At 72.7% G+C, this 56,836-nt stretch carries 61 protein-coding genes (1 of these 61 cut by a window edge); 19 read left to right on the top strand and 42 right to left on the bottom strand.

The window, feature by feature from the left end:
• Positions 1-107: 107 nt before the first annotated feature.
• The 10 genes from AB0G50_RS19175 to AB0G50_RS19220 form a co-directional block, all read right to left on the bottom strand.
• Complete coding sequence (locus AB0G50_RS19175) at positions 108-1,787, bottom strand: ribonuclease J (RefSeq protein ID WP_360110008.1); 1,680 nt, start codon at positions 1,785-1,787, stop codon at positions 108-110.
• On the bottom strand, positions 1,784-2,680 hold the full coding sequence (gene dapA, locus AB0G50_RS19180) for a 4-hydroxy-tetrahydrodipicolinate synthase (protein WP_360110011.1): 897 nt from the start codon (positions 2,678-2,680) through the stop codon (positions 1,784-1,786). The genes AB0G50_RS19175 and dapA overlap by 4 nt, the downstream gene beginning before the upstream one ends.
• A 37-nt stretch (positions 2,681-2,717) precedes the next feature.
• Positions 2,718-3,338 carry a TIGR03085 family metal-binding protein gene (locus tag AB0G50_RS19185; RefSeq protein ID WP_360110014.1) on the bottom strand — a complete coding sequence of 207 codons (621 nt, stop codon included), beginning with the start codon at positions 3,336-3,338 and terminating at the stop codon, positions 2,718-2,720.
• 10 nt (positions 3,339-3,348) lie between these two features.
• Positions 3,349-4,788, bottom strand: a complete 1,440-nt coding sequence (locus AB0G50_RS19190; protein ID WP_360110017.1) for a serine/threonine-protein kinase — start codon at positions 4,786-4,788, stop codon at positions 3,349-3,351.
• Positions 4,789-5,016: 228 nt separating this feature from the next.
• A complete protein-coding gene (locus AB0G50_RS19195) occupies positions 5,017-5,406 on the bottom strand; it encodes an ACT domain-containing protein (protein ID WP_360110020.1) in 390 nt (129 codons plus the stop codon).
• A 4-nt stretch (positions 5,407-5,410) separates the two neighbouring features.
• Positions 5,411-6,163, bottom strand: coding sequence for an FAD-dependent thymidylate synthase (gene thyX, locus AB0G50_RS19200; protein ID WP_360110023.1), 753 nt, complete (start codon positions 6,161-6,163; stop codon positions 5,411-5,413).
• 205 nt (positions 6,164-6,368) lie between these two features.
• Positions 6,369-6,566: a hypothetical protein gene (locus AB0G50_RS19205; protein WP_360110026.1), complete on the bottom strand. Its 198-nt coding sequence runs from the start codon at positions 6,564-6,566 to the stop codon at positions 6,369-6,371.
• Between the two features lie 69 nt (positions 6,567-6,635).
• Entirely contained in the window at positions 6,636-7,520 is an 885-nt protein-coding gene (locus AB0G50_RS19210; RefSeq protein ID WP_360110029.1) for a DUF4097 family beta strand repeat-containing protein, read from the bottom strand.
• Between the two features lie 10 nt (positions 7,521-7,530).
• A complete protein-coding gene (locus AB0G50_RS19215; protein WP_360110032.1) occupies positions 7,531-8,040 on the bottom strand; it encodes a toxin-antitoxin system HicB family antitoxin in 510 nt (169 codons plus the stop codon).
• Positions 8,041-8,772: 732 nt separating this feature from the next.
• Positions 8,773-9,975: a crosslink repair DNA glycosylase YcaQ family protein gene (locus AB0G50_RS19220; RefSeq protein WP_360110035.1), complete on the bottom strand. Its 1,203-nt coding sequence runs from the start codon at positions 9,973-9,975 to the stop codon at positions 8,773-8,775.
• Between the two features lie 246 nt (positions 9,976-10,221).
• On the opposite strand from AB0G50_RS19220, the gene AB0G50_RS19225 reads away from it, so the two are divergent.
• Positions 10,222-10,764: a GNAT family N-acetyltransferase gene (locus AB0G50_RS19225; RefSeq protein WP_360110038.1), complete on the top strand. Its 543-nt coding sequence runs from the start codon at positions 10,222-10,224 to the stop codon at positions 10,762-10,764.
• 21 nt (positions 10,765-10,785) lie between these two features.
• Positions 10,786-11,292, top strand: a complete 507-nt coding sequence (locus AB0G50_RS19230) for a hypothetical protein (protein ID WP_360110041.1) — start codon at positions 10,786-10,788, stop codon at positions 11,290-11,292.
• Here AB0G50_RS19230 and AB0G50_RS19235 read toward each other — a convergent pair.
• From AB0G50_RS19235 to rimP, 20 genes are all read right to left on the bottom strand, one after another.
• On the bottom strand, positions 11,289-11,645 hold the full coding sequence (locus AB0G50_RS19235) for a PRC-barrel domain-containing protein (RefSeq protein ID WP_360110044.1): 357 nt from the start codon (positions 11,643-11,645) through the stop codon (positions 11,289-11,291). The genes AB0G50_RS19230 and AB0G50_RS19235 overlap by 4 nt on opposite strands.
• Positions 11,646-11,855: 210 nt before the next feature.
• Positions 11,856-12,311, bottom strand: a complete 456-nt coding sequence (locus tag AB0G50_RS19240) for a tetratricopeptide repeat protein (RefSeq protein WP_360110047.1) — start codon at positions 12,309-12,311, stop codon at positions 11,856-11,858.
• On the bottom strand, positions 12,308-13,075 hold the full coding sequence (dapB, locus tag AB0G50_RS19245; protein WP_360110050.1) for a 4-hydroxy-tetrahydrodipicolinate reductase: 768 nt from the start codon (positions 13,073-13,075) through the stop codon (positions 12,308-12,310). Before dapB ends, AB0G50_RS19240 begins: the two co-directional genes overlap by 4 nt.
• Positions 13,072-14,478 carry a pitrilysin family protein gene (locus AB0G50_RS19250; RefSeq protein ID WP_360110053.1) on the bottom strand — a complete coding sequence of 469 codons (1,407 nt, stop codon included), beginning with the start codon at positions 14,476-14,478 and terminating at the stop codon, positions 13,072-13,074. Before AB0G50_RS19250 ends, dapB begins: the two co-directional genes overlap by 4 nt.
• Positions 14,475-16,724 (bottom strand): polyribonucleotide nucleotidyltransferase, encoded by a 2,250-nt coding sequence (locus AB0G50_RS19255; RefSeq protein WP_360110056.1) that lies wholly within the window; start codon positions 16,722-16,724, stop codon positions 14,475-14,477. The genes AB0G50_RS19250 and AB0G50_RS19255 overlap by 4 nt, the downstream gene beginning before the upstream one ends.
• A gap of 226 nt (positions 16,725-16,950) precedes the next feature.
• The gene (rpsO, locus tag AB0G50_RS19260) at positions 16,951-17,220 is read right to left on the bottom strand and encodes a 30S ribosomal protein S15 (RefSeq protein ID WP_360110059.1); all 270 of its coding nucleotides are present in this window, start codon (positions 17,218-17,220) and stop codon (positions 16,951-16,953) included.
• 128 nt (positions 17,221-17,348) lie between these two features.
• On the bottom strand, positions 17,349-17,807 hold the full coding sequence (locus AB0G50_RS19265; RefSeq protein ID WP_360110062.1) for a 2'-5' RNA ligase family protein: 459 nt from the start codon (positions 17,805-17,807) through the stop codon (positions 17,349-17,351).
• 4 nt (positions 17,808-17,811) lie between these two features.
• Complete coding sequence (locus tag AB0G50_RS19270; protein ID WP_360110065.1) at positions 17,812-18,294, bottom strand: helix-turn-helix transcriptional regulator; 483 nt, start codon at positions 18,292-18,294, stop codon at positions 17,812-17,814.
• Positions 18,295-18,385: 91 nt separating this feature from the next.
• Positions 18,386-19,318 (bottom strand): bifunctional riboflavin kinase/FAD synthetase, encoded by a 933-nt coding sequence (locus AB0G50_RS19275; protein WP_360110068.1) that lies wholly within the window; start codon positions 19,316-19,318, stop codon positions 18,386-18,388.
• A gap of 9 nt (positions 19,319-19,327) precedes the next feature.
• The gene (locus AB0G50_RS19280) at positions 19,328-19,678 is read right to left on the bottom strand and encodes a hypothetical protein (RefSeq protein ID WP_360110071.1); all 351 of its coding nucleotides are present in this window, start codon (positions 19,676-19,678) and stop codon (positions 19,328-19,330) included.
• 249 nt (positions 19,679-19,927) lie between these two features.
• On the bottom strand, positions 19,928-20,830 hold the full coding sequence (gene truB, locus AB0G50_RS19285; RefSeq protein WP_360110074.1) for a tRNA pseudouridine(55) synthase TruB: 903 nt from the start codon (positions 20,828-20,830) through the stop codon (positions 19,928-19,930).
• 11 nt (positions 20,831-20,841) lie between these two features.
• Positions 20,842-22,161: an MFS transporter gene (locus AB0G50_RS19290; RefSeq protein WP_360110077.1), complete on the bottom strand. Its 1,320-nt coding sequence runs from the start codon at positions 22,159-22,161 to the stop codon at positions 20,842-20,844.
• 167 nt (positions 22,162-22,328) lie between these two features.
• Complete coding sequence (locus AB0G50_RS19295; protein ID WP_360110080.1) at positions 22,329-23,627, bottom strand: MATE family efflux transporter; 1,299 nt, start codon at positions 23,625-23,627, stop codon at positions 22,329-22,331.
• A gap of 265 nt (positions 23,628-23,892) precedes the next feature.
• Positions 23,893-24,873, bottom strand: a complete 981-nt coding sequence (locus AB0G50_RS19300; RefSeq protein ID WP_360110083.1) for a bifunctional oligoribonuclease/PAP phosphatase NrnA — start codon at positions 24,871-24,873, stop codon at positions 23,893-23,895.
• A gap of 10 nt (positions 24,874-24,883) precedes the next feature.
• Positions 24,884-25,333 (bottom strand): 30S ribosome-binding factor RbfA, encoded by a 450-nt coding sequence (gene rbfA / locus AB0G50_RS19305; RefSeq protein ID WP_360110086.1) that lies wholly within the window; start codon positions 25,331-25,333, stop codon positions 24,884-24,886.
• 14 nt (positions 25,334-25,347) lie between these two features.
• A complete protein-coding gene (locus tag AB0G50_RS19310) occupies positions 25,348-25,644 on the bottom strand; it encodes a DUF503 domain-containing protein (protein WP_360110310.1) in 297 nt (98 codons plus the stop codon).
• A gap of 78 nt (positions 25,645-25,722) precedes the next feature.
• Positions 25,723-28,821, bottom strand: a complete 3,099-nt coding sequence (infB, locus tag AB0G50_RS19315) for a translation initiation factor IF-2 (protein ID WP_360110089.1) — start codon at positions 28,819-28,821, stop codon at positions 25,723-25,725.
• Positions 28,822-28,907: 86 nt separating this feature from the next.
• Positions 28,908-29,252 (bottom strand): YlxR family protein, encoded by a 345-nt coding sequence (locus tag AB0G50_RS19320; RefSeq protein ID WP_360110092.1) that lies wholly within the window; start codon positions 29,250-29,252, stop codon positions 28,908-28,910.
• A 22-nt stretch (positions 29,253-29,274) separates the two neighbouring features.
• Positions 29,275-30,297, bottom strand: a complete 1,023-nt coding sequence (gene nusA / locus AB0G50_RS19325) for a transcription termination factor NusA (RefSeq protein WP_360110095.1) — start codon at positions 30,295-30,297, stop codon at positions 29,275-29,277.
• Entirely contained in the window at positions 30,294-30,818 is a 525-nt protein-coding gene (rimP, locus tag AB0G50_RS19330; protein ID WP_360110098.1) for a ribosome maturation factor RimP, read from the bottom strand. Before rimP ends, nusA begins: the two co-directional genes overlap by 4 nt.
• Before the next feature lie 139 nt (positions 30,819-30,957).
• On the opposite strand from rimP, the gene AB0G50_RS19335 reads away from it, so the two are divergent.
• On the top strand, positions 30,958-31,401 hold the full coding sequence (locus tag AB0G50_RS19335) for a hypothetical protein (protein ID WP_360110101.1): 444 nt from the start codon (positions 30,958-30,960) through the stop codon (positions 31,399-31,401).
• Positions 31,398-31,919, top strand: a complete 522-nt coding sequence (locus tag AB0G50_RS19340) for a ferritin-like domain-containing protein (RefSeq protein WP_360110104.1) — start codon at positions 31,398-31,400, stop codon at positions 31,917-31,919. The genes AB0G50_RS19335 and AB0G50_RS19340 overlap by 4 nt, the downstream gene beginning before the upstream one ends.
• A gap of 962 nt (positions 31,920-32,881) precedes the next feature.
• On the opposite strand, the gene AB0G50_RS19345 is transcribed toward AB0G50_RS19340, so the two are convergent.
• Genes AB0G50_RS19345 through AB0G50_RS19360 form a run of 4 tightly spaced genes read right to left on the bottom strand, consistent with a single transcriptional unit; the run spans position 32,882 to position 35,969 of the window.
• Positions 32,882-33,640 carry a hypothetical protein gene (locus AB0G50_RS19345; protein WP_360110107.1) on the bottom strand — a complete coding sequence of 253 codons (759 nt, stop codon included), beginning with the start codon at positions 33,638-33,640 and terminating at the stop codon, positions 32,882-32,884.
• A gap of 25 nt (positions 33,641-33,665) precedes the next feature.
• Complete coding sequence (locus AB0G50_RS19350; protein WP_360110110.1) at positions 33,666-34,655, bottom strand: aminotransferase class V-fold PLP-dependent enzyme; 990 nt, start codon at positions 34,653-34,655, stop codon at positions 33,666-33,668.
• Positions 34,656-34,662: 7 nt separating this feature from the next.
• Entirely contained in the window at positions 34,663-35,166 is a 504-nt protein-coding gene (locus AB0G50_RS19355) for a DUF4442 domain-containing protein (RefSeq protein ID WP_360110113.1), read from the bottom strand.
• A 26-nt stretch (positions 35,167-35,192) separates the two neighbouring features.
• On the bottom strand, positions 35,193-35,969 hold the full coding sequence (locus AB0G50_RS19360) for an SDR family NAD(P)-dependent oxidoreductase (RefSeq protein ID WP_360110116.1): 777 nt from the start codon (positions 35,967-35,969) through the stop codon (positions 35,193-35,195).
• 27 nt (positions 35,970-35,996) lie between these two features.
• On the opposite strand from AB0G50_RS19360, the gene AB0G50_RS19365 reads away from it, so the two are divergent.
• From AB0G50_RS19365 to AB0G50_RS19380, 4 genes are read left to right on the top strand one after another with little or no spacing between them, the layout of a single operon-like run.
• Positions 35,997-36,404, top strand: coding sequence for a YjbQ family protein (locus tag AB0G50_RS19365; protein ID WP_360110119.1), 408 nt, complete (start codon positions 35,997-35,999; stop codon positions 36,402-36,404).
• Positions 36,405-36,431: 27 nt separating this feature from the next.
• On the top strand, positions 36,432-37,460 hold the full coding sequence (locus AB0G50_RS19370) for a hypothetical protein (RefSeq protein ID WP_360110122.1): 1,029 nt from the start codon (positions 36,432-36,434) through the stop codon (positions 37,458-37,460).
• Positions 37,457-38,158, top strand: a complete 702-nt coding sequence (locus tag AB0G50_RS19375; protein ID WP_360110125.1) for a hypothetical protein — start codon at positions 37,457-37,459, stop codon at positions 38,156-38,158. Before AB0G50_RS19370 ends, AB0G50_RS19375 begins: the two co-directional genes overlap by 4 nt.
• Positions 38,155-38,844, top strand: coding sequence for a haloacid dehalogenase-like hydrolase (locus tag AB0G50_RS19380; protein ID WP_360110128.1), 690 nt, complete (start codon positions 38,155-38,157; stop codon positions 38,842-38,844). The genes AB0G50_RS19375 and AB0G50_RS19380 overlap by 4 nt, the downstream gene beginning before the upstream one ends.
• 91 nt (positions 38,845-38,935) lie before the next feature.
• Here AB0G50_RS19380 and AB0G50_RS19385 read toward each other — a convergent pair whose 3' ends face one another.
• Positions 38,936-40,681 carry a proline--tRNA ligase gene (locus AB0G50_RS19385; RefSeq protein WP_360110131.1) on the bottom strand — a complete coding sequence of 582 codons (1,746 nt, stop codon included), beginning with the start codon at positions 40,679-40,681 and terminating at the stop codon, positions 38,936-38,938.
• Between the two features lie 127 nt (positions 40,682-40,808).
• On the opposite strand from AB0G50_RS19385, the gene AB0G50_RS19390 reads away from it, so the two are divergent.
• The 4 genes from AB0G50_RS19390 to yaaA all read left to right on the top strand — a co-directional run bounded on the left by AB0G50_RS19390 (position 40,809) and on the right by yaaA (position 43,871).
• Positions 40,809-41,480 carry an alpha/beta hydrolase gene (locus AB0G50_RS19390; RefSeq protein WP_360110134.1) on the top strand — a complete coding sequence of 224 codons (672 nt, stop codon included), beginning with the start codon at positions 40,809-40,811 and terminating at the stop codon, positions 41,478-41,480.
• Between the two features lie 10 nt (positions 41,481-41,490).
• The gene (locus tag AB0G50_RS19395; protein WP_360110137.1) at positions 41,491-41,865 is read left to right on the top strand and encodes a VOC family protein; all 375 of its coding nucleotides are present in this window, start codon (positions 41,491-41,493) and stop codon (positions 41,863-41,865) included.
• A gap of 665 nt (positions 41,866-42,530) precedes the next feature.
• Complete coding sequence (locus AB0G50_RS19400) at positions 42,531-43,010, top strand: YfbM family protein (RefSeq protein WP_360110313.1); 480 nt, start codon at positions 42,531-42,533, stop codon at positions 43,008-43,010.
• A gap of 105 nt (positions 43,011-43,115) precedes the next feature.
• Positions 43,116-43,871, top strand: coding sequence for a peroxide stress protein YaaA (gene yaaA, locus AB0G50_RS19405; protein WP_360110140.1), 756 nt, complete (start codon positions 43,116-43,118; stop codon positions 43,869-43,871).
• Between the two features lie 89 nt (positions 43,872-43,960).
• Here the strand turns inward: yaaA and AB0G50_RS19410 are convergent, their stop codons facing one another.
• Positions 43,961-44,083, bottom strand: a complete 123-nt coding sequence (locus AB0G50_RS19410) for a hypothetical protein (RefSeq protein ID WP_360110142.1) — start codon at positions 44,081-44,083, stop codon at positions 43,961-43,963.
• Positions 44,084-44,169: 86 nt separating this feature from the next.
• Here AB0G50_RS19410 and AB0G50_RS19415 point away from each other — a divergent pair, with 86 nt between their 5' ends.
• The 4 genes from AB0G50_RS19415 (at position 44,170) to AB0G50_RS19430 (ending at position 48,596) form a co-directional block, all read left to right on the top strand.
• Positions 44,170-45,111: a helix-turn-helix domain-containing protein gene (locus AB0G50_RS19415; RefSeq protein ID WP_360110145.1), complete on the top strand. Its 942-nt coding sequence runs from the start codon at positions 44,170-44,172 to the stop codon at positions 45,109-45,111.
• 68 nt (positions 45,112-45,179) lie between these two features.
• Positions 45,180-45,677 carry a hypothetical protein gene (locus AB0G50_RS19420; protein WP_360110148.1) on the top strand — a complete coding sequence of 166 codons (498 nt, stop codon included), beginning with the start codon at positions 45,180-45,182 and terminating at the stop codon, positions 45,675-45,677.
• Positions 45,678-45,885: 208 nt separating this feature from the next.
• On the top strand, positions 45,886-46,842 hold the full coding sequence (locus tag AB0G50_RS19425; protein ID WP_360110151.1) for an RIO1 family regulatory kinase/ATPase: 957 nt from the start codon (positions 45,886-45,888) through the stop codon (positions 46,840-46,842).
• A 374-nt stretch (positions 46,843-47,216) separates the two neighbouring features.
• On the top strand, positions 47,217-48,596 hold the full coding sequence (locus AB0G50_RS19430) for a DEAD/DEAH box helicase (protein WP_360110154.1): 1,380 nt from the start codon (positions 47,217-47,219) through the stop codon (positions 48,594-48,596).
• Here AB0G50_RS19430 and AB0G50_RS19435 read toward each other — a convergent pair whose 3' ends face one another.
• Positions 48,597-49,535 carry a 4Fe-4S binding protein gene (locus tag AB0G50_RS19435; RefSeq protein WP_360110157.1) on the bottom strand — a complete coding sequence of 313 codons (939 nt, stop codon included), beginning with the start codon at positions 49,533-49,535 and terminating at the stop codon, positions 48,597-48,599.
• A gap of 86 nt (positions 49,536-49,621) precedes the next feature.
• On the opposite strand from AB0G50_RS19435, the gene AB0G50_RS19440 reads away from it, so the two are divergent.
• The gene (locus AB0G50_RS19440) at positions 49,622-50,071 is read left to right on the top strand and encodes a helix-turn-helix domain-containing protein (RefSeq protein ID WP_360110160.1); all 450 of its coding nucleotides are present in this window, start codon (positions 49,622-49,624) and stop codon (positions 50,069-50,071) included.
• On the opposite strand, the gene AB0G50_RS19445 is transcribed toward AB0G50_RS19440, so the two are convergent.
• The gene (locus AB0G50_RS19445; protein WP_360110163.1) at positions 50,060-50,728 is read right to left on the bottom strand and encodes an SDR family oxidoreductase; all 669 of its coding nucleotides are present in this window, start codon (positions 50,726-50,728) and stop codon (positions 50,060-50,062) included. The two genes, AB0G50_RS19440 and AB0G50_RS19445, sit on opposite strands and share 12 nt — an antisense overlap.
• Positions 50,729-50,908: 180 nt before the next feature.
• Between AB0G50_RS19445 and AB0G50_RS19450 the strand changes: the two genes are divergently transcribed.
• Entirely contained in the window at positions 50,909-51,871 is a 963-nt protein-coding gene (locus AB0G50_RS19450; protein ID WP_360110166.1) for a hypothetical protein, read from the top strand.
• A gap of 28 nt (positions 51,872-51,899) precedes the next feature.
• A complete protein-coding gene (locus AB0G50_RS19455) occupies positions 51,900-52,838 on the top strand; it encodes a hypothetical protein (RefSeq protein WP_360110169.1) in 939 nt (312 codons plus the stop codon).
• On the opposite strand, the gene cobA is transcribed toward AB0G50_RS19455, so the two are convergent.
• From cobA to AB0G50_RS19475, 4 genes are all read right to left on the bottom strand, one after another.
• Complete coding sequence (cobA, locus tag AB0G50_RS19460; RefSeq protein ID WP_360110172.1) at positions 52,783-54,000, bottom strand: uroporphyrinogen-III C-methyltransferase; 1,218 nt, start codon at positions 53,998-54,000, stop codon at positions 52,783-52,785. The two genes, AB0G50_RS19455 and cobA, sit on opposite strands and share 56 nt — an antisense overlap.
• Positions 54,001-54,083: 83 nt before the next feature.
• A complete protein-coding gene (locus AB0G50_RS19465) occupies positions 54,084-54,866 on the bottom strand; it encodes a serine protease (RefSeq protein WP_360110175.1) in 783 nt (260 codons plus the stop codon).
• A gap of 79 nt (positions 54,867-54,945) precedes the next feature.
• Complete coding sequence (locus tag AB0G50_RS19470; RefSeq protein WP_360110178.1) at positions 54,946-56,226, bottom strand: cobalamin biosynthesis protein; 1,281 nt, start codon at positions 56,224-56,226, stop codon at positions 54,946-54,948.
• 322 nt (positions 56,227-56,548) lie between these two features.
• Positions 56,549-56,836, bottom strand: the 3' end of a protein-coding gene (locus AB0G50_RS19475; protein ID WP_360110182.1) for a hypothetical protein. 558 nt of this gene lie beyond the right edge of the window; only the last 288 of its 846 coding nucleotides appear in the window; its start codon lies off the right edge, out of view; the stop codon is at positions 56,549-56,551.

A 56,836-nucleotide genomic window follows, 5' to 3' on the forward strand; every position in this document is an offset into this window, starting at 1 on the left:
TGTCTTGGCCTCGCCCGCCCTCCCGTCCGCGGGGGGGTTGTTGTTGGTGGCGGGGGGGGCGACCGTCCAGGTGGCGAGCAGCCGCGCCGTCCCCGCGGAGGCGGTGCCTACACCGGGATGATCGTCGGCACGATCATCGGGCGCCTGCGGTAGGTCTCGGCGACCCAGCGGCCGACCACGCGGCGCACGGCCTGCGCGATCCGGTGCGAGTCGGTGATGCCCTCGGCCTCGGTGCGGGACAGCTCCATCTCGACCAGCGAGACGGCCTGGTCCAGCGCCTTCGGGTCGTCGGAGAAGCCGCGGCCGGACACCGTGGGCGGCGCGACCGCGCGACCGGAGTTCGAGTCGATGGCGACGGTGATCGCGATGAACCCGCCCTCGCCCAGCACCAGCCGGTCCGACAGCGTGGACTCGCCGACGTCGCCGACCGACAGGCCGTCGACGTAGACGTTGCCGACCTCGACCCGGCCGGAGATCGCGGCCTTGCCGTCGACCAGGTCCACGACCACGCCGTCCTCGGCGATGACGACCTGCTTCTCGTTCACCCCGGTGGCCACGGCCAGCGCCGCGTTCGCCCGCAGGTGCCGCCACTCGCCGTGCACCGGCATGACGTTCGACGGGCGCACCGCGTTGTACAGGAACAGCAGCTCGCCGGCGGGCGAGTGGCCGGACACGTGCACCTTGGCGTTGCCCTGGTGGATCACCGTCGCGCCCAGCCGGGCGAGCCCGTTGACCACGCCGAACACCGCGTTCTCGTTGCCCGGGATGAGCGAGGACGCCAGCACGATCGTGTCGCCGGCCTTGATCGAGATCTGCCGGTGCTCGCCGCGCGCCATCCGGGACAGCGCCGACAGCGGCTCGCCCTGCGAACCCGTGGACACGAACAGCACCTGGTCCTCGGGCATGTCCATCGCCACGTTCAGGTCGACGAACAGGCCGTCGGGCACGTTGAGGTAGCCCAGCTCGGCCGCGATGCCCATGTTGCGCACCATCGACCGGCCGACCAGCGCGACCTTGCGGCCGTACTGCACCGCCACGTCGAGCACCTGCTGCACGCGGTGCACGTGCGAGGCGAAGCAGGCCACGATGACCCGCTGGTTGGCCTTGCGGATGACGTTCTCCAGCACCGGCCCGATCTCGCGCTCCGGCGCCACGAACCCGGGCACCTCGGCGTTGGTCGAGTCGACCAGGAACAGGTCGACGCCCTCGTCGCCCAGCCGGGAGAACCCGGCGAGGTCGGTCAGCCGGCCGTCGAGCGGCAGCTGGTCGAGCTTGATGTCGCCGGTGTGCAGCACCAGCCCGGCCGACGTGCGGATGGCGACCGCCACCGCGTCCGGGATCGAGTGGTTGACCGCGAAGAACTCCAGCTCGAACGGCCCGAACGCGCGCAGCTCGCCGTCGGTGATCTCCACCAGCGTCGGGTTCTGCCGGTGCTCCCGGCACTTGGCCGCGAGCAGCGCGAGGGTGAACCGGGACCCCACCACGGGCAGGTCCGGGCGCAGCTTGAGCAGGAACGGGACCGCGCCGATGTGGTCCTCGTGGCCGTGCGTCAGCACGAGCGCGTCGATGTCCTCCAGCCGGTCCTCGATCGCCCGGAAGTCCGGCAGGATCAGGTCCACGCCCGGCTGGTCGTCCTCGGGGAACAGCACCCCGCAGTCCACCACCAGCATGCGGCCGGCGTGCTCGAACACGGTCATGTTGCGGCCGACCTCGCCGATGCCGCCCAGTGCGACGACGCGCAGACCTCCGTCGGGCAGTGCGGGCGGGGGTGAGCTCGGGTTGATCACGCGTTGACTCCCAATTCGGCCTCGACGGCCTCGATGTCTTCGGTGGTTGGGGGCACCAGCGGCAGCCTCGGGTCGCCGACGTCGACGCCCTGGAGCCGCAGCGCCGCCTTGGCGTAGGTGACGCCGGGCATGCGCCCGAACGGGCGCAGGGCGGGCAGCAGCGATTCGTGCACGGCGCGTGCGCCTCGGACGTCACCGGACTCGTAGGCGTCCAGCAGGCGGAGCAGCCGGTCGCCGGTGAAGTGCCCGATGACGCTGACGAAGCCCACCGCGCCGACCGACAGCCAGGGCAGGTTCAGCGGGTCGTCGCCCGAGTAGTAGGCGAGGTCCGTCGCGGCCAGCACCTTGGAGCCCGCGACCAGGTCGCCCTTGGCGTCCTTCACCGCGACGATCCGCGGGTGCTCCGCGAGCCGCAGGAGGGTGTCGACCTCGATGGGCACGATCGTGCGCGGCGGGATGTCGTAGAGCATCACGGGCAGCCCGATCGCGTCCGCGACGGTGGTGAAGTGCGCCTCGACACCCGCCTGGCTCGGCCGCGAGTAGTACGGCGTCACCAGGAGGACGCCGTGCGCGCCCGCCTTCTCGGCGTCCTGGGCGAGGTGCACGCTGTGCGCGGTGTCGTAGGTGCCGGCACCGCTGACCACGGTCGCGCGGTCGCCGACGGCCTCGACGACCGCGCGGATGAGGTCGGCCTTCTCGGCGTCGCTGGTCGTGGGGCTCTCGCCGGTGGTCCCGTTGATCACCAGGCCGTCGTTCCCCTGGTCGATCAGGTGCTTCGCCAGCTGCTGCGCCTTGTCCAGGTCGAGCGCACCCCGGGCGTCGAACGGGGTGACCATGGCGGTGAGCACGCGGCCGAAAGGGCGGCCCGGCGAAGCGGTAGGGCATCCGGTCATGGCCAAACGCTACCGCGTCACCGTCAGCGACCAGCGACTACATACTCCGGTCGAGCGTCCGGACCGCCGCCACGGCCGCTTCGGGGCCGTCGTACTCGACCTCCGCGCGGTCCCGGCCGAACGCGTGCAGCAGCAATTCCGAGACCTGGCCGGTCAGCACGACGGGGTCGCCGCCCGCCTTCGCGGTGATCGCGCCGCCGTCCGGCCGGCGCAGCACGACGCCCACCGGGCTGTTGCGGTAGGTGAGCTTCCCGACCCGCTTCAGCGAGCGCCACAGCACCTCGTCGCGCACCGGATCGGGTGACCGCGGTCGCCACCCGTCGACCGCCCGCCGCACGTCCTCGTGGTGCACGAAGTACTCCACGGCGTTCACCGGCTCGTCCAGCGGCCGCAGCGGCGACCAGATCGGCGGGCCGGTGCGCACCAGGTCGAGCAACCCGTCCCAGGGTCGCGCGGCGTACCGGGCCTGGACGCGGGCGGTGTGCCCGGCGAACGGTGCCAGCAGGATGCCCGCCGCGGCGTCGGGCCTGCGTTCCCGCAGCACGAGGTGCGCGGCCAGGTCCCGGGTCCGCCACGGGTCGCACAACGTCGGCGCGTCCGGCCCGACCTCGGCGAACAGCGCGGTGAGCAGCCTGCGTTCGTCCTGTGCGACGCCCATGGGTCCGAGCCTACTTGTCCGCGAAGACCTGCTTCGCGAGCGGCGAGTCCGCCTTGTTGCGCAGCACGCACCCGATCTCGCGCGAGCCCTTGCTGTCGGAGTACTTGGTCTTCCACTCCGCCTGGCTGGGCACGACCGCCGAGTACTTCAGCGTCGACTCCTTGTCCGCCTGCGGCACCCGCGAGGAGTTGAACACCACCGTGCAGAAGCTCTCGCCGAGCTTCGACAGGTACTCCGCGCCCGGGTAGGCGACCTCGGGGAACGAGCCGAACAGCGAGAAGTTCGCGTACACCTCGACGTTGTGCTCCTCGTCGCACGAGGCGTTGCCGACCTTCACCGACTCGCGCAGGAAGTTGTCGCCGCACTGGCCGGAGCTGAGGTCGAACTCGGGCAGCACGCCGTCGCGTCCGAACGTGTAGGTGACGTCCTGCGCCTCGGGCGCGCTGTCGGTGAACCACCACCGGCCGACGAACACCCCGCCCGCGAGCAGCGCGATCGCCGCGACCGCGGCCGCGACGGTCACCAGCGGCTTCACGTACGGCTTGCGCGGCGCGGGCGGTGGCGCGGCGGCCATCTGGGTGTAGTTCATGGTGTGCGAGGGCGCGCCGATGCCCTGCGGCGGCGTGGGCTGCGCGACGGCCCGTTCGAGCATCGCGCGGGCCTGCGGTCCGGTGAGCCGCGACGCCGGGTCGGGCATCAGCAGACCGGTGATCACCGCGCCGAGCACGCCGTGCGCCCGGCTCAGCCGCGGCATCTCGTTCATGATCGCGTGCAGGGTGGACGCGGTGCTCGACCGCTCGTAGGGGCTGACGCCCTCCACGGCGTAGCAGAGCGTCGCGCCCAGCGCCCACAGGTCGGACGCGGGCGAGGAGTCGTGGCCGTGGATGCGCTCGGGCGACATGTAGGCGGGCGAGCCGATGAGGCTGCCGGTCGTGGTCAACCTCGGGTCGTCCATGCCCTGGGCGATGCCGAAGTCGGTCAGCTTGACCCGGCCGTTGGGCTGGACCATGAGGTTGCCCGGCTTCACGTCCCGGTGCACGATGCCCGCCTGGTGCGCGCACTCGAGGGCGGACAGCGACTGCATGGCGATCGAGATCACCCTGTCCTGCGGCATCGGGCCGTGCTGGTTGATCAGCGTCGACAGCGTCTGCGCCTCGACCAGCTCCATCACGATGTAGGTCATGCCGCCCTCGGCGACCACGTCGAACACCGTGACGATGCCCGGGTCGTTGAGCCGGCCCGCGGTGCGCGCCTCGCGGAGCACGCGCTCCTCCAGGACGCGGCGCTCCTCGTGCGCGATGCCGTCGGGCAGGTGCAGTTCCTTGATCGCGACGTGCCGGCCGATCACGTTGTCCTGGGCGCGCCAGACGACGCCCATGCCGCCGCGGCCGAGTTCGGAGAGCAGCGTGTAGCGGCCCGCGATGACGCGGGGTTGCGGACCGCCCGGCACACCCGGCGGTCCGGTTGGCGGTGACCCGACCGGTTGACCCCCGGTCGGCGGACCAACCGGAGCCGGATGACCCACCGTCGGGTGACCACCCGTCGGCTGCCCCCCGGGCGGACCGCCGTTGGGCTGCGCGTTGACACCATGTGGACCAGCAGTCACGTTCCGCTCTCCTCCACCGAACCCGGGACGGCCGGGAACGCTACTTCAGACCGGCGGCGCGCCCGTTCGGTTTCACGGATTCGTGACTTCGTGTCCGGCCGCGGTGAGCGCGGCCACCGCGCGGTCCAGATCGGACTCCTTCACCAGCAGGTGGTCGGTGTCGTATGTGGACAGCGCGAAGAGGCTCACCCCCGCCGCCGCGAGTTCACCCGACAGCGCGGCCATGATCCCCGTCAGGGTGAACTCCAACGGACCGCGCACGGTCAGCAACCGCCAGCCGGGCTGCGCCGTCACGACCTCGGGCGCGTGCTCCGCCGGGCACACCACGGACAGCTCGGCGGGGGTCCGGGTGACCGACACGAGGCCGTCGGCCCGGAACACCTCCACCGGCACGGGCGCGTCGGGCGCCAGTCGGGCGACCGCGTACTCACCCGGCCGCACGTCGACGACCAGCCGCTTCACCCGCTCAGCCCTCGGTGACCAGCGGGCTGGAGGCGACCTCGGTGCCGTCCGGCAGCGTCGACACGACGAAGTCGGCGAACACGTTGGCCGCCGCCTTCTGCAACTGCCGCAGGCACTCCACGGCCAGCGCGCGGATCTCCACGTCGGCGTGCTCGGTGGCGCGCATCGCGACGAAGTGCCGCCACGCCCGGTAGTTGCCGGTGACCACGATGCGGGTCTCGGTGGCGTTGGGCAGGATCGAGCGGGCCGCCTGGCGGGCCTGCTTGCGGCGCAGGGTGGCGCTCGGCACGTCGGAGAACTTCTCCTCCAGGCCCTTGAGCAGCTCGGTGTAGGCGTCCACGCTCGCCTGCGCGGCCTTGGCGAACAGCTCGTGCAGCTCGGGGTCGTCGGCGATGACGTCCGGCTCGACCATGTTCGCGTCGCGCTCGGGCACGTACCGCTGGGACAGCTGCGAGTACGAGAAGTGCCGGTGCCGGATCAGCTCGTGGGTGAGCGACCGGGACAGCCCGGAGAGGTAGAAGCTGACCGAGCCGTGCTCCAGCACGGACAGGTGGCCGACCTCGATGATGTGCTTGATGTAGCCCGCGTTCGTCGCGGTGACCGGGTTCGGCTTCTTCCACGACTGGTAGCACGCGCGGCCCGCGAACTCGGCGAGCGCCTCGCCGCCGTCGGCGTCGGTGGACCACGGGACGTCCTCCGGCGGGAAGAACTCCGTCTTCGCGATCAACTGCACGTTCAGGCCCACGGTTCCAACCATGGGCCGAACCCTAAACCAAGACGCGGGTGCGACCACATGGCCCAGCCCACCGCGTCCACCGCCGTTCGCGCACCCGCGCGGCCGGCACCTCACGAGGTGCCGGTGCGCGAGCGCAGCGCCGTGGTGGACGAGCACGTGGCGGGGCCGGTCGAGGACGTGGTGCGGATCGTGGCGGACGGGGTGGCGTCGGGCGGCCGCTCGGCGGTCAGCCCGGGCCGTCCTCGCCGCCGCGAGCCGGTTCGGCGACCCGGTCCACGCGGTCCACCGGTCCGCTCCGGAGGCCGAGGACGACCTCGCCGCCGCGGTCGAGTCGCTCCTGGCCGGGTTGGGCGCCCGCCGGCGGCGCGGACGCCAGGTGCACGCGGTACAGGAACCGCAGTGCGCGCAGGTCGAGGGAGTGCATGGCAGTGCCGTCCGTCAACTTCCGACGAGGCCCGCGGCGCGCGTCGGGGGCGCGCGCCGCGGGGTCCGATCAGCTGGTCGAGGTGGTGACCAGCGCGTTGCCGCTCCCGGTGCGACCGGTCACGAACAGCGCCGCGTCGCCCTCGGGCGGGGTGTCCGACACGTCGAGTTCGCTGCGCGCCTTGCCGGTGCTCGACCGCAGGTCGATCCGGGCGGCCACGCCGGGGCGCACGCCGATCCGCACGTCGCCGCTGCCGGTGCCCAGCTGGACCCGACCCGCGGCCGCGTCGGCCAGCGTCACGTCGCCGCTGCCGGTGCGGACCTGCACGTCGTGCTGTACCGCGCCGAGCCAGACATCACCCGTTCCGGTGTAGAGCACGGTGTTGCCGCCGACCGACGACACCTCGATGTCGCCGCTGCCGGTCTTGGCCCGCAGGCCGCCCAGCATCGGGCCGAGACGGAGCTTGCCGGAGCCGGAGTCCACCCGGGACGCGGCCTCGGCGCGGTCGGCGGTGACGTCGCCGGTGCCGGTCTGGATCTCCAGCCTGGCCGCGGCGCCGGTGACCGTGACGTCCGCGGCGCCCGCCTTGGCGATCACCGTGGAGCCGGAGGGCGCGCGCACGACGACCGACAGCGGCACCGCGCGCAGCGGCAGCGCCTTGGACGAGTGCACGACCAGCCGGTTCTCCTCGAACTCGACCAGCGCGTCGCGCACCGCGTCACCGGTGCCGGCCTGCTGACCGCGCGCGCCGCCGAACTGGTCGTTGACCCAGCTCAGGATCCCGTTCAGGCCGGCCGTCCAGGACTCGCCGGCCGACGGCTCGTGCTTGAGCTCCACGTGCACGCCCGGCTCGTCCACCAGGTGCACGTGCACCCGGCCGGCGAACAGCGCGAGGTCGATCTCGACCGGCTCCGAGCCCTCGAAGCTCTGCCGGCGCACGACATCGGTGTCCACGACGTCCCCCTCAGCCCTGGACCCAGCCGCGCACGGACGACGAGCCGCCGTCCCGGTCGCGGTGGTCGCGGTGACCCTTGTGGTGGTGGCTCCTGCGGCCGCCGACGGCACCCTGCACCGCCTGCGCGACGAACGTGTTGAGCGACATGCCCTGCGACGCGGCGGCCTGCTCGGCCTTCGACTTCAGCTCGTCCAGCAGCCGCAACGTGATCCGCGTCGCGTCTCCGGCGGAGGGCCGGGGCACCTCCTGCGGCTCGGGTTCGGGCTCCTCCCGGACGGGCGCGCCGGTGACGACCACCTGGACGTCCCGGCCGTCCAACCGCACGTCGACGACCGTGCCGTCGAGCGACGCGGTCACCTCCGCCGCGAGGTCGGACAACGCGTTCATGATGGCGAGCCGGGCGGCCGGCTCGAGCGCGGCGGACAGCACGGCCGCGGTCCGGCGGGTGTCTTCGTCCCCGGCGGAAGCGGCCGTCGCCAGGTCCTCGCGCAGTGCTGCGATGTAGGGCGACAGGTCCATGACACCACCATGACAGCAGTCGTGGTGTCAGTCAAGCGCCGTGGTGACGCAACCTGACAGCGCTATGCCGTCAGCACGCCGTCATGGTGGCGGCAGACAGGCGTCACGCGACGTGGGAAGGCCGCCAGAGGCCGTCGAGGGAACAGGTCGCCCGCGCCCGCGGGCCGGTGCCCACGCGCGCCCGTGGCACGCCGACCGGGGGTGCGTTCTGGGGGTGCGTGTCAGAGGGTGCGTGTCAGAGGGTGCGTTCCTGGGGGGTGCCTCCGGGGGGCACGTTCCGGGGGCACGTCCGGGGTTGCCTCCAGGGGGTGCCTCCCCGGGCGGCGTCTCCGGGCGGTGCCTCCGAGGGGCGCGTCCGGGGGGTCGCCCGGGCCCTGGCCCTGCGCGGGCGAGCACGCCTGGCCCGCGACCTACCCGGCCGCCGCCTCACGCCGTGCACCAGGGCCGCACCGAGCACCGGGAAAGCGGTCCACACCAAGTCGACCCGCCCGCCGGGTGCCCGACGCGGTCGCGCGGCGGTGCTCCTCCGCGGCAGACCTCGGCCGCAACCCGTTCTCCCCCGCCTCGAACAGCAGGACGGCAAGCCTCGCCACGCCGCGCCCCACAGCCTCGACGCGCGGCCATCGAACGGCCGACACGTGCCCGCCACCCCGACCTCGTGCCCCGGCATCGCCTCGCGGGTGTTCCGGCCTCGCAACGGCGCGGAACCGCCGACCCTCGTCGCCCAAGAAGTCAGCGCACCACCGCCCTCAGGGCCGGCGCGAGGTCGCCCCTGGGCGTCACCACCACGTCGCCCAACCCGAGCCACGTCGCCATCCGGCGCAACTCGGCCGCCAGTTCCACCGCCACCCGCGCCTCGTCCACCCCCGGCTCCGCGTACGCACCCTGCACGCGCAGCAACCCCGCCGCCCGGTCCGCCTTCAGGTCGACCCGGCCCACCAGCCGGCCGTCGAGCAGGAACGGGAAGACGTAGTAGCCGTGCACCCGCTTGGGCTCCGGCACGTAGATCTCGATGCGGTAGCGGAAGCCGAAGATGCGCTCGGTGCGGGCGCGCTCCCAGATCAGCGGGTCGAACGGGCACAGCAGCGCGCCGCCCGTCACCGCACGCGGTGCGCGGGCCTCGACGTGCCGGTACGCGGGCGCGCCCCAGCCGACCACCTCCACCGGCTCCAGCACGCCCTCGGCCACCAGTTCGGCCACCGCCTGCTGCGACCGCGCGGGCCGCAGCCGGTAGTAGTCGCGCAGGTCCGTCTCGGTCGCCACGCCCAGCGCCGTCGCCGCCCGTGTCACCAGCTCGCGCGCGCCCTCCTCCGCCGACACCTCGCGCGCCACCACGGCCGCCGGCAGCACCCGCTCGGCCAGGTCGTACAACCGCTCGAAGCTGCGCCGCGACCCGGTCGTCAGCACCCCCGCGCCGAACAGGTACTCGCACACCTTCTTCACCTCGGACCAGTTCCACCCCCACTGGTCGCCGCCGCGCTTCCCGGAACCGGCCAGCGCCTTCTCGATCGCGCCCGCGCCGATCGGCCCGAGCTCCTCCACCACGGCCAGGATGTCCTCGACCAGCCCGGAATCCTGCGCGATCTTCGTGTACCCGAGCCACCACCCCGGCTTCTTCGCGCCGGACCGGAACAGCGGCCAGTCCCCGACCGGCACCAGGCTCGCCTCGTGCGCCCACGTCTCGACCAGCAGCCGCGGCCGGCGCGCGGTGTGCGACCACGCCGCCTCGTCCACAAGGGACGGCGCGTACCCGCCGAGCCTGCTGAACACCGGCATGTAGTGCGCGCGCACCGCGACGTTCACCGAGTCCAGCTGGAGCAGCCGCACCCGCGACAGCACCCGCTGGAGGTGCCGCCTCGTCGGCTCGCCGACCGGACGCGGGTCGGCGAACCCCTGCGCGGCCAGGGCGATCCGGCGGGCGACGTCAGCGCTCATCTTCTGCACGACCGCGATACTGCCACCGGGGTACGACAGTTCCGGGTCGACCGACGCCCGCCGTTCGCGCACCACCGGCGAGACCGACCGGAGCACCCGGAAACGCCGTCGTGCGAACGAGAACGCCGAAATCCGCGACGCGCACCGCCCGGCGCCAACGCGAAACCCCGGCGCGCCACCGGGAAGAGCCCACCGAGACCTCGCCCACCCGCGAGCCCCACCCGTCCGGGTCACTAGGGTGCCCGCATGGCAGAAGCCGCGGTCCGCACCGCGAAGCCCGAGGACGTGGCGGAGATCGCCCGCATCCACCGCGACACCTGGCGCACCGCCTACGCCGCGCTGCTGCCGGCCGACGTGCTGGCGGCCGTCGACGCGACCGCCTCCCTCGCCCGCGCGGTCGAGGGCGGTCAGGTGCTGGTGGCGACCGAGGGGCGCTGGCTGGTCGGGTTCTGCGTCGCGGGCCGGGCGCCGACCGAGGAGGTGGCGACCGCGGCGGGCGAGGTGCCCGACGACGCGGCCACCACCGCCGTGCTCACCGTCCTGGTCGAGCCGCGCTGGGGTCGGCGCGGTCACGGCGGCCGGCTGCTCGCGCACGCGGCCGACGCGCTCCGCGCCGAGGGGGCGACCAGGGGGATCGCCTGGGTGCCCGAGGCCGACCGGTCCTCGCGCGGTTTCTACGAGCGCGCGGGCTGGTCCGCCGACGGCACGGTGCGCACTTTGGACGCCGGCGGAAGGCCAGTCCGCGAAATCAGGGTTTCCGGGGGGTTGACCCCACCGTCGGCGGGCTAGCGCACCGGTAGCGTGGGTCACGTGTTCGGGTGGTTGTGCCTCACGTTCGGAGTCGCGTTCGGCTCCGCGATGCTGCCGTTGATCAGCATCGAGGTCTTCGTCCTCGGTCTCGTGACCCAACAGCCGGGCATCTCGTGGTGGTGGATCGGCCTCGCGGTCGCGCTCGGCCAGGTGCTCGGCAAGATGTTCTACTTCCTCGCCGCGCGCGGGAAGCTGCACCTCCCGGCGTTCCTCAAGCGCAAGGAGAAGCCCGCCCGGGAGCGCAAGGCGCTGTCGCCGTGGCGGCAGAAGTGGAAGGACCGCCTGGAATGGGTGCGCGTGCGCTGCCACCGGCACCCGCACTGGATGTTCGGCACGCACGCGGTCAGCTCGGTGGTCGGCCTGCCGCCGTTCATGTTCACGACGGTGCTCGCGGGTCTCGCCGGCATGTCCTCGAGCGTGTTCGTGACGACGAGCGTGCTCGGCCGGTTCGCCCGGTTCAGCTTCCTCGCCGCGTCACCGGCCGTGATGGCAGGGTGGTGGCACTAACCCTTGGGGTGACGCACGAGCGTGGACCCCGGTGCGTTCAGGGTGAGTCCGTAGTGGTCGTACAGGTCGAGTTGCTCCCGATCGGACAGCGAGTCCCCGCTGACCCGGGGCGCGTGCTCGACCTCGTGCCGCTCGACCGGCAGCACCAGCCGCGTGTCGCGCACCTGGGCGCCCCGGATCGGCACCAACGCCTCGTCCTCGCCCGTGCGCACCGCCGCCCACAGCGGACGGCCGCTGACGCCGTCCAGCCACACCCCGGTCACCGGACCGATCCGGTCGCCGTGCCGGTCAAGGACGTCGCACTCGTACAGCCGTTCCACCGCGTCCATGTCGAAGCCCTCCTGTGGACCCATCATTACCCCGTGGGGCGCGGGTCAACCAGGGCGTCACCGGGTCAGGTGAGGGCGAGCGAGGTACCGAGCGCGGTGGCGATCACGAGCAGGGCGATGGTCAGCCGGAGGTTCGCAATGTGGTGTCGCACGTACTCACAGTAGAGCGCCGCGCCGAACGATCCAAAGCAAGAAGGCGTTAAGACCGAATGAACTTGGCCTCACCAGGCAGAACTACACCCGATTCGTCGGTTCTTGGAATAGTTCGATCGCCTTGCGCATGGTCTCCCTCGCCCGACCGCGGTCACCGGCGAGGTCGTAGGCCTGCGCCAGCCGGAACCACGTCCGCCAGTCCTGCGGCGCGGACTCCACCTCGGCGCGGCGCTCCTCGAACCACGCGTCCGCCGCGTCCCGGTCCACCCGGCCGGACGGGCGGCGCGGCAGCCCGGAGAGGTCGGGGAGCCCGTCCTCGTCCGCCAGCCGCCGCGCCATCCGCTCGGTCGTGAAGCCGAAGCGCAGGTTCGTCCACGCGATCCACACGCCGATCAGCGGGAGCACCAGCACGCCGACGCCGAGTCCGATCCCGACCGGCGAGCCGGTGCCGAACAGCGCGAACGCCCGCCCGCCGAGCAGCACGAAGTACACCGCCAGCGCGGCGGTGATCAGGAAGGCCGTGGTGCGCGTCTTCACAGGTCCAGGTACTGGTCGAGCCCGACGGTCAACCCCGGGTGGTCGAAGACCGACCGCACGGCCAGCAGCACGCCCGGCATGAACGACGTCCGGTCGAGCGAGTCGTGCCGCAGCGTCAGCGTCTCGCCGCCGGTGCCGAACACGACCTCCTGGTGCGCGATCATCCCGGCCACCCGCAGCGAGTGCACCCGCACGTCGCCCACGAGGGTGCCGCGCGCGCCCGGCGCCTCCTGCGTCGTCGCGTCCGGCATCGCGCCGAGCCCGGCCTCCGCCCGCGCCCGCGTGATCAGCCGAGCGGTGTGCGCGGCGGTGCCCGACGGCGCGTCCGCCTTGCGCGGGTGGTGCAACTCGATGACCTCGGCCGTGTCGTAGTACTTCGCGGCCACCTCGGCGAACCTCATCGACAGCACCGCGCCGATCGCGAAGTTCGGCGCGATCAGCACGCCAGGCCCCGGCTTCTCCTCGAGCCAACCGGCCACCGCGGACAGTCGGGCCTCGTCGAAGCCGGACGTGCCGACGACGGCGTGGATGCCGTTGTCCACGCAGAACCGGAGGTTGTCCAGCACCACGTCGGGGTGGGTGAAGTCGACCACCACCTCCGCGCCCGCGTCGGACAGCTCCGCCAGGGCGTCGCCCGCGTCGATCGCCGCGACGACCTCGGTGTCCGCCGCGGCCTCGACCGCGCGCACCACCTCGGCGCCCATGCGGCCACGCGCGCCGATCACGCCCACGCGGATCGGTCGGTCGGAAGAACGCTCGGTCAAGAGATCACCTCGTGCACCTGGGGCGGCAAGTCGTCGGCGTGAGCGTAAGGGCCGACCACGGCCGCGGCGACGGGTCGCCGCAACAGATCACGTGCGAGCACCGCCACGTCCTGCGCCGTCACCGCGTCGATCCGGTCCAGCGTCTGCTCCACCGACAGGTAGTCGCCGTAGTTGACCTCGCCCTTGCCGATCCGCGACATCCGCGAACTCGTGTCCTCCAGGCCCAGCACCAGGCCGCCGCGCAGCTGACCCTTGCCGCGCGCCACCTCGGCGTCGGACAGGCCCTCGGCGGCCACCGTGGACAGCACGTCGCGCACCACGCCCGCCACGTCGCCCAACCGGTCCGGCTGGCAGCCCGCGTACACCGACAGCGTGCCGGCGTCCGCGTACAGGCCCACCGACGAGTACACCTGGTAGGCCAACCCGCGCCGTTCCCGGACCTCCTGGAACAGCCGCGAGCTCATCCCGCCGCCGAGCGCCGCGTTGAGCACGTTGAGCGCGAACCGCCGCTCGTCGTGCCGGTCCAACGCCCGCACGCCCAGCATCAGGTGCGCCTGCTCGGTGTCGTCGCTGTGCAGCACCAGCTTGCGCGACGCGGGGATGCGCGCGCGGCCGACCCGCGGCGCCACCGGCGACCCCGTCCGGTCCAGCCGCTCGCCGATCCTCTTGCGCGCCAACCGCATCACGTGGTTGTGCTCGATGTTGCCCGCGACCGCGAGCACCATCCTGGGCATCGTGTAGTGCCGCCGGTAGAACCCGTAGAGCGCGTCGCGGTCCATGTCCCCGATGGACTGCTCGGTGCCCAGCACCGGTCGGCCCAGCGGGTGCGAACCGAGCAGCGCGTCCAGGAACGCGTCGTGCAGCAGGTCCTCGGGGTCGTCGTCGCGCATGGCGATCTCTTCCAGCACCACGCCGCGCTCGGTCTCGAAGTCGCGCGGCTCGCACAGCGCCTCGAACACCACGTCGCACACCAGGTCCAGGGCCAACGGCAGGTCCTCGTCGAGCACGTGCGCGTAGTAGCACGTGTGTTCCTTGGCGGTGAACGCGTTCAGCTCGCCGCCGACCGCGTCGATCTCCTCCGCGATCGCCGCCGCGGTCCGCCGCGCGGTGCCCTTGAACAGCAGGTGCTCCAGGTAGTGCGCCGCGCCCGCGACCGACTGGCGCTCGTCGCGCGAGCCGATCTGGACCCACAGCCCCACCGACGCCGACCGCACGCCGGGCATCTGCTCGGTGACCACCCGCAGGCCCGACGGCAGCATGCTGCGCTTCACGACGACGCCCGCGTCGCTCTGCTCGAGCACGCGGGTGCTGCCGGGCCGCTGGAGGTGCCCGAGCCGGCCGCCACGCGGACGGCCGCGAGTGCCAGTGGCACTCGCGGCCGTCCCGGTGAACGCCTTCGTCACTGCGCCGAGGACTCGGCGGGGACGTCGTCCTGCACCGGCGCGTCGGCCGGGGCGTCGGCCGGAGCCGCCGCGTCCGCGTCCTCGTTCACCAGCACGAGGCTGATCTTGCCCCGCTGGTCGATGTCGGCGATCTCAACGCGGAGCTTGTCGCCGACCTTGACGACGTCCTCCACCTTGCCGATGCGCTTGCCGTTGCCCAGCTTGGAGATGTGGATCAGGCCGTCCTTGCCCGGGAGCAGGGACACGAACGCGCCGAACGCCGCGGTCTTCACCACGGTGCCCAGGAAGCGCTCGCCCACCTTCGGCAGCTGCGGGTTCGCGATCGCGTTGATCAGGCCGATCGCGGCCTCGGCCGACGGGCCGTCCGCCGCGCCGACGTAGATCGTGCCGTCGTCCTCGATCGAGATGTCGGCACCGGTCTGCTCGGTGATCGAGTTGATCATCTTGCCCTTCGGGCCGATGACCTCGCCGATCTTGTCGGTCGGGATCTTGACCGACGTCACGCGCGGCGCGAACGGGCTCATCTCGTCCGGGCGGTCGATGGCCTCGGCCATGACCTCCAGGATCGTCAGGCGCGCGTCGCGGGCCTGACCCAGCGCGGCGGCGAGCACCTCGGAGGGGATGCCGTCGAGCTTGGTGTCGAGCTGGAGCGCGGTCACGAACTCCTTGGTGCCGGCGACCTTGAAGTCCATGTCGCCGAACGCGTCCTCGGCGCCGAGGATGTCGGTCAGCGCGACGTACTCGGTCTTGCCGTCGACCTCGTCGGAGACCAGGCCCATGGCGATGCCGGACACCGGCGCCTTCAGCGGCACGCCCGCGTTGAGCAGCGACATCGTGGACGCGCAGACCGAGCCCATCGAGGTCGAGCCGTTGGAGCCCAGCGCCTCGGAGACCTGGCGGATCGCGTAGGGGAACTCGTCGCGCTTGGGCAGCACGGGCGTGAGCGCCCGCTCGGCCAGCGCGCCGTGCCCGATCTCGCGGCGCTTCGGCGAGCCCACGCGGCCGGTCTCACCGGTCGAGTAGGGCGGGAAGTTGTAGTGGTGCAGGTAGCGCTTGTGCGTCTCGGGGGACAGCGAGTCGATCTGCTGCTCCATGCGCAGCATGTTCAGCGTGGTGACACCCAGGATCTGGGTCTCGCCGCGCTCGAACAGCGCCGAGCCGTGCGCCCGCGGGATCAGCTCGACCTCGGCCGACAGCGACCGGATCTCGGTGAGGCCGCGGCCGTCGATGCGGACCTTGTCGCGCAGGATCCGCTGGCGCACCAGCTTCTTGGTCAGCGAGCGGAACGCGGCGCCGACCTCCTTCTCGCGACCCTCGAACTGCGCGGCGAGCTTGTCCAGCACCGAGGCCTTGACCTCGTCGATGCGGCTCTCGCGCTCCTGCTTGCCGCCGATGGTCAGCGCCTGGGCCAGGTCGGCCGAACCGGCCTGCTCGACGGCCTCGAACGCGTCGGCCTGGTAGGGCGGGTACGTCGGGAACTCGCCGGTCGCCTTGGCCGCGACCCGGGCCAGCTCGGCCTGCGCGTCGCACAGCGACTTGATGAACGGCTTGGCCGCTTCCAGACCCGCCGCCACGACCTCCTCGGTCGGCGCCTGCGCGCCGTCCGCGACGAGGTCGATCACGCGCTCGGTGGCCTCGGCCTCGACCATCATGATCGCGACGTCGTCACCGACCACGCGGCCGGCGACGACCATGTCGAACACGGCCTTCTCCAGCTGCTCGTGGGTCGGGAACGCGACCCACTGGCCCTCGATCAGCGCGACCCGCACGCCGCCGATGGGGCCGGAGAACGGCAGGCCGGCCAGCTGCGTCGACGCGGACGCGGCGTTGATCGCCACGACGTCGTACAGGTCGGCCGGGTTCAGGCTCATCACCGTGATGACGACCTGGATCTCGTTGCGCAGGCCGTCCACGAAGGACGGGCGCAGCGGCCGGTCGATCAGCCGGCAGGTCAGGATCGCGTCGGTCGACGGGCGACCCTCGCGGCGGAAGAACGAGCCGGGGATCCGGCCCGCGGCGTACATCCGCTCCTCGACGTCCACCGTGAGGGGGAAGAAGTCGAACTGCTCCTTGGGGTGCTTCGACGCCGTCGTCGCCGACAGCAGCATCGTCTCGTCGTCCAGGTAGGCGACCACGGTGCCGGCGGCCTGGCGGGCCAGCCTGCCGGTCTCGAAGCGGATGGTGCGGGTGCCGAACCGACCGTTGTCGATCAAGGCTGAAGTCTCGTGGACCTCGGTGTCCGTCATGCGTGAAATCTCCTCGTCTGCGGGGCGCAGCGCGCTTCCGCCGCGGGAGCGCGGTTCGGACGAGGCCGGTCTTCGATCGAAGTCCCCTGGGATGTGTACCGCGGCCAGGGGGCCACTACCGAGGACCGGCGAACTGTCGTCCCGTGCGCCGCGCGTGCGTCCCTCGTCTTTTTTGCGTTGAAACCGAAGGGGAGTGACCTTGGTGGTCACTCCCCTCCGGCATGTCTCACCTGCGCAGGCCGAGACGCCCGATGAGCGTCCGGTAGCGCTGGATGTCCACCTTCTGGAGGTAGTTGAGCAGCCGGCGGCGACGGCCGACCAGCAGCAGCAGGCCACGACGCGAGTGGTGGTCGTGCTTGTGCTTCTTCAGGTGCTCCGTCAGGTCGGCGATGCGCTTGCTCAGCAGCGCGACCTGGGCCTCGGCCGAACCGGTGTCCGTGTCGTGGACGCCGTACTCGGTGAGGATCGTCTTCTTCTGCTCGGTGGTCAGTGCCACGTTACCGCTACTCCTTGTACCTGCGACTGTTCCGTGCGGCCCCGGTGGGTGTACCCGGGGTAGTCGGTCTTGGCCGCCACGGACCGCAGCCAGACCCAACTGTCGAGGTTACCAGTAGTTGCTACCGACTAGTCGTTAGGCGTGCTCAAGGGCACCCGGACGAGTGGTTCGTACCCCGCGCCGGCGCCCGTGCGCACCAGCACGACCTCGTCCACGGTCCACTCGGGACCCTCGAACGCCACGCGCGGCCACACCTCGTCGCGCGCGCCCCGGGCGATCGTCAGATGTGGACGCCACCGCTCGTCCGCGCCCACCCGGCGGGCCAGCGGCTCCAGCGGGCCCAGCACGTCCAGCCACAGCACGCCGGGGAAGCTGCCCGAGTCGCCGAGCCGGATCGTCGGCGCCACGACGTCGGACAGGTCCGGCAACCCGCCGGGGTCGCGGTCGCCGTGGAAGCAGAGCGTCACGTGCCAGCGCTCCGGAGCGCTCCACCGGTGGTCCGGGCGGGCGCGGCGGACCGGGTCGAGCACGGCGCGCAGCGCGGCCACCACGGGCGGCGGCGGGAACGCCATCGTGACGAAGTTCAACAGGTCAGCGGACCTTGCCCGCGCGGCGCAGCAGGTCCGACAGCGTCGGGAAGTCCTCGCCCAGCACGTCGGCCGCCTGGGACAGCTCGCGGCGGTCGGCGACCCGGCGCAGGAACGCCAGCGCCGAGGCCTCGTCGTCCTCGCTGCCGGTGAGCGGCAACGAGTCGCGGCTCACCGTCGGCTTCGACTCGCGGACCTCGTCCAGCGCGCGCTGCAACGCCTCCGGCGCGCCCGTGGACACGTCGGGCGTCAGCACCTTGCGCTCCAGCATGATCATCCGCGCCAGCACCGACGGGTTGCCGATCTTGGCCCGCCGACCGCTCATCACCTGGCTGAGCATCGGCGCGCTGATGCCGAGGACGTCCGCCAGCTGCGCCTGCGACACGTTGAAGGCCACCACCAACCGGCGCACCCGGTCCCCCAAGGGCTCCCCGTACCACTCGCGTTGCAACGCGAGGTTGCGCTGGACGATCTTGTGGTCCTCCACCTTCGCCTCTCCCTAGCCCGCTCGACGTACCGGGCATCTTGCCAGGTGGAGGCGAGGGGCAAGGGCGGTTCCACCCAGGTGGTTCAACCGTTCACGAGTCCGCAAGGAGATCGCGGGTTTTGCCGACGTCCCGGTGCATCTCCGCGATCAACGCCTCGACGCCGTCGAACTTCTCCATGCCCCGCAGCCGCTCCACGAAGTCCAGCGCGACGCGCTGCCCGTAGAAGTCCTCCGACACGTCGAGCACGAACGCCTCCACCCGGCGTTCCCGGCCGGAGAACGTGGGGTTCGTGCCGACCGACACCGCGGCGCGCAGCCGGCGGCCGTCGGAGTGCACGAACCAGCACGCGTAGACGCCGTCGGCGGGCACCGCGGCGAACCGGGCCGTCGACAGGTTCGCGGTCGGGAAGCCGAGGTCCCGGCCGCGGCCGTCGCCGCGCACGACGATGCCCTCCAGCCGGTGCGGCCTGCCGAGCGCCTGCGCCGCGGCGGCCACGTCGCCCGCGTCGATGCACGCCCTGATGTAGGTGGACGAGTACGTCACGCCGTCGTCGGTCACCAGATCCGCCCCCTCGGTCACGAAACCGAACCGCCTGCCCAACGTCCGCAGCAGGTCGACGGTGCCCATCGCCTTGCTGCCGAACGTGAAGTTCTCCCCCACCACGACCGCCGCCACGTGCAGCCGGTCGACCAGCACCTCGTGCACGAACTCGTCCGCGGGCATCCGCGACACCTCGACGGTGAACGGCAGCACGCAGAACACGTCGACGCCCAGCTGTTCCACCAGCTCCGAGCGGCGGCGGAGGCTCGAGAGCTGCGCCGGGTGGCTGCCCGGCCGGACCACCTCGGACGGGTGCGGGTCGAAGGTCACCAGCACGCTCGGCACACCGCGCTCCCGCGCCAGGTCGACCGCGCGGCCGATCAGCTGCTGGTGCCCGCGGTGCACACCGTCGAACACGCCGATGGTCACGACGCAGCGGCCCCAGCCGCCCGGTAGGTCGTCAAGTCCACGCCAGCGTTGCACGGGTGGAGCCTAAGGCTTGCCGTGCACGTCCCGACCTGCCTGGTGGATCGTGCCGCCCTCGCGCGCGACCGCGCTCTGGTTCACGGTGGTCGACCGGTTCTCGTGGTACGAGCCCAGCGTGCCCGCCTGGATGACCGTCCCGTGCACCGTCCCGGACACGCTGTTGTGCACCCCGCCGGCCCGTGGCCGCTGGTCATCGCCGCGCTGCAACCGGAGCGCGATCGCCACGCCGAGCACCGTCAGCACCACCACGCCCAACCACGCCCACGCGTTGGCGACGAGGTCCGTCGCCAGGTTGACGGCCACCCCGGTGGCGGAAGTCACCACGCCGGCCGCCGCCGGCCACACCCATCGCGCCATGCCGTCCACCGTACGTACCCGCCCACGACGCCAAAACCACCAACGGGTTACCACCCGCGAGCCCGGTCGCCGGGTGCGGCGCCGGCCCGCGCGAGTTCTCCGAGCCGGCGCCGCGACCCGCACCTCGGGTCGCGGCAGCCGGCGCGAGGCGGGCGGCTGATCACGCGTCGTGCGCGCCGGTCGTGCGAATTACGCTTTCGGGCCAACAACTCCACTCGACCGAGTGGACATTGTGGATGGTCGCGCGGGTCAGCCGGCCGGCGTCAGCACGACCAGGGCCTTCGCGATCGGGCCCTCGTCCTTCGCCAGCGCGACCACGTGGCCGTCCGGGCCGAAGACGCCGTAGGTGCCGTCGAGGCCGCCCGCCGGCAGGCGCTGGCCGTGGGACAGCGCGACGACCTCGCGCGGCTCGATCTCGCGGCGCGGGAACGCGGTCGCGACGGCGTCGTCCAGGTTCAGCGACAACCCCGGCTGCTCCTCCAGCTGCGCCAACGTCCGCGCCACCCGCAGGTCGAACGGCCCGACCCGGGTGCGGCGCAGGTTCGCCAGGTGGCCGCCGACGCCGAGGGTCGCGCCCAGGTCGCGGGCCAGCGCGCGCACGTAGGTGCCCGACGAGCACTCCACCATCACGTCCAGCTCGGTCGCCTTGTCCTCGCGGCGCACCGACAGCACGTCGAACCGGTGCACGACCACCGGTCGGGCCGGGATCTCCACCTGCTCGCCGTCGCGGACCCGCGCGTAGGCGCGCTTGCCGTCGATCTTGACCGCGCTCACCGCGCTCGGCACCTGCTGGATGGGCCCGGTCAGCGCGCGGACGCCCTCGTGGATCGCCGCCTCCTCGACCTCGGAGGCGTCGGCGGTGGTCAGGACCTCGCCCTCGGCGTCGTCGGTGGTGGTCGACGCGCCGAGCCGGATCGTGGACAGGTAGGCCTTGCTGTCCAGCGCCAGGTGGCCGAGGAGCTTGGTCGCCCGTTCCACGCCGAGCACCAGCACGCCGGTCGCCATCGGGTCGAGTGTGCCCGCGTGGCCGACCTTGCGGGTGCCGAGGATGCGGCGGACCCGCGCGACGACGTCGTGCGAGGTCATGCCGTCCGGCTTGTCGACGACGACCAGGCCGGGGGGAACGGGGGGACGGGAAGACGATGCGGGCACGACCGAGCATCTTAGGCCTCGGCGAGCGCGTCCCAACGCCGGCGACGGATCTGCACCGGGACCTGCTCGCCCCGCGACTCGGCCGCGAACACCGCGGCACGCGCGCGCCGCCACCACGTCCCGGTCCGCCACACGCCCAGCACCAGCACCGCGGCCACCGGCACGAACGCGATCCGGTACGCCTGCGCGGGCGGCAGGAAGTCCACCAGGTCGAGCACCACGCCGACGGCCAGCGCCATGCCGCTGATCGCGCCGAACCCGCCGACGTTCGCCATGCCGGACGCCGTGCTCACCCGGTGCAGCGGGTTGTAGTCGCGGACCAGCGCGAACGCCACGCCGGACGCCGGGTTGCCGACCGCCAGCACGCCGAACACCACGTACAGCACCGGCAGCGGCACGACCCCGCCCGGCCAGCCCAGCAGCACCACCCAGCACAGCACCGCCGTGCCGAGGTACGAGCCGACGATCGGCATCCGCCACTCGGGGCGGCGCGCGATGACGGTGCCGATCACCGGCCCGGACACGATCGCGACGACCACCAGCATGCTCAGCACCGCGGACGCCTGCGGCCGGCTCAGCCCCTGCGCCTCGACCAGGTACGGGAAGCCCCACAGCAGGCCGAGCAGCGCGGGCGTGGACATGGACGTGAAGTGCACCCAGAAACCCAGCCGGGTGCTGGGCGTGCGCCAGGCTTCGGCCACCCGCCGCGTCACGGTGCGCAACGGCACTCGCTCGACCGGGGGTGGGGTCACCCCGTCGGGAGTTTCCTTGACCCGCAACGCGACCACGATCGAGTACAGCGCGGTCAGCACGCCCGCCCCGAGGAACGTCGCGGTCCAGCCGGTGTGGTCGAGCAGGAGGGTCAACGGCACCGTCGCGACCAGGTTGCCCGCGCCGCCCAGCGCGGCGGACAGCGACATGACCACGGTGAACTTGCGCGGCGGGAAGTGGGCGGCGGCCAGGCGCAGCACGCTGACCCACGTCATCGCGTCGCCGACACCCAGCACGGCGCGCGCGGCGAGGCCGAGCGGGTAGGAGTGCGCGACCGCGAACAGGACCTGGCCGAGACCCATGAGCAGCGTGGCGGCGACGAGCACCCGCCGCGGCCCGAACCGGTCGACCAGCAGCCCCGTGGGGATCTGCATGGCGGCGTAGAGGCCGATCTGGAGGACGGTGAACGTGCCGAGCGCGGCCGGGCCGACCTCGAACCGCTCGCCCGCCTCCAGGCTCGCGACGCCGAGCGACGTGCGGTGGAAGAGGGCGGCGACGTAGACGACGACGGCGGTGGACCAGATCAGCCACGCCTGCCTGGTGGCACGATCGACCGGCACGATCAGGGCTCCGTCCTGGTTCCGAGCAGCACTCTCTCCATCCGAAAACCCTTAGCCTGTGTTAACGATTCCCGGTCGTGGGACTCGCCACAACGCACACCGCGACCACCCGACCGCGCACCGCCAACACCACCGGCGGCCCCCCTCGACCGGCGCGGACCCGCGGGTCAGGTCGGCGCGCCGACCGTGGACCAGCCCTCCGAGCGGGCCCGGTGCAGCAGGGTGACCAGGCGCAGCACCATGAACGCGGACAGGCCCGTCCAGATGCCGACCAGCCCCCAGTCGAGGGCGTACGAGAGCCAGATCAGCGGCAGGAACCCCAGGCCCGCGGACAGCAGCGTCGCGGACCGCAGGAACCTCGCGTCACCCGCGCCCAGCAGCACGCCGTCCAACGCGAACACCACGCCCGCGATCGGTTGCAGCGCCACGAAGAACCACCAGGCGTGCGGTATCTCGGCCAGCACGCCCGGATCCGAGGTGAACACGTGCGGCAGCGGCACCGCCAGCGCCGCGAACACCACGCCCAGCACGACCCCGAACCCCAGCCCGTACCCCGTCACCTGCCACGCGAAGGCCCGCGCCTCGGCCCGCCTGCCCGCACCCAGCGCCGAGCCGACGAGCGCCTGCGCCGCGATCGCGAGCGAGTCGAGCACCAGCGCCAGGAACGTCCACAGCTGCAACACCACCTGGTGCGCGCCGACCGCCGACACCGACGTGCGCGCCGCCACCGACGCCGCCGACACGAAGCACGCCTGGAACGCCAGGCTGCGCACCACCAGGTCACGCCCCAGGCCCAACTGCGCGCGCATCAGCTCCGGCCGGGGCCGCAGCGGCACGCCCTCCGCCCGCAGCGCGGACAGGAAGAACCCCGCCGACACCGCCTGCGCCACCACGTTCGCCACCGCGGAGCCGAGCAGCCCCCACCCGGCCGCGTACACCAGCAGCGGGCACAGCACCGCCGACAGGCCGTTGCCCGCCAGCACGTACACCAGGGGTCTTCGGGTGTCCTGGACGCCGCGCATCCAGCCGTTGCCCGCCAACGTCGTGAGCACGAACGGCGCGCCGATCAACGCGATCCGCAACCACTCCACCGCCGCGTCGGCCACCGGACCGTCGCCCGCCAGCAACCGGGCCGCGGGCGCCGCGAGCAGCTGACCCAGCCCGATCACCACCACGCCGACCGCCAGCGCCAACCAGGTCGCCTGGACACCCTCCTCGACCGCGGCCTGCCGGCGACCCGCGCCGAACAGCCGGGCGGTGCGCGCCGTCGTCCCGTACGACAGGAACGTCAGCTGCGACGCCACCTGCGTGAACAGCACCCCGCCGAGCGCGAGCCCGCCCAGCGGAACCGCGCCCAGGTGCCCCACCACCGCCGTGTCGACCAGCACGTACAGCGGCTCGGCCGCCAGCACGCCCAGCGCGGGCACGGCGAGGCCCAGCACGCGGCGGGCCGGTACTCGGGTCATCGGGTGTCCCCTCCTCTCGAGGAGCACCTTCTCACGGACCACCGACAACTTCGGCGACCATGATCAACAGGGCAGGGGCTCCGACGCGGACCGGACCGCCGCCCGCGGGAACCGTCGGCACCTCGCCGCGTCGCGCGCCCGCTCGACGAGCTAGGCGGCTCCGGATCCGGACGGCCATGATCGACAGGACACCGCGCCGAGCGGCTCGCCTCGCGAAAACCCAGGGGCACCACCACTCCGGGGCAGCCGGCGCCGGCGGTCGTGATCAACCCGCGACGGTCTCCAGGGCCGATCGCAGTGCCGCCACCACGTCGTCCGCGCTGCCCGACGCGGTGAACCCGGACGCCAGTCGGTGGCCGCCGCCGCCCAGCAGCTGCGCGACCTCCCGCACGTCCACGTCCCGCACCGCGCGCAACGACACCGACCACCGCCCCGGCGACAGCTCCTTCACCACCGCCGCCACCTCGGCCTCGGCCGTCGTGCGCACGAGGTCCACCACGCTCTCGACCTCCTCGGGCCGCAGCCCGGCGGCGTCCTCCAGCGTCACGACCGCGTGCACGAACCCGCGCCCACCGGCCGCCGAGGCGTCCAGCGACGCGCGGGACAGCACCCGGGCCAGCATCCCGAGGAACCCGAACGGGTGGGAATCCATCAGCGGACGGGCGACCGCCTCGGCGTCCACCCCCGCCTCCAGCAGCCGGGCCGCCACCAGGTGCGTCGACGCCCGCGCGTGCCGGAACGACCGGGTGTCGGTCACCAGGCCCGCGTACACGCAGCGCGCCACCGGCTCGTCCACCTCGGCGCCCAGCTCGTCCAGCAGCCGCAGCACGACCAGCGCGGTCGCCTCGGCCGTCGGGTCGATCACGTTCACCGTGCCGAACCCGGGGTTGGAGACGTGGTGGTCCAGCACGACCACCGCGCCCGCCGTCGTGACCCGGTCCGCCAGCGGCCCGAGCCGCGACACGCTCCCGGTGTCCAGCGCCACCAGCACCTCGGGCGCGGCGGGCACCTCGGACGCGGGCACCAGCAGACCCGCCGAGTCCAGGTCCTTCAACGTCTCCGGAACGGTGTCGGGCGCGCCGAAGGACACCCGGACGGTCGCGCCGCGCCGGCGCAGGGCGAGGCCGAGGGCCAAGGCGCTGCCCAGCGCGTCGGCATCGGGGTGCACGTGCCCCAGCAGGGTCACGTCGGACGCCGACGACAGCACGCGGGCGGCCTCGGCCAGGGCCTCGTTCAAGTTGGACACGGTGTGGACGCTAGTCGGCTTCCTCGGCCTCACGCGGAGGCTTGTACGGGTCCGGGTCGCCGGCCGGAGCCGCGCCGTGCGCGATCCGCGCCACCTCGGCGTCCGCCTCCCGCGCGCGGGCGAGCAGTTCGTCCATCCGGCGCGCCTCGTCGGGCACGGTGTCGGTGACGAACGTCAGGGTCGGCGTGAACCGGACCCCGGTCTGCTGGCCCACCATGCTCCGCAGCACGCCCTTGGCGGCTTCCAGCGCCGCCGCGGCGCCCGCGAGGTCCGGCGGCGAGTCGATCTTCTCGCCGAGCACGGTGTAGTACACGGTCGCGTCGTGCAGGTCGCCGGTGACCTTCGTGTCGGTGATCGTCACCCGCGCCAACCGCGGGTCCTTGACCTCGTGCTCCAGCGCGGACGCGACGATCTGCGAGATCCGCTTGGACAGCTTGCGAGCCCGTGCCTGGTCGGCCACGGCGCTCCCTCCTTCTACTCGTCCTCCGGCCCGACCAGCCTGTGGCGGGCGGAGAGCAACTCCAGTTCCGGCCGTCCGGCGACGAGCCGCTCGCAGGCGACGAGGACGTCCCTCACATGCTCTGCGTCGGCGGCCACCGCCGCCACTCCGATCAGCGCCCTGCGGTGCAGGTCGAGGTGGCCTGCCTCGGCCACCGCGACCTCGAAGCGGCGGCGGAGTTCCGCCACCACCGGTTTCACCGCGGACCTCTTCTGCTTCAACGAGTGCACGTCTCCGAGCAGCACGTCGAGCTCCAGCGCTCCCACGAACAAGGTCAGGTCACCACGGGGGTTCATGGGACGCGGGGCCGTCCGTGAAGACGACCCCGCGTCACCGTGCCTGCGAGACGATCAGGCGCGCGGCTTCTCGCGCATCTCGAACGTCTCGATGATGTCCCCGACCTTGAGGTCGGAGTAGTTGCCGAGCGTCAGACCGCACTCGAAGCCCTCGCGGACCTCGGTCGCGTCGTCCTTGAACCGCCGCAGCGAGCTGATCGGCAGGTTCTCCTGGACGACGTTGTTGTCGCGCAGCAGGCGGGCCCGGGCGTTGCGCCGGATCTCGCCGGACAGGACCATGCAGCCCGCGATCGTGCCGACCTTGGACGACTTGAAGACGTCCCGGATCTCGGCGCGGCCCAGCTGGACCTCTTCGTACTCCGGCTTGAGCATGCCCTTGAGGGCCTGCTCGATCTCGTCGATCGCCTGGTAGATCACCGTGTAGTAGCGGACGTCGACGCCCTCGCGGTTGGCCAGCTCGGTGGCCTTGCCCTCGGCCCGGACGTTGAAGCCCAGGACGATCGCGGAACCCGCGACGGCGAGGTTGATGTCGCCCTCGGTGATGCCACCGACGCCGCGGTGGATGACCCGCAGCTCGACGTCGTCGCCGACCTCGATCTTGAGGAGCGCGTCCTCCAGTGCCTCGACGGTACCGGAGTTGTCACCCTTGATGATCAAGGTGAGCTGGCTGGTCTCCTTCAGCGCGGCGTCCAGGTCCTCCAGGCTGACGCGCTTGCGCTTCGCCGCGTTCTGGGCGTTGCGCGTGCGGGCCTGGCGGCGCTCGGCGATCTGCCGGGCCACCCGGTCCTCGTCCACGACCAGGAAGCTGTCGCCCGCGCCGGGCACCGAGGTCAGACCGATGACCTGGACCGGGCGGGACGGCGTCGCCACCGTCACGTCGTCGCCGTGCTCGTCCACCATGCGGCGGACGCGGCCGTAGGCGTCACCCGCCACGATCGAGTCACCGACGCGCAGCGAACCGCGCTGCACCAGCACCGTGGCGACCGGACCGCGACCGCGGTCGAGGTGCGCCTCGATCGCGACGCCCTGGGCCTCCATGTTCGGGTTGGCCCGCAGGTCGAGCGACGCGTCGGCGGTCAGCAGGATCGCCTCCAGCAGCCCGTCGATGTTCACGGCCTGCTTGGCCGAGATGTCGACGAACATGGTCTCGCCGCCGTACTCCTCGGCGACCAGCCCGTACTCGGTGAGCTGCTGGCGGATCTTGGCGGGGTTGGCCCCCTCCTTGTCGATCTTGTTGACCGCGACCACGATCGGCGCGTTGGCCGCCTGGGCGTGGTTGATCGCCTCCACCGTCTGCGGCATGACGCCGTCGTCGGCCGCCACCACGATGACCGCGATGTCGGTCGAGTTCGCACCACGCGCACGCATGGCGGTGAACGCCTCGTGACCCGGGGTGTCGATGAAGGTGATGAGGCGCTCGTTGCCCTCCAGCTCCGTGCGGACCTGGTAGGCACCGATGTGCTGGGTGATGCCGCCGGCTTCGCCCTCGGCCACCTTCGCCTTGCGGATGGTGTCCAACAGGCGCGTCTTGCCGTGGTCGACGTGACCCATGACGGTGACGACCGGCGGGCGGATCTGGAGGTCGTCCTCGCCGCCGGCGTCCTCGCCGTAGGTGATGTCGAACGTCTCCAGCAGCTCGCGGTCCTCCTCCTCGGGGGACACGACCTGCACGACGTAGTTCATCTCGGAGCCGAGCAGCTCCAGGATCTCGTCGGACACCGACTGCGTCGCGGTGACCATCTCGCCGAGGTGGAACAGCACCTGCACCAGCGAGGCCGGGTTGGCGTTGATCTTGTCGGCGAAGTCGGTCAGCGAGGCGCCACGCGGCAGGCGGATCGTCTCGCCGCTGCCCTTGGGCAGGCGGACGCCACCGACCGAGGGCGCCTGCATGTTGTCCATGTACTCCTGGCGCTTCTGGCGCTTGGACTTGCGTCCACGCCGCGCCGGACCACCGGGACGGCCGAACGCGCCGGCCGCGCCACCGCGACCACCGGGGCCACCGCCGCCGGGACGACCGCGGAAGCCACCGCCGCCACCGCCACCACCGGCCGGGGCGCCACCGCCACCGCCGCCGGGGCGGAAGCCACCGCCGCCGCCACCGCCACCACCGCCGCCGGGACGGAAGCCGCCACCGCCGCCGCCCCCACCGGGACCGCCGCTGCGGAAACCGCCGCCGCCACCGCCGCCACCGGGACGACCGCCACCGCCGCCGCCACCGGGACCACGACCGCCACCACCGGGGCCGCCGCCGGGACGACCGCCGCCACCGCCACCGCCACCAGGACGGGGACCGGCCGGCCGGCCGGGCATCATGCCCGGGTTCGGCCGCGGCGGCATGTTGCCCGGGTTCGGGCGCGGGCCGCCGGAACCGGCGGAGCCGCCGGGACGGGGACCGGCCGGACGCGGGTCGCCGGGCTTCGGGCCGCGCTCGGGGCGGTCACCGCGCTCGGGACGGTCGCCGGGACCGTTGGGAGCCTGTGGGCGGGGCGCCTGCGGACGCGGCGCGGGAGCGCCACCGCCGACGCCGAACGGGTTGTTGCCCGGCCGCGGCGGACGGGAACCGGCGGGCTTGGGAGCCTGCGGCCTCGGCGGCACGACGGACGGGGTCTGCTGCTGCGCGGCGGCGGGCTGCTGCTGCTGCGGAGCACGGGGGCCCGGACGCGGACCGGCCGGCTTGGGAGCCGACTGGGGCGCGGGCGACTGCTTCGGTGCCGACTGCGGCGCGGGCGCCGCAGCGGCCGGGGGTGCGACCGGAGCCGCCTGGGCCGCGGGTGCGACCGGGGCGGGCGCCGGCGCGACCGGAGCCGGTGCGGGCTTGGGTGCCTGCGGCTTCGGGCCCGGAACCGGACGGGGACCGGGCTTGCCGAACGGGACCGGGGGGCGCGCGTCGGTCCGCGGCTCCGACGAGGCACTCGGCTGGGCCGAGGACTGCGCGGGCGCGGACGGCTTGGGCGGCCCCGGACGGGCGCCGGAGGACTTGGACTTGCCCTCGGACTTGGCGTACGCGTCACGGAGCCGTCGGGCCACGGGGGCCTCGACGGTGCTCGAAGCGGACTTGACGTACTCGCCCTGGTCGGCGAGCTTCGTCAGGAGTTCCTTGCTGGTGACGCCCAGTTCTTTCGCGAGTTCGTGTACACGGGCCTTGCCTGCCACTGCTCTCCTCAGGTGTTGAGGTCGGCGGCAGTCCCGTCGACCTCGTCTTAACGTCGCGCGTTCATGTCTTCAGCTTCACGGCTGACTCATGACGGGTCGACCTGCTTCCTTGCTTCCTGCCGGATCCGGGACGATCCCGGTTCCGTCTTCACGTGCCGCTCCAGGTGGCCGCGCACGTCGCCGACGTCGAGCGGACCCTGGACCCGGAAGGCCCGGGGGAACGCCCGGCGCTTCTCGGCGGCGTGGAGGCAGTCCGGCGAGGGGTGCAGCCAAGCACCCCTACCGGGCAACCTACGACGTGTGTCCGGAACCACGGTTCCGGCCACCACCACCACTCGCAGCAGCTCGGAGGGCAACGCCCGAGCGCGGCATCCTATGCACGTACGAACTGGGCCGATGTGCGCGGAATCCGATCCCCGACGTTGAACCACTGCGCAGTCTATCTCCTGCTGCCTAATCGGCCGAACCGGATGTCGCCGCGCCCGCCGGTGCGGGCCCGCCGGCCTCCGCGTCGCTCCGGATGTCGATGCGCCACCCGGTGAGTCGGGCGGCCAGCCGGGCGTTCTGGCCCTCCTTGCCGATGGCGAGGGAGAGCTGGAAGTCCGGCACCACGACGCGCGCGGTCTTGGCGCGCTCGTCGAGCACCTTGACCGAGACAACCTTCGCGGGCGACAGGGCATTCCCGACGAACGTGGCCGGGTCGTCCGAGTGGTCGATGATGTCGATCTTCTCACCGGCCAGCTCGCTCATCACGTTGCGCACCCGGGCGCCCATCGGGCCGATGCACGCGCCCTTGGCGTTCACGCCGCTGACCGACGACCGGACCGCGATCTTGGACCGGTGGCCCGCCTCGCGCGCCACGGCCGGGATCTCGACGGTGCCGTCGGCGATCTCCGGCACCTCCAGCGCGAACAGCTTGCGCACCAGGTTCGGGTGCGTGCGCGACAGGGTGATCTGCGGGCCGCGCGCGCCCCGGGACACCCCGACCACGTAGCACTTGATCCGCGAGCCGTGCTCGTAGGCCTCGCCGGGCACCTGCTCGGCGGGCGGCAGCACGCCCTCCGTGTCGCCGACCTGGACCACGACCATGCCGCGCGCGTTGGCCCGGGCGTCGCGCTGCACGACGCCGCCGATGATCTCGCCCTCCTTGGCCGAGAACTCGCCGAAGGTGCGCTCGTGCTCGGCGTCGCGCAGCCGTTGCAGGATGACCTGGCGCGCGGTGGTCGCGGCGATGCGGCCGAAACCCTCCGGGGTGTCGTCCCACTCCTCCGTCACGACGCCGTCGGGACCGATCTCCTGCGCCAGGACGCGGACCTCACCGGTTTTGCGGTCGATCTCCACCCGCGAGTGCGAGTGGTGGCCCTCGGTGTGCTTGTACGCGGTGAGCAGTGCGGTCTCGATGGCTTCGAGCACGGTGTCGAAGGGGATGTCCTTGTCCCGTTCGATCGCCCTGAGAGCGGCGATGTCGACGTTCACTCCGACTCCTCCTTCGCTTGCTTGCCGTCGAGGAGCGCGAGCTCCTCCACCGGCGGCTGCTTGAACTCCACTTCCACGACGGCGCGCTCGATCGTCGAGTACTCGACGCGGCGCAGCTCGCCCTTCACCAGCAGCACGACCCCCGAGTCGTCGGCTTCACCGACCCGGCCGAACCACTCGACCGCGTCGGGCTGCTTGACCTTCACCAGCCGCAGCCGGTTGCGCTTCCAGTGCCGGGGCCGGGTCAGCGGGCGCTCGGCGCCCGGGGAGGTCACCTCGAGCGTGTACGCGCCCGCGATCAGGTGGTCGTGCGCGTCGAGCGCTGCGGACACCGCGCGGCTGGCCTGGGCGACCTCGTCCAGTCCGATGCCGTCGTCGCCGTCCACGACCACCTTGACCAGCCTGCGGCGCCCAGCCTGGTTCACGTCGAGGGATTCGAGGTCGAAGCCGATGGCCTCCACCGCTTCCCGCACGACGGGTGTGAGCTGCGCGGCGAGTTCTCCGCGCGGCGGGCTGGACACGTGGCGACTCCTTTGAGTTGTGAGCATGGCTGCCCCGACCGACGTTTCGCGCGCCGGCCGTGGTCGCCCAGACTATCTCCTCCGGCGGGTGCCGCACGCCTCGCCGCGTGCCGGGCGGGCTCTGGCAGGATCGGCGGTCGTGATCGGACGAACGGCGCTCACCAGGCGCGGGCTGCTGGTGGCCGCGGCCACCGCGCCGCTGGTAGTCGCGTGCACCACACAGCCGCCCGCACCACCGCCTCCGGACGTGCTGGAGCCGCTGGCCGCGGCGGCGCGCGCGGACGCGGCGTTGGCCACCGCGTTGCAGGCGCCGGACACGGCCTCGGCGCGGACCGAGCACGCGGCGAGGTTGCAGGCGGAGATCGACCGCGCGACGCCGCGGGTTCCGGGCAGCCCCGTGCCGTCGACCGCGCCGTCCGCGGTGCTCGCGCCGCCGTCGCCGACCCGGGACGCGCTGGTGCAGTCGCTGCGGACGGCCCAGAAGCAGGCGGGCGAGTTGCTGCCGTCGTTGCCGACGTACCGGACGGGGTTGGTGGGCTCGATCGCCGCCGGGTGCGCGAGTCTGGTGGAGGCGCTGTCGTGAGCGGTCCCGGTGGTTTCGGCAATGGCTTCGGCAGTGGTTTCGCGGGCCGTCGGGTCGGCGCGGTCACGACGACGGCGGCGGCGCCCGCCGGGTCGGACGTGGACGCGGTGCAGCAGGCGCTGGCCGCCGAGCACGCGGCGGTGTGGACGTACGGGCTGGTGAGCGCGTTCGTGGACAACCAGGCGCCGGTGTCGGAGGGCGCGAACGACCACCGCGCCCGCCGGGACGCCACGGAACGGCTGCTCCGGGACAAGGGCGCGACCCCGAAACCCCCGGCACCGGCCTACCTGCCGCCGCAGCCGGTGGAGAACGCGAACTCGGCGGTCGCGGCGCTGATCGCGGTGGAGTCCGACGTGTGCACGGCCTGGCACGGCGTGCTGGAGCGCACCGAGGACGCCGACCTGCGCAAAACGGCCCTCGACGCCCTCACGGTGTCGGCCGTCCGCGCGACGAGGTGGCGCAAAACCGCCGGCGTGACCCCGGTCCCGATCACCCTCCCGGGCACCGCCGTCGGCTGACCCTCCCCCGGTCCGCACCCACGCGACGCGCGGCGGGCCGGCCGCCGCGGCCCGGCACCGAAGGCGCGACACGGCGACCCGACACCGAAACCCCAGCCGCACCCTGCCGACTCGGCGACACTCCGCCGGGCTGAACCGCGCCCTGCCGGATCCCGACCACGCCCCACCAGGCTCAGCCGAGCCCCACCGCGCTCAGCCAACCCAGCGCCACCCCGCCGGGTTCAACCGCGCTCGGCTGCCCCTTGTCGCGCTCAGCGACGCCTTGCCGGGGCTCAGCGGCGCCTTGCCGGACTCAGCCGGCCTTCGCAGGATGGCCGGGAGCGACGAGTCGCAGCGGCCGCGCGAAACCGCAGGGCGGGTCCCAAAAGTCAACAATCCCATCGTTCAACAATCGAACGATCCTCGACCCGCAACCCTCAAAAGGGGCGTCAGATCGTAGAATCGTGCAGTTGTTGAACAACTGAACGGCCGCTTTCGCGAGACGAAGATCACTCGAAAAGGTGAACTTCACGAATGAAATCCGGCCCTGCCGGCCCGAAATCAAGCCGATCGGGTGGGAATCCGCGCCCGGAGTCGGAGCCGACCGGACCCAAGGGCGGCCGGACCCAAGGGCCGCTGATCCAAGGGCGGCTGGACTGGGGTGGCCGGACCGGGAGTGGCCGGATCAGGGGTGGATCCGGGCGGGCGATGGTCGGGCGAGTGGTCGGTGCAGTGGAGCCGACGCGTGGCAGGGCTGGTCGACCGGTCAGGCGGGTCGGTTTCGAGGGAACGACCTCGCCCGACCGGGCTTGAGCCTGAACCGCCCGACCGAACCCGGCTCGGCTGGGCCTGGTTCGAACCGGCCGAGTCGGACCGAACCGGGCTGTACCGAACCGGGCTGTACCGAACCGGGCTGTACCGGGCTGGACTGGACGACTCGAGCCGGAACACCAGTCCGTCGGTTGGTCGGTTGGTCGGTCGGTTCAGTTGGTGATGTCCGCGGCCAGGCGGAAGGCGTCGATCGAGATGCGCTTCATCTCGGCGTTGTGGGCGGTGGCGTCGGTGCCGCGTTCGACCGAGTCGGACTCGACGATGATCACGTCGCGGTCCTTCAGGGTTGCCGCGAAGCCGCCGGCGGCCAGGGTCTTCAGGCCTGGCACGGCCACCGCGCCGTCCTTGACCAGGTCGTTCACGTTGCCCGTCCCGTCACGGGTGGTCAGGTCCTTCAGCTTGGCCGCGTCCGCCTCGGACGCCATCCGCACCACCGACACCGACGTGTAGACCGTCCGCCCCTCCAGCACCGTCGTGAACAACTGCCGCGCCAACTGCTTGCACGGCGTCGTCGTCAGGAACTCCTTGGTCTGCCCGTACGCGTGCGGCACGCACGTCGAGTCCTTTAGCGGCAGCGGGGCCTGGGGGGACGGGGTGAACACGAACGCGCCCGACGGGGTCGAGGTACTGGCGGCCGGGGTCGACTTCGGCGAGTCCGACGGGGACACCACCACCCACACCAGGCCGGCCAGGACGGCGACCACGAGCAGGCCCGCCCCCTTCAGCAGCCACCCGCGCCGGGCGGTCGAGGGTCGGGGCCGGGACGGTGCCGGTGGAGCGGGCGGCGAGCCCATCAGCGAGTCCAGGCGACCGATCTCGGACCGCCACAGCGGCGCGGTGTCCGAGGGGCCGGGTGGCACCGGCGGGATCCGCTGCGTCACCTCTTCGGGTGATTCGGGAGGAATCGACACGAAGACTCACGGTAACGGACGGCGGTCACTCCAGCGCTTTCAGCACAAGCTGGACATCCTCGAGCGTGTTGTACAGGTGGAACCCGATCCGCACCCGCCCGGCGCGCACACTGGCCCGCACCCCCGGCAGCGAGGCGACCGGCAGCGCCACGATCGGCGAGCCTCCCAGCGGAATTCCCACCCGTTCGCGCACCACGTCGGCCAGTCCTACGCAGTGGTCGCGCACCGCGCCGAGGTCCAGCGACGCCAACCACGGCAGCGTCACCGCAGCGCCGTACTGCGACAGCCACACCGGCGAGAGGTCGAGCCGGCGCGCGTCGGCCGCCGAGCGCAGCGGGAGTCCGTACACCGTGGCCCACGGGTCCTCGCCGCCGTACCAGTTCGCGGTCACCGCGCGGGTGCCGTCCAGGGCCGACGCGCGACCCGCGAGCCAGGCCGCGCCGCGGGGCGCCAACAGCCACTTGTAGCAGGCCGCGACCACCCAGTCCGCCCAGTCGAGCGACAGCGGCATCCAGCCGACGGCCTGCGTGGCGTCCAGCAGCACCGGCACCCCGGCCGCGCGCAGCCCGTCGAGGTCGACCACCCGCCCGTCGGCCGACTGCACGACGCTGACCGCGACCAGGTCGTGCCGCGGCGCCTCGGCGGCGATCGACTCCAACGGCACTTCGGTGATCCGCAACCCGCGCGCCGCGAACGGGAAGGTGAGGCTGGTGAACTCGCCCTCCGCGACGAGCACCGACGTGCCCTCCGGCACCGACGCGGCGACCAGCGCCACCAGTTGCGCCACCGACGCGCCGACCGCGACCCGGTCCGCCGGCACGCCGACGAGCCGCCCGAACGCCGCCCGCGCGGCCGCGACGTGCGGTTCCACCGCGTCCGGCCCGTCGGCGCCGGAAGCCCACCGCGCCACCCGCTCGGTGACCGCGGTCGCGGCCGACGCGGGCGGTACGCCGATGCCCGCGGTGTTCAGGTAGCCCGCCGGGACGTCGAAGACCTCTCCGAATGCGCTGCGCATGAAGCCATCACACGGTCTGGGCGCCCTCGCCGTCCAGGGTGGTCGAGGTGTCGGGGACCACGGCGACGCGGGGCTTGCGGCGCGCGTAGACCTGCTTGCGGACGCGGGCCACCACCTCGCCGGTCGGCGTGGTGACCTCGACCGGGAACCACACGAGGGCCTTGGCGCCGTCGGCGGTGCGGGCGCGGAGTTCGGCGAGGTGGTCGTTGGTCAGGGTGAACTCGGCCTCCACCGTGCCGCGGCCCGGGGTGACGAACTCCACCTCGGCGGCGCGGTCCCACACCAGGTACTCGCGGCCCAGGTTGTTCAGGACCAGGAGCATCCAGAACGGGTCGGTCATGGCGAACAGGGAGCCGCCGAAGTGGGTGCCCACGTAGTTCCGGTTCCAGCGGCGCAGGCGCAGGCGGACCTTGGCGTGCCGGAAGTCGGGCGACAGGGTCACGACCTTGATGCCGGCGAAGAGGAACGGCGGCCACAGGTTCATGCCGCGGCGGAGGGTGGAGGCCTTCATGAGGGGTAGGTTACCCGTCGGTAATGTCAGCGGAGGGCGATGATGTTCCTCGTCACCAGGCCCGCCGCGTCCGAGCACAGCCAGGCGACCACGCCGGCGACCTCCGCGGGCTGTGACACGTGGTGCGCGGCACGGACCGCGTCGTTCACCCAACCGGTGTCGGTGACCCCCGGTTTGACCACGTTCGACGTCACGCCGTGCTCCCACAGCTCGGCCGCCGCCGACATCGCGTAGTTGTCCAGCGCCGCCTTCGCCGCGCCGTAGGACACCTCGCTCGGGAACCCGCCGGGCCCGCCCGAGGTCAGGCCGACGATCCGGCCCCAGTTCCCGCCGCGCGCCAGGTGCCGCCGGGCGAACTCGGCGATCAGCAGCGCGCCCGCCCGGGCGTCCACCGCGAACTGGGCGTCGAACGTCTGCGGTGTCACGGCCTTCAGCACCCGGCCGAACTGGTCGGACTCGGCGACGAGGAACGTGTCCTGCACCCACCCCGAGGCGTTGTTGACCAGCACGTCCACCGGCCCGAACACCCGCTCGGCGGTGTCGAACACCCGGGCGGGCGCGGTCGGGTCGGTCAGGTCGGCCTCGACGGCGTGCGCCCGTCCGCCCGCCTCCCGGATCGCCGCCACGACGTGGTCGGCGCCGGACTCGCGGTCGGCGAAGTAGCGGGCGGGTGTCGAGGGGTCCGGCGCCGGGGCGAAGCGCAGGAACGTGATCAGGACGGCCACGCCCTGCGCGGCGAGGGCCCGAGCGGTGGCTGCCCCGATGCCCTGGTTGGCGCCGGTGACGATCGCGGTGTGCTGCACGGTTGCGCATCCTGCACGATCAGGGACATGCGCAGCGAGGAATTCGAGATCCGGACCGGCGGGGAAGAGGTCGTGCACGACCTGACGCCCCTGTGCGAGCGGTTCCTGTCCGACGTGGACGGGGACGGGCTGCTCAACGTCTGGGTGCCGCACGCCACCGCGGGCCTGGCGGTGCTGGAGACCGGCGCGGGCAGTGACGACGACCTCCTGGCGGCGTTGCGCGAGCTGCTGCCGGCGGACGGCCGGTGGCGGCACCGGCACGGCACCCCGGGCCACGGGCGCGACCACGTGCTGCCCGCGCTGGTGCCGCCGTACGCGACGATCCCGGTGCTCGGCGGGGTGCTCGCGCTGGGCACCTGGCAGTCGGTCTGCCTGGTGGACACCAACGTCGACAACCCGGTGCGCCGGGTCCGGCTCAGCTTTCTCTCCGGGTGACGCGCACCGGCGCGGTACGGTTCACCCGTGACTTACCCAGGTGACGGACAGGGCGGCTGGGGCGGCCGGTCCGGCCAGGGCCAGGGCGACTGGGGTCAGCAGAACCAGGGCTACCCCCAGCAACCGGGCCACGGCTACGGCGATCCCCAGCAGCAGCAACCACAACCGCCGTACGGCTACGGCGACCAGGGCTATCCGCAGCAGGTGTCCTACCCGGCCTACCCGCAGCAGCAACAGGCCCAGTACGGCGGCTACGGCGGGCTGGGCGTGTTCTCCGGCGGTGAGCCGCCGAGGAAGAACCGCACGCCGCTGTGGATCGCGCTGGCGGTGGCCGTGGTGCTGATCGCGGGCGGTGTCACGGCGTTCGTGCTGACCAGGGGCGACGGCACGAACCAAGCCGGTCCCACGAGCACCGGCGCGACGCCGAAGCCGACTACGTCGAGCAGCGCGCCGAAGACCACGTCGCCGCAGAACGAGCCGGTGACGTGCAAGGCGGCCAAGCCCGACTGGAACTGCCTGCCGGTGCCCGACCTGTCCTACAGCTACGAGGTGCCCAAGGGCTGGTCGCCCGTCCCCGGCACGGCGACCGTGGACGGCGCGGACGCCAAGCTGATCGGCCTGACCGTCACCGGCAAGTACGACTGCGAGGGCAAGGGCTACAACCGCGGCGGCACGGGCGGCGTGGTGGTGCCGGCGAGCGACCTGACCGCCGTCGCCAAGGACTTCGCGGCGAAGCTCGGCAAGCAGTACTACAACTCCGGCACGACCTCGGACGTGAAGCTGAGCGAGCCGAAGTCCGTGAAGGTCCCGTTCGACAACAAGGGCAAGAAGGTGGAGATCGAGGGCGTCCAGGTGGACGCCACGATCACCACGTCCGGCAGCGCGTGCCTGGCCACCAAGGGCATGGTGAAGATCCTGGTGCTCAAGGGCGACCCGGGTTTCCACGTGTTCATGGCCAACGGCGACCTGGAGGGCGGGCCGAAGACGCCCGCGCCGCCCACCGAGGCCGACCTCCAGGCGATGGTGGACTCCGTCAAGCCCCTGCCGGTGAAATGACCTACACGGGTTTCGGCGTCTACCAGCAGCAGCCGCCCCCGCCGCCGCCCCGGTCGAACCGCCGTCCACTGTGGACGGTTCTCGGCGTGGTGGTCGTGCTGGCGGTGGCGGGCGCGGTGACCGGTGTGGTGCTGGCCGCCCGCGGCGAGGAGCAGGCCGCGCCGGCGTCGACCACGAGCACGGCGCCCGCGCCGGAGTGGCAGGTGGTCGAGGACGAGGCGGCCGAGATCGCCTACGACCTGCCGCCGTCGTGGGAGAACAGCGGCGGCGGGGTCGCGGACCGGTTGCGGCTGACCAAGACCTGGGTGTCCCGGCCGTTCCAGTGCCAGGGGCGCAACATGATCCAGGCGATGGTCGGGTCCGGCGGGCTCGCGAACCCGGACGCGCGCGGGGTGGCGACGGGCGCCGTCCGGGCGGTGGCGCGCGCCGGGTACGCGATCGACCAGGTCGAGCCGGACATCGCCGACCCGGTGGTGTCCGCCGAGACCGACGACCGGCTGGTGCTGAGCGTGGCGGTGAAGCCGAACGCGGTGAGCGCGTGCTTCTCCCCCGCCGCGACCGTGACGGCCGTGGCGCTGCGCAAGGGGCCGAAGGTGTGCGTACTGGTGCTGAACGTGGCCGAGGGCGGACCGCACGTCGCGGAGGGCCCGTCGGACGAGGACGTGAAACGGATCCTGGAGAGCGTGCGACTGCTGTGAACACCTTGGTGCTGTGGGACATCGACCTGACCCTGATCGACGCTCGCGGCCTCGGCCACGGCTGGTACCGCACCGCGCTGCGGTCCGCGCTGGGGCTCGACCTCGTGCACACGCCGAGCTTCCCCGGCCGCACCGAGCGCGCGATCACGATGGAACTGCTGACGGCGCACGACGTGCGGCCGACCGACGAGCTGATCTCCCGGCTGCACGCGGAACTGATCGCGGTGGCCACGGCGGAGAAGGACCTGCTGTCCGTGCGCGGCAAGGCGTTGCCGGGCGCGCTGGCGGCGGTCGAGGCGCTAGCGGGCCGCGCGGACGTCGTGCAGTCGCTGGTGACCGGGAACCTGGTGGAGATCGCCCGCTACAAGCTGGCCGCGTTCGGCCTGGACGCGCACTTGGACTGGGAGATCGGCGGCTACGGCTCGGTGTCCGAGCACCGGCCGGAACTCGTGCTGGAGGCCGTGCGACTGGCGTCGGCCAAGCACGGCGCGGAGTTCCGGGCCGTCGTCATCGGCGACACCCCGCACGACGTGCACGCCGCGTTGGCGCACGACGCGGTGGCGATCGGGGTGGCGACCGGGCGCAGCACCGCGGAGGAGCTGGTCGAGGCCGGGGCGCACGTCGTGCTGGCGGACCTGGCGGACACGGCCGCGGTGCTGGCCGCCGTGCTCGCGTCCGAGGACTAGCCGACGCCGCGCGACCTGTTCGTCGAGGAGAACGGGAACGAGGGGGGCCGGACCGGCCCCCCTCGTTCGCCCACCGGGAACTCGTCGCCGACTAGCCCCGGACCACGTCCACCAGGTGCTGCACGGCCGCGTCCAGCGCGACCTCCTCGCGGTCGCCGGTGCGCCGGTCCTTGACCTCGACCAGGCCGTTGGCCAGGCCGCGGCCGACCACCAGGATCGTGGGCACACCGACGAGTTCGGCGTCCGCGAACTTGACGCCGGGGCTGGCCTTGCGGTCGTCCAGCAGCACCTTCAGGCCGCGCTCGGACAGCTCGCCCGCCAGCTTCTCGCCGCCGGCCAGCAGCGTCTCGTCCTTGCCCGCCACCACCACGTGCACGTCGTACGGCGACACGTTGCGGGGCCAGACGAGGCCGCGCTCGTCGTGGCTCTGCTCGGCGATCACCGCGACCAGGCGGGACACGCCGATGCCGTAGGAACCCATGGTGATGCGGATGGGCTTGCTGTCCGGGCCGAGGGCGTCGAGCCCGAACGCGTCGGCGTACTTGCGGCCCAGCTGGAAGATGTGGCCGATCTCGATGCCGCGCGCGGCGACGAGCACGCCCTTGCCGTCGGGCGACGGGTCGCCCTCGCGGACCTCGGCCACGTCGATCACGCCGTCCGGGGTGAAGTCGCGGCCCTGGGTCAGGTCCACCACGTGGTGGTCGGCCTTGTCCGCGCCGGTGACCCACGCCGTTCCGCGCGCCACGCGGGGGTCGACCAGGTAGCGGACACCGTTGGCCTGGAGCGACGCCGGACCGATGTAACCCTTGACCAGGAACGGGTTCTTCGCGAAGTCCGCCTCGTCCAGCATCGCGGTCTCGGCGGGCGAGACGGCCGCCTCCAGGCGCTTGAAGTCGACCTCGCGGTCGCCGGGCACGCCGATCGCCAGCAGTTCCGGCTCCTTGACGCCGGGGTGCTGGAGCTTCACCAGGACGTTCTTCAGGGTGTCCGCGGCGGTGAAGGTGCGATCGGTGTTGGCGTTGAGGAACTCCACCAGCGAGTCGATCGTGGGGGTGTTCGGCGTGTGGTGCACCTGCGCCTCGGGCTGCGCGGCCGGGTCCTGCTCGGCCGGCGCGGGCGTGACGACGGCCTCGACGTTGGCCGCGTAGTCCGACTCCGTGCTGCGGACGAACGTGTCCTCGCCGGTGGGCGCGACCGCCAGGAACTCCTCCGACGCCGAGCCGCCCATCGCGCCGGACGTGGCGGAGACGATCACGTACTCCAGGCCGAGGCGGTCGAAGACCCGGATGTAGGTCTCGCGGTGCCGCCGGTAGGACTCGGCCAGGCCCTCGTCGGTGAGGTCGAAGGAGTACGAGTCCTTCATGACGAACTCGCGGCCGCGCAGGATGCCCGCGCGCGGACGCGCCTCGTCGCGGTACTTGGTCTGGATCTGGTAGAGCGTGACCGGGTAGTCCTTGTAGCTGCTGTACTCGCCCTTCACGGTGAGCGCGAACAGCTCCTCGTGGGTCGGGCCCAGCAGGTAGTCGGCGCCCTTGCGGTCCTTGAGGCGGAACAGGTTCGGGCCGTACTCGGTCCACCGGTTCGTGGCCTCGTAGGGCTCCTTGGGCAGCAGCGCGGGGAACTGGATCTCCTGCGCGCCCGAGGCGTCCATCTCGTCGCGGACGATCTGCTCGACGTTGCGCAGCACCCGCAGGCCCAGCGGCAACCACGAGTAACCACCCGGGGCGACGCGGCGGACGTAGCCTGCGCGGACCAGCAGCCGGTGGCTGGGTACCTCGGCGTCGGCCGGGTCCTCGCGCAGCGTGCGCAGGAACAGCGACGACATCCTGGTGATCACGGTGGGTGCTCCTCGGGGCGCGGGTGGTGCCAGAAGGGTAATGAACAGGGGTCGGCGGGTTCCAACGGGTTCCGCCGGACGTGAAACACCCTTGGGGCGGGTGCGCCGGGGTGGTGGGGTCGCGGGCATGGATGTCGTCTACGTGCACGGGTCCTGCGTGACGGACGCCGCGTGGTGGTGGTCGTCGATGGTCGGACCGCTGGCCTCGGGCGGGCTGCGGTCGGTGGCGGTGGAGTTGCCGAGCTGCGGTGACGGAGGGTCGTTCGAGGACGACGTGGCGGCGGTGACGGCGGCGGTCGAGGGGCCGGCGCTGCTCGTGGGTCACTCGTACGGGGGAATGGTCGCGACGGAGGCGGCGGCCCGGGTGGCGGTGGCCGGGTTGGTCTACGTGGCGGCGGTGGTGCCGGCGGCCGGCGAATCGATGGGGTCGCTGTCGGACGGGCCCCCGCCGCCCTTCCTGGACTTCGGGGCGGAGGACGTGGGCGCGGTGGCGTCACTGGTGCCGCCGTACTTCCTCCAGGACTGCGCCGCGGACGTGGTCGAGGGCGCCGTGGCGCGGCTGGTGCGGCAGAGCCGGTCGGTGTTCGCGGCGGAGGCGTCCTCCGGGCCGGCCGCGCCGTCGTGGTACGTGGTGTGCACAGAGGACCGGGCGACCGTCCCTTCGCGACAGCGGTTCTTCGCCGGGCGGGCGGATCACGTGGTGGAGCTGGCTTCCGGGCACCACCCGATGCTCTCCCGACCACTGGAGTTGGCCTCGGCGATCCTGCGCGCGGCGGAAATTGTCGGTGGTCGCCGCTAGCGTGCGGGTCATGGCGTTGGACATCGGCATGATCACGATCGACACCCGCGACCCCCGGCGGTTGGCGGAGTTCTGGACGCGCGCGCTGGGCGTGCGGGTCGAGCACGACTGGGGCGAGTTCCTGGTGCTGGGTCGGGCGCGCGAGGGTGGCGTGCAGCTGGGCCTCCAGCAGGTGGCGGACCCGGTCGAGGGCAAGAACCGGTTGCACTTCGACGCGCACGTGGCGGACCGGGCGGCGGAGGTGCGGCGGCTGGTGGAGCTGGGCGCGACGGAGGTGGCCGAGCACGCCGTGCCGGGTCTCCGGTGGACGGTGCTGGCCGACCCGGACGGCAACCAGTTCTGCGTCGGGCAGCCGGAGTGGGCGCAGGAAGGGGGCGCCGGCTGACCCGAACGAGCGACCACGACCGAGTGGTTTTCGGCCGAGCCGGGCCTGCCGCCCTGAGCGAACCCCGCACTCGGGGCAGGCCCGGCCCGGCGACGTGGGGTCCGAGGCTGGGGCGGGGTGCTGGACCGAGCTCGGGGCTGAGGCTCGGGGCTGAGGCTCGGGGCTGAGGCTCGGTATGAGGCGCGGCTCAGCCGGGACCCAGGACTTAAGGCGCGGCTCGGGGCCGGGGCTCGGGCTTGAGGCAGAGCTCGGGGCACGGCTTGAGGTGGGGCTCGGCTTGAGGCAGAGCTCGGGCCTTGAGACGGGGCTCGGCTTGAGGCGCGGCTCGGGGCCGGGGCTCAGGGCTTGAGGCAGAGCTCGGGGCACGGCTTGAGGTGGGGCTCGGCTTGAGGCGCGGCTTGGAGCCGGGACTCAGGGTCGAGGCGCAGCTCGGCTTGAGGCGCGGCTCGGGGCCCGAGGCGGGCTTGGACTCGGATCCCCGACTAGGGCTCGTGGGTGGGTCGATCTTGAGTCGGTGCTCGGGGTGCTCGGGCGGGCGGTGCGCGGCTGTGGTTCGCGACTGCGGTTTGCGACTGCGGTTTGCGACTGCGCGTCGGAGGGAGGGCCGGGAGGCGTCGGGGCACCCGGAATTGTCGGGGGTGGGTCCTAGCATCCGGTTCGTGAGCATGATCGGGAATCTGGTGCGGTTGACTCGGGTCGAGCTGGAGACCGCGTTGGCGGACGCGGACTGGGTTCGGGAGTTCGTGGACTCGATGCTCGAGGAGGACGAGGAGGACCCTCGGCACCTCTGCGTGGGGAAGGCCTGGCACGCGTTGGGGTTCCTGACCGGGCGGCTCGGGTTTCCGGTGGACGTGGTGTGCGGGGAGCAGGAGGTGCCCTGGGACGAGGAGTGGGGGTACGGGCCTCTTCGGTACCTCACGCCCGAGCAGGTCGAGGTGGCGGACAAGGCGGTGCGCGGGGTGAACGTCGGGGAGTTGCTCGACGGGGTCTCGGCCGGGGATCTCGTGGCGGCCGAGGTGTACCCGGTGTCGGTGTGGGAGGACGAGTTCTCGTTCGAGTTCGTGTCCGCCGAGTACGTGCGGCTCGGGCGGTTCCTGCGGGCGGCGGCGTGGGCCGGCAACGGGGTGATCGCCTGGATCGACTGAGGGCGCAAACGTTTGCCGGCCGCCCGGGTCCCGGCCGGATCGTCCACCGCGGACGGTGCGGAGGCGGGTCGGGCGGGGCGGGTGGGTGCAACTACGCTGCGGCGCGTGTTGGTGTTGTTGCCGCCCTCGGAGACCAAAGCCCTCGGGGGTGACGGTGGGGCGCTGGACCTCTCGGCGCTGTCCCACCCCTCCCTGAACCCCGCTCGGGAGGTGGTGGTCGGGGCGCTGGAGGAGTTGGCGCGGGACGTGCCGGCCAGCCTTCGGGTGCTGGGGCTGTCCGAGCGGCAGGCCGGCGAGGTCGAGCGGAACGTCGGGTTGCGCGTGTCCGCGACGTTGCCGGCTCTCGCCCGGTACACCGGGGTGCTCTACGACGCGTTGGAGCGGACCGGTTTCACCAAGGTCGAGGCGGCGCGGGCCGGTGCGCGGTTGCACGTGGCGTCCGCGTTGTTCGGGTTGGTCGGTGGCGGGGACCCCATTCCCGCGTACCGGTTGTCGGGCGGGAGCGTGATCCCCTCCGTGGGGTCGCTCGGGGCGCTGTGGCGGCCCGTGCTGGAACCCGTGCTGCGCGAGGTGGACGAGTTCGTCGTGGACCTGCGGTCCAGTCCGTACAACTCGCTCGCCAAGGTGCCGGACGCCGTGGTGGTGAAGGTGGTCACCGACGGCGAGGGCGGCAAGCGGCAGGCGGTCAGCCACTTCAACAAGGCCCACAAGGGGCGGTTGGCGCGGGCGTTGGTGAAAACCCGGGCCGAGGTGGACTCGGTGCGCAAACTCGTGGCCGTGGCGGGCAAGGCCGGGCTGCGGCTCGAACCCACCGGGACGCACGAGGTCGAACTGGTCGTCGCGGGCAACGGGGTCGGCTAGCGGAGGCCGGGCCGGGTGGCGACGCGCGGGTCACGCCGGCACCGGACGGCAGCCGGGCGCCGAAAGCGGCGCGCCGGTCGGGGTCCGGGTCAGAACAGGCTTTCGCCGGTGCTGCCGAAGTGACGGGTGGCGGGCGCGTTGCGGCGGTGGTTGCGCTCCAGGCCGAGGACGAGGAGGGCCAGCACCACCAGCAGGAACAGGATCGCGGTCATGGCACTTACTATGCGACCATCAAGAAACCGCCACCATTGGCAGCCTTGCCACTGTTAGTCAAAATCCTGCCATCTATGCTGGACCCATGCTGACCAGCGTCGCGACACCCCTGATCGACGGCGTGGCGCCGTTCGAGTTCGGCGTGATCTGCGAGGTGTTCGGGATCGACCGGACCGACGAGGGCGTGCCCGCGATCGACTTCCGGGTGTGCGCGGAAACCGCCGACCCGGTCAGGACCGGGGTGGGCGCGTGGATGACCGCCGAGCAGCGGTTCGACGCGCTGGTCACCGCCGACCTGGTGGCCGTGCCCGCCTCCCGGATCCGCGACGAGTACCCGCCCGCGATCGTGGACGCGTTGCGGGCTGCGCACGCGAACGGCGCGATCCTGCTCTCGGTGTGCAGCGGCGCGTTCCTGCTCGGCGCGGCCGGGCTGCTCGACGGTCGGGCGTGCACCACGCACTGGCGGCACGCCGAGGAACTCGCGCGCCGGTTCCCGAAGGCCCGGATCGACCCGGACGTGCTGTTCGTGGACGACGGCGAGATCGTCACCAGCGCGGGCACCGCCGCGGGCATCGACGCGTGCCTGCACGTGGTCCGCCGCGAACTCGGCTCCGCGGTCACCGCCGCCATCGCCCGCCGGATGGTGGTGGCGCCCCAGCGCGACGGCGGTCAGCGCCAGTTCGTGGAAACACCGACCCCGCCCCAGGCGGACAGCCTCCAGCCGACGCTCACCTGGATGCTCGACCGCCTCGACACCGACCACTCGGTGGCCACCCTGGCGGCGCACGCGCGGATGTCCGAACGCACGTTCGCGCGCCGCTTCGCCGCCGAGACCGGCACCACGCCGCACCGCTGGCTCACCTCCCAGCGCGTGCTGCACGCGCGCCGCCTGCTGGAGGAGACGGACTTCAGCGTGGAGGTGGTCGCGCACCGCTCCGGATTCGGCACGGCGGCCCTCCTGCGGCACCACTTCACCGCGGCGGTCGGCGTTCCGCCCAAGGACTACCGCCGTTCGTTCGCACACTGAGCCGCATTATTCGTAACCCAGCGCAGCACCCTGTCACCAGAAGTGACATTTCCTGCCAGAATGCGGGAGTGAACCACGACACATCCGCCGATGTCGTCTCACCCGCCCTCCTGCGTGGCCTCGTCGTCGACCTCCCACCCGAGGCCGACGACGCGCCCAAGGCGCTGGAGCGGGTGTGGGCGGGGTTGCGCGTGGCCCGGTTGCTCGGCCTCCGACTCGCCCGGACGGGCGCGCCGTGGCACGCCCGACAGGTCAACGCGGAGTGCGTCGAACACCAGATCGCGACCGACTTCACGACCTCGGCGACGTTCGCCCGGGTGCCGCTCGTGCTGCCCACACCGGACGGCCTCACCGGGCTGAGACCCGACGAGGTGGACGACGCGGTGGGCGCGCTCGTCGCGTTCGGCGCGGCCGCGCGGGCCCACATGCTCGCCGCCGCGCCGCGCGCCGACCGGTGGCACGACGAACGGGTGCTCCGGCACGACTCCCTGGTGATCGCCGACCTCGGTCCGGCGTGGCTGGGCGAGCGGCGGGGCTACGTGGTGGCGCGGCCACCCCTGTGGTGAGCGGGCGGGAAATTCGGTTGCGCGGACGCCAGGCGCCACCGCATCCTTTCCCCGCAAGCACGTGAGGCAGACGACGGAGGAGGTGCCCCGATGACGACGACCGTCCGGGACGTGGCACGCACCCGTCCTCTCGCCCCGACCGACTGACGCGGCCGACCACACCCGCGCCGGCGGGGCGACCCCTTCTCCACACCAGGGAGCCCCACCAGTGCGCGAGCACGAGAAGTACGACCGCTACGAGCAGGACTTCGGCGACGCGAAGGACCACGACTGGCGCACCAAGCGCCGGTCCCGCGCCGTCGACGACGAAGTGGGTCCCGGCCGTCGCGGCCGGTTGACCGAGGACGCCAAGGAGCGCTTGGCGCAGCGGCGCGAGGACGCCGACGAGCCGCTGCCCGACGGCGACCGCTGGTCGTCCTGGGGCGACGCCGAGCAGGGCCCGAAGCCGTGGCCCGGCTGGCTCGTCACCGACCTGGCCGCGGTCGACCGCGAGCTGGGCATCGTGAAGACCGGCAAGGAGGCGGACGTCTTCCTGCTGGAGCGGGCCGCGGCCGACCGGTCGTGCCTGCTGGCCGCGAAGCGCTACCGCAGCAACGACCACCGGATGTTCCACCGCGACGCGGGCTACCTCGAGGGGCGGCGGATGCGCCGGTCCCGCGAGATGCGCGCGATGCAGAACCGCAGCTCGTTCGGCCGCAACCTGATCGCCGAGCAGTGGGCGGTCGCCGAGTTCGCCGCGCTGACCCGGTTGTGGCAGCTCGGCGCGCCGGTGCCCTACCCGGTGCAGCGGGTCGGCACGGAGGTGCTGATGGAGTTCGTCGGCACGGACGGGCAGGCCGCGCCACGGCTGGCGCAGCTGCGACCCGAGCCGGACGAGCTGCTCGACCTGTGGCGGCAGCTGGTGGACGCGCTGATCGTGCTCGCCTCGGCGGGCCTGGCGCACGGCGACCTGTCCGCGTTCAACCTGATGGTGCACGACGGCCGGCTGGTCGTGATCGACCTGCCGCAGGTCGTGGACGTGGTGGCGAACCCGCGCGGCCGGGAGTTCCTGGAGCGGGACGTGCGCAACGTCGGCGGGTGGTTCACCTCGCACGGACTGGAGTCCGAACTGACCGACCCCCACGAGGTGACCGCGTTGCTGCTGGACGCGGCGGGCCTGTCCTGACGGGAGCGAGGTCGGTCGCGATCGCGACCGACCTCGCCGTCGAACCGCACGTCACTGCGCGTGTGCGGAGAAACACCGCCGGGTTGCGCGGTTCACCCCGATGATCAGCTAGACTGGACAGTGCACTGCCCGGTGGCGCCGAACGAGCGCCCGGTGGTGCTCCCAACCCGTATCGGCGCTCCACGCGTCGGGCCCGTCCTTGCGATCGCCGCTGCACCGCAGAGCAATCCCCGAGACGTGCCGTGTCCCGGAGGTTCGTTTTGCCACCCTCGTCCCAAGGCCGTTCCGAGCGCCCGCAGTACCGCAAGCCCCGCACGAGGCGCCCTGGCCAGGGCAACCGCCGTCCTCAGCAGTTCGAAGAGGCGGCACCGAGCTTGATCACCGACCACGTCGAAAGCACCCTCCCCGAAGGGCCGCTGCCCTCGTTCGCCGAGCTGGGTCTCGCGGACGAACTGCTCGCCGCGCTGACCAAGGCCGGCATCACCGACCCGTTCCCGATCCAGGCGGCGACGCTGCCGGACGCGATGGCCGGGCGTGACGTCCTCGGCCGCGGCCAGACCGGCTCGGGCAAGACGCTCGCGTTCGGGCTGGCGCTGCTGTCCCGCCTCGCGGGCGGTCGCGCCAAGCCGAACATGCCGCGCGCGCTCGTCCTCGTGCCGACCCGCGAGCTGGCGATGCAGGTGGAAGAGGCGCTGAGCCCCTTCGCCCGCTCGCTCGGCCTGTGGTGCCGCACGATCGTCGGCGGCACCTCGTTCCCGCGCCAGATCGACGCGCTCCGACGCGGTGTCGACCTGCTCATCGCCACGCCCGGTCGGCTCTCCGACCACGTGCGCCAGGGCACGGCCGACCTGTCCGAGGTGATGTTCACCGCGCTGGACGAGGCCGACCAGATGGCGGACATGGGCTTCATGCCGCAGGTCCGCGCAATCCTCGACCTGACCCCGCAGGACGGTCAGCGCCTGCTGTTCTCCGCGACGCTCGACGGCGACGTGGACAAGCTGGTGCGGCAGTACCTGCACAACCCGGTCGTCCACTCCGTCGCGCCGCCCACGGGCAGCGTGACCACCATGGAGCACCACCTGCTGTTCGTGTCCGCCGAGGACAAGCAGTCGGTCGTCACCGAGGTGGCCGCGCGCGACGGTCGCACGATCATGTTCGTGCGCACCAAGCACCACGTCGACCGCCTGGCCAAGAAGCTGCGGTCGATGGGCGTCAACGCGGGCGCGTTGCACGGCGGCAAGGCGCAGAGCGCCCGCACCCGCGTGCTCGGCCAGTTCCGCGAGGGCACCACGCCGGTGCTGATCGCCACGGACGTGGCGGCGCGCGGCATCCACGTGGACGACGTGAGCCTCGTGGTGCACGTGGACCCGCCGGCCGACCCGAAGGACTACCTGCACCGCGCCGGTCGCACGGCGCGCGCGGGCCAGTCCGGCACCGTCGTCACGCTGGTCACGCACGACCAGCGGCGCGCGGTGCAGGGGTTGACGGCGCGGGCGGGCATCCGTCCGGAGTCCACCAAGGTCCGCCCGGGTGACGAGGAGCTGGTGCGCATCACCGGCGCCCGCGTGCCCAGCGGCGTGCCCGTGGTGGAGCCGGAGATCCCGGTGCGCGCCCGTCGTGGCGGCAGCACCGGTGGCGGTCCGCGTCGGTCGGGTTCGGGCGGCGGCGGCCAGTTCCGCGGCGGCCGGTTCGACCGGGACCGCGACCGCGGTGGCGAGCGCGGCGGTCGTCGTCGCCCGGCGCCGCAGCACTAGCTAGAGCCCGTTGGAGACCTCCCGCACCTGCTTGTGCGGGAACCTCCGCCGGACGTGCTCCCCGGCTTTCGAGCCGGGGAGCACGTACACCGGTTCCTCCTTGTCCTGCAACGGTTTCAGCACGTCGGCGAGGAAGCCCTTCCGGTCCTCGAGGAACGGCGTGAGCACGTCCTCCCCCGCCGGACAGGCGGCCATGCAGTAGGCGGCCTTGTAGTTCGGCTTGAACGCGAGGCTCTGCCACATCGACGCCGTTTCCGCCGGTGACACCCGCGAGCGGTAGTCCTCCCGGTCCGCGCTGTCGGCCACGTTCTCCACCCAGTCGGTGAAGCCGCTCATGAACTCGCGGTAGTTGTGCGTGTAGCAGGCGGAGAAGTCGAACGACCCCTCCTTGCCGATCGCGCCCACCGGGCACGCGGCGACGCACAGCTTGCACTCCAGGCACGGGTTGTAGTCCAGCGGCGCGGTCGGTTCCTCGACCTCGAAGTCGACCACCACGGTGCCCAGCAGGATGAAGTTGCCGAACCGCGGGTGGATCACGTTGCGGTGGATGCCCATCGCGCCCAACCCGGCGGCCTGCGCGACGAGCTTGTGCGAGATCACCCAGCCGCGTCCCGGGAAGTCGTCCATCTCCTGCGGGAACGCCGACGACGGGTGCACCACGCGGTGCCCGGCGTCCTGGATGAGCCGCGCGAGCCGGTGCCCGACCACGCCCGCCTCGTCCAGCGCCTGGTGGAACTCGGTGTTGGCGATGCTGCGCAGCGGACTGCGCACGTTGTCCCGGTTCATCCGCACGCAGAACGCGATGTAGGACTTCGCGCGCGGCAAGGCCAGGCGCGCGTACTCCAGGTCGACCTCCAGGCCCGGCGCGTCGATCGGCACGAAACCGACGTCGTCCGCGCCCGCCTGTTCCGCCCACGCCCGGATTTGTGCCGCGTCCACGGTGACTCCCTTGGCTAGCTGGGTTGCTGTTGGCAACTTAGCCAGGCTGGGTACCGATGAGCAACCCAGCGGGTAGAGTGGGTCGCGTGGTTCGCCAGAACGTCGTCGTCGACAACGACCGGTGCTCGATCGCCCGCGCGCTGGGGGTGGTCGGCGAGCGCTGGTCGCTGCTCGTGGTGCGGGACGTGGTCAACGGGGTGCGGCGGTTCGAGGAGCTCCGCGAGCACCTCGGCGTCGCCCGCAACGTGCTGAGCAGGCGACTGGCCGAGCTGGTCGACGCCGGGCTGCTGGACCGGGTGGCCTACCGCGAGTTCGGCAGCCGGGAGCGGTACGAGTACGCGCTGACGCCCGCCGGGCGCGACCTGTGGCCGGTGCTGATGACGCTGATGGCGTGGGGTGACCGGCACCTCGCGGACGGGCCGCCGCCGGTCGAGCACGAGCACCTGGGGTGCGGCGGGAAGGTCGCGCTGGTCCCCGTGTGCGAGCACGGGCACGACGTCGACCCGGCGGACCTCGGGCTGCGCCTAGGGCGCTAGCCGGCCGCCGCCGTCCACGTGCAGCACGGTGCCCGTCACGTACGGGTTGGTCGCCGCGTACAGCACCGCCTGCACCACGTCGTCGGGCGTGCCGACGCGCCGGGCCGGGTTGCGGGCCGCGGTCGCCTCCAGGAACGCCGCCTTGCCCTCGCCCAGCCGGTCCCACGCGCCGGAGTCCACGATGCCCGGCGACACCGCGTTCACCCGCAGGGGTGCCAGTTCCACCGCCAGCGCCTCGACCAGGAACGCCAGCGCGCCGTTCGTGGTCGCCATGACCACCCGACCGGGCTGCGGGCGCCACGCGGCCACGCCCGAGAAGAACGTGAACGACTGCCGGGCCGAGCCGCCGAGGTGCTTGGCGAGCAGCAGCGGCCCGATCACCTTGGCGTCGAACGCCCGGCGGATCGCCGGCAGGTCCAGGTCGGCCAGCGGGCCGTTCGCGGGCACCGCCGCGGTCGACACCAGGTGGTCGAACGCGCCGACCCGGGCCGCGAAGTCCTCGACGGACCGTTCGTCGGTGAGGTCGATCGAGCCGTCGCGCGGGCTCGCCGCGACCACGTCCGCGCCCTGCGACCGGGCGGTGTCCGCGAGCTGCCTGCCGAGGTTCGAGGACGCGCCGATGATCACGACGCGGCTGTTCTCCAGTGAGTTGCGCACGAGGTCCACCCTCGCTGACCTGAGTACATAAATCCAATGCAGCTATTTCAGGAAATTGATTACTGTTGTTTATGGTGGCACGCTCCGGCCAGCCCCCCGGCCGTCCTGAGGCGCGCCCCACCGGCAGGTGTCCGGCCCGCTCCAGTGATCACCGGGACGCCGGCCACCAGGCTTTTCGGCATGACGAAAACGTGGCACCGGCCCACGCTCTGGCTCGCCGGCGTGATGGCACTCCTGTTACTCGGCACCCTCGTCGGGCTGCTCGTGGACGACCGGGTGATCCAGGGCTCGTCGGTGTGGCTCAAGCCGATGAAATTCGCCCTGTCCCTGGCCGTCTACTCGGCCACCCTGTCGTGGATGCTCTCCTTGCCGCACAAGGGGAAGCGCTGGACCTCCCTGCTGGCGACGGTGATCGCGCTGATCATGTCCGTCGAGGTCGCGCTGATCGCCCTCCAGGGTTCGCGCGGCGCGTTCTCCCACTTCAGCAAGGAGTCCGACCCGTACAACCACGCGGTCCAGTTCGCGTTCGGCTTCGTCAACATCGTGTTCCTGTCCGCCATCGCGCTGGCGCTCGTGCTGACCTTCCAGCGGGCCACCGACCGACCCGTGTTCCGGGCCGTGCGCACGGGGTTGGCGCTCACCGTGCTCGGCATATCCGTCGGCTACCTGATGCTGTTCGCGAACCCCCGGCACACCACCGCGATCGACGGCGAGGGCCGGACCGTCGGCCTCGACGGCGGGCACGGCGTCGGCGGGCCCGACGGTGGTCCCGGCCTGCCCCTGACCGGCTGGAGCACCACCGGCGGGGACCTGCGCGTGCCGCACTTCTTCGGCCTGCACGGACTTCAGGTGATGATCGTGCTCGCGCTGCTCACCGCGCGACTGGCCGAGCGGAACCGACTGCGCGTGGTCCTGGTCGGCGGCCTCGGCTACTTCGGACTCCTCGCGCTGCTCACGTGGCAGGCGCTGCACGCCGAACCGCTGACGAAACCCGGTGCCACCACGCTGGCCGCCGGCGGCGCGCTCGCCGTCGCCACCGCGCTCGGACTGTGGTGGGCGCTGCGCTCCGGCACACCGGCCGGCCCCCGCCCCGGTGCTGGGGAGAGCCCCACCGCGAAGTCTCCTGTTCACTCCAGTGAGTGAGGGCGGTCCGGCCGACAGGCTCTTGCGCATGACGAAAACGTGGCACCGGCCCACGCTCTGGCTCGCCGCCGTGATGGCGGTCCTGACCCTCGGCACCGTAGTCGGACTCCTGGTGGACGACCGGGTGATCCAGGGGTCGTCGGTGTGGCTCAAGCCGTTCAAGTTCACCCTGTCGCTGGCGGTCTACTCGGCCACCCTGTCGTGGATGCTCTCCTTGCCGCACAAGGGGAAGCGCTGGACCTCGGGGCTCGCGTCGGCCATCGCGCTGATCCTGTTCGTGGAGGTCGGACTGGTCGTGGTGCAGGGCGCGCGCGGCGCGTTCACGCACTACAACACCTCGCACGACGCCTTCAACCAGACCGTGCAGTTCGCGTTCCGGTTCATCATGGTGATGTTCGCGCTGAACATCGTGCTGGCGGCGATCCTGACCTTCCAGCGCGCCACCGGGGACCGGCCGACGTTCCACGCCGTGCGGGCAGGGCTCTACCTGGCCATCACGGGCATGGCGCTCGGCTACCTGATGATCTTCAACTTCGGGCAGAAGACCACCGCGGTCGACGCCGAGGGTCGCACCGCGAAGCTGGTCGGCGCGCACAGCGTCGGCGTGCCGGACGGCGGCGAGGGCATGCCCGTCACCGCGTGGAGCACCACCGGCGGCGACCTGCGCGTACCGCACTTCGTGGGCATGCACGGCCTCCAGGTGATGATCGTGGTCGCGCTGCTCACCGCGCGGCTCGCCGACCGCAACCGGCTGCGGGTGGTCCTCGTGGCGGCCGCCGGTTACGCCGGGCTGCTCGCCCTGCTCACCTGGCAGGCGCTGCGCGCCGAACCGCTGGTGAAGCCCGGCGCGACGACGCTGGCGACCGCGGGCGGGCTCGCCTTCGCCACCGCGCTCGGGGTGCTGTGGGCGGTCAGGTCCGGAAGGGCAACTCCGACGCCAACCCCGCGACCGGTCCTACAACGATGATCGCCGGAGGGCGGATCCCGTGCGCCACCACGTCTTCCCCGAGAGTGTCCAAAGTGGACCGGACGACGCGTTGCGCGCGGGTGCTGCCCTCCTGCACCACCGCGACCGGCGTGTCACCGGGCCTGCCCGCCCGCAGCGCGTCGGCGAACCGCGCGGCCCGCTCGACGCCCATCAGGATCACCACGGTGCCCCTGAGGGCGGCGAGCGCGGACCAGTCCACCAGCGAGCGCGGGTCGTCCGGCGCCACGTGCCCGGACACCACGACCACCTCGTGCGCCACGCCCCGGTGCGTCACCGGCACGTCCGCCAGCGCGGGCACGCCGAACGCGCTCGTCACGCCCGGCACCACCGTCACCGGCACGCCGGCCTCGGCGCACGCGATCAGCTCCTCGAAACCGCGGCCGAAGACGTACGGGTCGCCGCCCTTGAGCCGCACCACGAACTTCCCGGCCTTGGCGTTCTCGACCAGCGTGGTGTTGATGAAGTCCTGCGTCGCGGCGCGCCCGTACGGGATCTTCGCCGCGTCCACCACCTCGACGTGCGGCGGCAGTTCGTCCAGCAGCTCCACCGGGCCGAGCCGGTCGGCCACCACCACGTCCGCGCGGGCCAGCAGCCGCCTGCCGCGCACCGTGATCAGGTCCGGGTCGCCCGGTCCGCCGCCGACCAGCGCCACCCCGGCCGGCTGGTCGTGGTGGTCGGCGAGCGTGCCGTCCCGCAGCGCCGCGAGCAGCCCGTCGCGCACCGCGGCCGACCGCCGGTGCTCACCGCCCGCCAGCACGCCCAGCAGCAGTCCGCCGTGCGCGCCCGACGCCGGGGTCACCGCCGTGCCCTCGACCGCCACGTCCGCGCGCACGCAGAACACCCGGCGCTCGGTGGCGTCCGCGGTGATCAGCGCGTTCACCCCGTGGTCGGAGGTGCACGCCAGCACGTACCAGGCGCCGTCGAGGTCACCCGACCGGTACACCCGGTCGTGCCACACGACCTCGCCCGCGTCGACGAGACCCTGCACGGTGGGCGTGATCTCCGGCGAGATCACCTCGACCCGCGCCCCGGAGGCCACCAACCTGGGCAGACGCCGTTGCGCCACGGAGCCGCCGCCCACGACGACCACCCGCTTGCCGGTCAGGTCGAGTCCCACCAGATAGTGCTGTTCACCCTGCATGGGTAGAAGCATCCACATCCGACATGCCCTGTCCAACCGGGGTGATTCGACTCACCCCGGTCGGACCGGGTCGTGCGGTCGGGTCAGGAGTTGATCTGCGTGGTCAGCACCGAGTAGTAGGTGGCGACGCGGGCGTAGACGCCGGGGTAGCCCGCCGACGCGCAGCCGCGGCCGAACGACGTGGCGCCGATCAGCTTGCCGCCCGCGACGAGCGGACCGCCCGAGTCGCCCTGGCAGGTGTCCACGCCGCCCTGCGGGTAGCCCGCGCACACCATGGCCGTGTTGCTGTAGTTGGAGTACGCGGACCGGCACGTCGCGTCGGAGGTCAGCGGCACGGTCGCGCCGAGCAGGTAGCGCGACGCGGAGCCGCCCGAGGACGTGGTGCCCCAGCCGAGGATGGTGGCCTTGGTGCCCTCGGCGTACAGCGCGGTGTCCGACGGCTGGGCCAGCGGCAGGGTCGCCGAGCTCAGGTTCCGGTCCAGGGTCAGCACCGACACGTCGTTGCCGGACGACGCGCTGCGGTAGGACGGGTGCACCCAGATCTTCGTGACGGAGGCGGTGACGCCCGCGGTGCTCTGCTTGTCGTCCCGGCCCCACACGACGCGGGTGGACGACGCGGTGCGGCCGCTGGTGCAGTGCGCGGCGGTGACGACCTTGTTGGCCGCCACCAGCGTGCCGCCGCAGAACTGCGACCCGGACGACGAGGCCAGGTAGACCACCCAGGGGTACTGGCTGGTCGAGACGCGCGAGCCGCCCACGATGGACGGGGTGACGTCGGCGTTCGCGGCGGGTGCCGCGGTCGACAGGCCCACGGCCGCGACGACGGCCGAGAGCGCGGTGAGCAGGCGACGCAGGGGTTTCGCCATGGTTCGCTCGATCCTTCCGGTGCGTGGAGAGGCGGCGGACCTCAACACCTAGGACCTTCGGGGCGAACCGGACAACCGACTACCGGGTGTTCACCGTTGACTCCGCGCCCGGCACGCGCACCACGTCCGCCCGGACGGAGCCCTTGACGACCGGGCCCGCGCCGGTGCCGACGAACGCCACCGCGGCGCCGGCCTCGGCCAGCGCGACCGGGTCGCCGTCGACCACCCGGGTGCCCGGTCGCAGCAGGTGGCGGACCTGCTCGACGCACTCGGCCGGCCCGACCACGACCGCCGCCCGGCGCAGTTCGGCCTCCGCGCGGGGGGTGCGCTCGTCCGCGCCGCCCGGTCCGAGGCCGATGACCGCGAGCCTGCCGCGCGGCAGCACCCGTGCCGCCGCGACCGTCACGCCGTCGCCCTTGATCTTCGCCGCGGCGATCTCCACCCGACCGCCCGCGGACAGCTGGGCCGCCCCGCGCAGCGCGGACGCCTCGGCCACGCTCTGGGTGCCGATGTTCAGCTCGGCGGGGTTCGGCACCGGGATCACCGCCAACTCCTCGGCCGGGTAGGCGAGCAGCGGCGCGGTGGTCGAGTCGTGCCAGAAACCCCAGTCCTCCACCGCGTCGGCGATGCCGCGCTCGGCGGTCTTGCGGTCCAGCGTGGCGAACGCCCGCACCGCGCGCAGGTCGAGCCGCCGCTCCGACTCGAGCCGGGACAGCGCCGCGGACACCGCGTCCGCCCGCACGTCGGCCCGGGAGCCGATGCCGACCACCAGGGTGCGCGGGACCAGCCGCACGGTGTGCTCGCCGGCCGCCGTCACCCGGTCGCCCACGAGCACCGTCCACGCGCCCTCGTGCACGTCGGCGGTCACGTTCTCCGGCAGCGCGGGCAGCGGGAACCCGATCGAGTCGCGCAGCACCACCGGCTCGCCGGCCCGGATCGCGGCGTCGCACGCCTCGGCGTCACCCTCGACGGTGGCGTCGAGCAGTTCGGCCAACTCGGCCAGCACGGACGTGGGTGTGGGCGTCGTGACCACCGGCGTCGCGCCGACGACCTCGGCCACCCGCCGCGCCAACGCCTCCGTGTTGCCCAACAGCGCCACCGCGAACCCGTTGTCCACGCACACCACGCCGGGATCGGCCCGTTCGTCGCGCAACAACGGCGCGACCAGCCGGGTGGTGGCCTCCGTGCCGAGGAACACCACCGCCGCGCCCAACCGCGGCCACAGCGACCGGAGCGCGGGCCCGACCGGCCCGTCCGGCACGACCGCGTCCGACCCGAGGAACCCGGCCAGGTCGATCGCCGCCCGCCTGCGCTCGCCCGCGGCGAAAACCCCGATCACGACTACCTCGTCCTCCACCACGCGCACACCGCGCGCCTGTTCACGCCGACCGACGCCACGCGCCCGTGCCGACGACCCGATCACGACTTCGCTCCGACCACCGGCGCACCGACCGGCCTCTTCCCGCCACGAGCCCACCACGTGCCCGCCGACCCCGACGCGGCGGGGTCCCGCCCGCCGCCGGCCGACCGCATCGTCCTGTCCCGAGCCCACCACGTACCCACCCGACCACGCCTGAACGGGTCCCGCCTGGAGCCGGCCGACCGCGTCTCGCTCGCCGGCCGCGGGACCGTCACGGTTTCCCCATCCCCGCGGGCACCGCGACCGGACCCTCAGGCCCGCGTCACGACTTCTTCGTCCCCCACAACACAGTGACCGGGTTGGTCGCGAGCAGGGCGCCGCCGGTCAACCTCGCCGCCGAGAGCTGGGTGCCCTCGACCTGGTAGCCGGCCTCGTCCAGCGCGTCCCGCGCGGGCACCACGCGGTCCAGGTCGGCGGTGGCCACGACCACGCGGCGGGCACCGGACGTCGCGGACCGGCGGACCGCGTCCGCACCGCCGCCACCGACGTAGACCGCGTCCGGGCGGGGCAGGTCGCCCGCGTCGGCCAGGGCGGACTCGACCACGCGGAC

Origin of the sequence: Actinosynnema sp. NPDC020468 (genome assembly GCF_040642015.1) — a bacterium.
GTDB lineage: Bacteria > Actinomycetota > Actinomycetes > Mycobacteriales > Pseudonocardiaceae > Actinosynnema.

Coding starts and splice junctions, on each gene's coding strand:
- AB0G50_RS19255 (WP_360110056.1), bottom strand. CDS start 16,724: ATGACGGACACCGAGGTCCACGAGACTTCAGCCTTGATCGACAACGGT.
- AB0G50_RS19395 (WP_360110137.1), top strand. CDS start 41,491: ATGGCGTTGGACATCGGCATGATCACGATCGACACCCGCGACCCCCGG.
- AB0G50_RS19465 (WP_360110175.1), bottom strand. CDS start 54,866: ATGGCGAAACCCCTGCGTCGCCTGCTCACCGCGCTCTCGGCCGTCGTC.
- AB0G50_RS19415 (WP_360110145.1), top strand. CDS start 44,170: ATGCTGACCAGCGTCGCGACACCCCTGATCGACGGCGTGGCGCCGTTC.
- AB0G50_RS19280 (WP_360110071.1), bottom strand. CDS start 19,678: ATGGCGCGATGGGTGTGGCCGGCGGCGGCCGGCGTGGTGACTTCCGCC.
- AB0G50_RS19410 (WP_360110142.1), bottom strand. CDS start 44,083: ATGACCGCGATCCTGTTCCTGCTGGTGGTGCTGGCCCTCCTCGTCCTC.
- AB0G50_RS19375 (WP_360110125.1), top strand. CDS start 37,457: ATGACCTACACGGGTTTCGGCGTCTACCAGCAGCAGCCGCCCCCGCCG.
- AB0G50_RS19390 (WP_360110134.1), top strand. CDS start 40,809: ATGGATGTCGTCTACGTGCACGGGTCCTGCGTGACGGACGCCGCGTGG.
- AB0G50_RS19450 (WP_360110166.1), top strand. CDS start 50,909: ATGACGAAAACGTGGCACCGGCCCACGCTCTGGCTCGCCGGCGTGATG.
- cobA (WP_360110172.1), bottom strand. CDS start 54,000: ATGCAGGGTGAACAGCACTATCTGGTGGGACTCGACCTGACCGGCAAG.
- dapA (WP_360110011.1), bottom strand. CDS start 2,680: ATGACCGGATGCCCTACCGCTTCGCCGGGCCGCCCTTTCGGCCGCGTG.
- AB0G50_RS19235 (WP_360110044.1), bottom strand. CDS start 11,645: ATGGGTCCACAGGAGGGCTTCGACATGGACGCGGTGGAACGGCTGTAC.
- AB0G50_RS19185 (WP_360110014.1), bottom strand. CDS start 3,338: ATGGGCGTCGCACAGGACGAACGCAGGCTGCTCACCGCGCTGTTCGCC.
- AB0G50_RS19355 (WP_360110113.1), bottom strand. CDS start 35,166: ATGAAGGCCTCCACCCTCCGCCGCGGCATGAACCTGTGGCCGCCGTTC.
- AB0G50_RS19295 (WP_360110080.1), bottom strand. CDS start 23,627: ATGACCCGAGTACCGGCCCGCCGCGTGCTGGGCCTCGCCGTGCCCGCG.
- AB0G50_RS19350 (WP_360110110.1), bottom strand. CDS start 34,655: ATGCGCAGCGCATTCGGAGAGGTCTTCGACGTCCCGGCGGGCTACCTG.
- AB0G50_RS19365 (WP_360110119.1), top strand. CDS start 35,997: ATGCGCAGCGAGGAATTCGAGATCCGGACCGGCGGGGAAGAGGTCGTG.
- AB0G50_RS19400 (WP_360110313.1), top strand. CDS start 42,531: ATGATCGGGAATCTGGTGCGGTTGACTCGGGTCGAGCTGGAGACCGCG.
- AB0G50_RS19455 (WP_360110169.1), top strand. CDS start 51,900: ATGACGAAAACGTGGCACCGGCCCACGCTCTGGCTCGCCGCCGTGATG.
- AB0G50_RS19220 (WP_360110035.1), bottom strand. CDS start 9,975: ATGAGCGCTGACGTCGCCCGCCGGATCGCCCTGGCCGCGCAGGGGTTC.
- AB0G50_RS19225 (WP_360110038.1), top strand. CDS start 10,222: ATGGCAGAAGCCGCGGTCCGCACCGCGAAGCCCGAGGACGTGGCGGAG.
- thyX (WP_360110023.1), bottom strand. CDS start 6,163: ATGGTTGGAACCGTGGGCCTGAACGTGCAGTTGATCGCGAAGACGGAG.
- AB0G50_RS19215 (WP_360110032.1), bottom strand. CDS start 8,040: ATGGACCTGTCGCCCTACATCGCAGCACTGCGCGAGGACCTGGCGACG.
- AB0G50_RS19205 (WP_360110026.1), bottom strand. CDS start 6,566: ATGCACTCCCTCGACCTGCGCGCACTGCGGTTCCTGTACCGCGTGCAC.